This window comes from Lysobacter sp. Soil_N_23, assembly GCF_057656135.1.
On the sequence record NZ_JBDGKY010000002.1, the window covers coordinates 1 to 57518 of the forward strand.

The 57518-nt window shown below is 64.4% G+C and carries 47 protein-coding genes and 1 tRNA gene (1 of these 48 running past the window's edge); 26 read left to right on the forward strand and 22 right to left on the reverse strand.

Features of this window, described 5'->3' with window-relative positions:
* Window positions 1-264 precede the first annotated feature (264 nt).
* Together coq7 and AC3A3X_RS01840 are read right to left on the reverse strand one after the other, a co-directional pair.
* A complete protein-coding gene (coq7, locus tag AC3A3X_RS01835) occupies window positions 265-909 on the reverse strand; it encodes a 2-polyprenyl-3-methyl-6-methoxy-1,4-benzoquinone monooxygenase (RefSeq protein ID WP_487581364.1) in 645 nt (214 codons plus the stop codon).
* A 10-nt stretch (window positions 910-919) separates the two neighbouring features.
* A complete protein-coding gene (locus tag AC3A3X_RS01840) occupies window positions 920-2113 on the reverse strand; it encodes a (Fe-S)-binding protein (protein ID WP_487581365.1) in 1194 nt (397 codons plus the stop codon).
* A gap of 168 nt (window positions 2114-2281) precedes the next feature.
* On the opposite strand from AC3A3X_RS01840, the gene rplM reads away from it, so the two are divergent.
* The 5 genes from rplM to maiA all read left to right on the forward strand — a co-directional run bounded on the left by rplM (window position 2282) and on the right by maiA (window position 5214).
* The gene (rplM, locus tag AC3A3X_RS01845) at window positions 2282-2710 is read left to right on the forward strand and encodes a 50S ribosomal protein L13 (protein ID WP_158733500.1); all 429 of its coding nucleotides are present in this window, start codon (window positions 2282-2284) and stop codon (window positions 2708-2710) included.
* Window positions 2711-2720: 10 nt separating this feature from the next.
* Window positions 2721-3113, forward strand: coding sequence for a 30S ribosomal protein S9 (gene rpsI / locus AC3A3X_RS01850; RefSeq protein ID WP_487581366.1), 393 nt, complete (start codon window positions 2721-2723; stop codon window positions 3111-3113).
* A 24-nt stretch (window positions 3114-3137) separates the two neighbouring features.
* Window positions 3138-3212: transfer RNA gene (locus AC3A3X_RS01855), tRNA-Gln, on the forward strand.
* Window positions 3213-3482: 270 nt separating this feature from the next.
* Window positions 3483-4466 (forward strand): fumarylacetoacetate hydrolase family protein, encoded by a 984-nt coding sequence (locus AC3A3X_RS01860; protein ID WP_487581367.1) that lies wholly within the window; start codon window positions 3483-3485, stop codon window positions 4464-4466.
* 76 nt (window positions 4467-4542) lie between these two features.
* A complete protein-coding gene (gene maiA, locus AC3A3X_RS01865) occupies window positions 4543-5214 on the forward strand; it encodes a maleylacetoacetate isomerase (RefSeq protein WP_487581368.1) in 672 nt (223 codons plus the stop codon).
* 113 nt (window positions 5215-5327) lie between these two features.
* Here maiA and AC3A3X_RS01870 read toward each other — a convergent pair whose 3' ends face one another.
* On the reverse strand, window positions 5328-6440 hold the full coding sequence (locus tag AC3A3X_RS01870; RefSeq protein WP_158733496.1) for a PilT/PilU family type 4a pilus ATPase: 1113 nt from the start codon (window positions 6438-6440) through the stop codon (window positions 5328-5330).
* 113 nt (window positions 6441-6553) lie between these two features.
* Between AC3A3X_RS01870 and AC3A3X_RS01875 the strand changes: the two genes are divergently transcribed.
* The 15 genes from AC3A3X_RS01875 to AC3A3X_RS01945 all read left to right on the forward strand — a co-directional run bounded on the left by AC3A3X_RS01875 (window position 6554) and on the right by AC3A3X_RS01945 (window position 26858).
* The gene (locus AC3A3X_RS01875) at window positions 6554-6931 is read left to right on the forward strand and encodes a DUF4398 domain-containing protein (protein WP_487581369.1); all 378 of its coding nucleotides are present in this window, start codon (window positions 6554-6556) and stop codon (window positions 6929-6931) included.
* Entirely contained in the window at window positions 6928-7809 is an 882-nt protein-coding gene (locus AC3A3X_RS01880) for an OmpA family protein (protein ID WP_487581370.1), read from the forward strand. The genes AC3A3X_RS01875 and AC3A3X_RS01880 overlap by 4 nt, the downstream gene beginning before the upstream one ends.
* Window positions 7810-8248: 439 nt before the next feature.
* Window positions 8249-8467 carry an HP1242/YdcH family protein gene (locus tag AC3A3X_RS01885; RefSeq protein ID WP_487581371.1) on the forward strand — a complete coding sequence of 73 codons (219 nt, stop codon included), beginning with the start codon at window positions 8249-8251 and terminating at the stop codon, window positions 8465-8467.
* Window positions 8468-8610: 143 nt separating this feature from the next.
* Window positions 8611-9987, forward strand: a complete 1377-nt coding sequence (locus tag AC3A3X_RS01890) for a pyridoxal-phosphate dependent enzyme (RefSeq protein WP_487581372.1) — start codon at window positions 8611-8613, stop codon at window positions 9985-9987.
* Between the two features lie 313 nt (window positions 9988-10300).
* The gene (locus AC3A3X_RS01895; RefSeq protein WP_487581373.1) at window positions 10301-11488 is read left to right on the forward strand and encodes a cystathionine gamma-synthase; all 1188 of its coding nucleotides are present in this window, start codon (window positions 10301-10303) and stop codon (window positions 11486-11488) included.
* Window positions 11488-12270 carry an ABC transporter permease gene (locus tag AC3A3X_RS01900; RefSeq protein WP_487581374.1) on the forward strand — a complete coding sequence of 261 codons (783 nt, stop codon included), beginning with the start codon at window positions 11488-11490 and terminating at the stop codon, window positions 12268-12270. Before AC3A3X_RS01895 ends, AC3A3X_RS01900 begins: the two co-directional genes overlap by 1 nt.
* Before the next feature lie 9 nt (window positions 12271-12279).
* Window positions 12280-13401: an ABC transporter ATP-binding protein gene (locus tag AC3A3X_RS01905; RefSeq protein ID WP_487581375.1), complete on the forward strand. Its 1122-nt coding sequence runs from the start codon at window positions 12280-12282 to the stop codon at window positions 13399-13401.
* Between the two features lie 770 nt (window positions 13402-14171).
* Window positions 14172-18068, forward strand: a complete 3897-nt coding sequence (locus tag AC3A3X_RS01910; protein WP_487581376.1) for a glycosyltransferase family protein — start codon at window positions 14172-14174, stop codon at window positions 18066-18068.
* Window positions 18065-19366, forward strand: coding sequence for a nucleotide sugar dehydrogenase (locus AC3A3X_RS01915; RefSeq protein ID WP_487581377.1), 1302 nt, complete (start codon window positions 18065-18067; stop codon window positions 19364-19366). The genes AC3A3X_RS01910 and AC3A3X_RS01915 overlap by 4 nt, the downstream gene beginning before the upstream one ends.
* A gap of 191 nt (window positions 19367-19557) precedes the next feature.
* Window positions 19558-20157, forward strand: coding sequence for a hypothetical protein (locus AC3A3X_RS01920; RefSeq protein WP_487581378.1), 600 nt, complete (start codon window positions 19558-19560; stop codon window positions 20155-20157).
* 193 nt (window positions 20158-20350) lie between these two features.
* Window positions 20351-21148, forward strand: a complete 798-nt coding sequence (locus AC3A3X_RS01925; protein WP_487581615.1) for an ABC transporter permease — start codon at window positions 20351-20353, stop codon at window positions 21146-21148.
* A 10-nt stretch (window positions 21149-21158) separates the two neighbouring features.
* The gene (locus tag AC3A3X_RS01930; RefSeq protein ID WP_487581379.1) at window positions 21159-22487 is read left to right on the forward strand and encodes an ABC transporter ATP-binding protein; all 1329 of its coding nucleotides are present in this window, start codon (window positions 21159-21161) and stop codon (window positions 22485-22487) included.
* A 14-nt stretch (window positions 22488-22501) separates the two neighbouring features.
* On the forward strand, window positions 22502-23986 hold the full coding sequence (locus AC3A3X_RS01935) for a class I SAM-dependent methyltransferase (RefSeq protein ID WP_487581380.1): 1485 nt from the start codon (window positions 22502-22504) through the stop codon (window positions 23984-23986).
* 36 nt (window positions 23987-24022) lie between these two features.
* Window positions 24023-26272, forward strand: a complete 2250-nt coding sequence (locus AC3A3X_RS01940) for a glycosyltransferase family 2 protein (RefSeq protein ID WP_487581381.1) — start codon at window positions 24023-24025, stop codon at window positions 26270-26272.
* Window positions 26265-26858: a hypothetical protein gene (locus AC3A3X_RS01945; RefSeq protein ID WP_487581382.1), complete on the forward strand. Its 594-nt coding sequence runs from the start codon at window positions 26265-26267 to the stop codon at window positions 26856-26858. Before AC3A3X_RS01940 ends, AC3A3X_RS01945 begins: the two co-directional genes overlap by 8 nt.
* Window positions 26859-26865: 7 nt before the next feature.
* On the opposite strand, the gene AC3A3X_RS01950 is transcribed toward AC3A3X_RS01945, so the two are convergent.
* From AC3A3X_RS01950 to AC3A3X_RS02005, 12 genes are all read right to left on the reverse strand, one after another.
* Window positions 26866-28248 (reverse strand): hypothetical protein, encoded by a 1383-nt coding sequence (locus AC3A3X_RS01950; protein ID WP_487581383.1) that lies wholly within the window; start codon window positions 28246-28248, stop codon window positions 26866-26868.
* Between the two features lie 58 nt (window positions 28249-28306).
* The gene (locus tag AC3A3X_RS01955) at window positions 28307-28711 is read right to left on the reverse strand and encodes a GtrA family protein (RefSeq protein WP_487581384.1); all 405 of its coding nucleotides are present in this window, start codon (window positions 28709-28711) and stop codon (window positions 28307-28309) included.
* Entirely contained in the window at window positions 28708-30945 is a 2238-nt protein-coding gene (locus AC3A3X_RS01960; protein ID WP_487581385.1) for a hypothetical protein, read from the reverse strand. Before AC3A3X_RS01960 ends, AC3A3X_RS01955 begins: the two co-directional genes overlap by 4 nt.
* A gap of 41 nt (window positions 30946-30986) precedes the next feature.
* Window positions 30987-32297, reverse strand: coding sequence for an NAD(P)/FAD-dependent oxidoreductase (locus AC3A3X_RS01965; RefSeq protein ID WP_487581386.1), 1311 nt, complete (start codon window positions 32295-32297; stop codon window positions 30987-30989).
* A gap of 27 nt (window positions 32298-32324) precedes the next feature.
* Window positions 32325-34742 (reverse strand): hypothetical protein, encoded by a 2418-nt coding sequence (locus AC3A3X_RS01970; RefSeq protein ID WP_487581387.1) that lies wholly within the window; start codon window positions 34740-34742, stop codon window positions 32325-32327.
* A gap of 8 nt (window positions 34743-34750) precedes the next feature.
* A complete protein-coding gene (locus AC3A3X_RS01975; RefSeq protein ID WP_487581388.1) occupies window positions 34751-35695 on the reverse strand; it encodes an NAD-dependent epimerase/dehydratase family protein in 945 nt (314 codons plus the stop codon).
* A gap of 28 nt (window positions 35696-35723) precedes the next feature.
* Entirely contained in the window at window positions 35724-36401 is a 678-nt protein-coding gene (locus AC3A3X_RS01980; protein ID WP_487581389.1) for a class I SAM-dependent methyltransferase, read from the reverse strand.
* A 14-nt stretch (window positions 36402-36415) separates the two neighbouring features.
* The gene (locus AC3A3X_RS01985) at window positions 36416-37147 is read right to left on the reverse strand and encodes an SDR family oxidoreductase (protein ID WP_487581390.1); all 732 of its coding nucleotides are present in this window, start codon (window positions 37145-37147) and stop codon (window positions 36416-36418) included.
* 3 nt (window positions 37148-37150) lie between these two features.
* Window positions 37151-38449 carry an FAD-binding oxidoreductase gene (locus AC3A3X_RS01990; protein WP_487581391.1) on the reverse strand — a complete coding sequence of 433 codons (1299 nt, stop codon included), beginning with the start codon at window positions 38447-38449 and terminating at the stop codon, window positions 37151-37153.
* On the reverse strand, window positions 38449-39885 hold the full coding sequence (locus AC3A3X_RS01995; RefSeq protein ID WP_487581392.1) for a UbiA family prenyltransferase: 1437 nt from the start codon (window positions 39883-39885) through the stop codon (window positions 38449-38451). The genes AC3A3X_RS01990 and AC3A3X_RS01995 overlap by 1 nt, the downstream gene beginning before the upstream one ends.
* Before the next feature lie 85 nt (window positions 39886-39970).
* A complete protein-coding gene (locus AC3A3X_RS02000) occupies window positions 39971-40912 on the reverse strand; it encodes an electron transfer flavoprotein subunit alpha/FixB family protein (protein ID WP_487581393.1) in 942 nt (313 codons plus the stop codon).
* A complete protein-coding gene (locus AC3A3X_RS02005; RefSeq protein ID WP_487581394.1) occupies window positions 40912-41658 on the reverse strand; it encodes an electron transfer flavoprotein subunit beta/FixA family protein in 747 nt (248 codons plus the stop codon). Before AC3A3X_RS02005 ends, AC3A3X_RS02000 begins: the two co-directional genes overlap by 1 nt.
* A 220-nt stretch (window positions 41659-41878) precedes the next feature.
* Between AC3A3X_RS02005 and AC3A3X_RS02010 the strand changes: the two genes are divergently transcribed.
* Complete coding sequence (locus AC3A3X_RS02010) at window positions 41879-43291, forward strand: mannose-1-phosphate guanylyltransferase/mannose-6-phosphate isomerase (RefSeq protein WP_487581395.1); 1413 nt, start codon at window positions 41879-41881, stop codon at window positions 43289-43291.
* A gap of 24 nt (window positions 43292-43315) precedes the next feature.
* Here the strand turns inward: AC3A3X_RS02010 and AC3A3X_RS02015 are convergent, their stop codons facing one another.
* Together AC3A3X_RS02015 and AC3A3X_RS02020 are read right to left on the reverse strand one after the other, a co-directional pair.
* On the reverse strand, window positions 43316-44137 hold the full coding sequence (locus AC3A3X_RS02015; RefSeq protein ID WP_487581396.1) for a methyltransferase domain-containing protein: 822 nt from the start codon (window positions 44135-44137) through the stop codon (window positions 43316-43318).
* Window positions 44138-44160: 23 nt separating this feature from the next.
* Complete coding sequence (locus tag AC3A3X_RS02020; protein WP_487581397.1) at window positions 44161-45081, reverse strand: ATP-grasp domain-containing protein; 921 nt, start codon at window positions 45079-45081, stop codon at window positions 44161-44163.
* A gap of 141 nt (window positions 45082-45222) precedes the next feature.
* On the opposite strand from AC3A3X_RS02020, the gene AC3A3X_RS02025 reads away from it, so the two are divergent.
* From AC3A3X_RS02025 to AC3A3X_RS02040, 4 genes are all read left to right on the forward strand, one after another.
* Window positions 45223-46716 (forward strand): MBOAT family O-acyltransferase, encoded by a 1494-nt coding sequence (locus AC3A3X_RS02025; protein ID WP_487581398.1) that lies wholly within the window; start codon window positions 45223-45225, stop codon window positions 46714-46716.
* Window positions 46717-46726: 10 nt separating this feature from the next.
* On the forward strand, window positions 46727-48280 hold the full coding sequence (locus AC3A3X_RS02030; RefSeq protein ID WP_487581399.1) for an alginate O-acetyltransferase AlgX-related protein: 1554 nt from the start codon (window positions 46727-46729) through the stop codon (window positions 48278-48280).
* 109 nt (window positions 48281-48389) lie between these two features.
* Window positions 48390-49130 carry a CoA transferase subunit A gene (locus tag AC3A3X_RS02035; RefSeq protein WP_487581400.1) on the forward strand — a complete coding sequence of 247 codons (741 nt, stop codon included), beginning with the start codon at window positions 48390-48392 and terminating at the stop codon, window positions 49128-49130.
* Window positions 49131-49158: 28 nt separating this feature from the next.
* Window positions 49159-49785, forward strand: coding sequence for a CoA transferase subunit B (locus tag AC3A3X_RS02040; RefSeq protein ID WP_487581401.1), 627 nt, complete (start codon window positions 49159-49161; stop codon window positions 49783-49785).
* 19 nt (window positions 49786-49804) lie between these two features.
* Here the strand turns inward: AC3A3X_RS02040 and AC3A3X_RS02045 are convergent, their stop codons facing one another.
* Both AC3A3X_RS02045 and AC3A3X_RS02050 read right to left on the reverse strand, forming a co-directional pair.
* Window positions 49805-52654: a rhamnan synthesis F family protein gene (locus tag AC3A3X_RS02045; protein ID WP_487581402.1), complete on the reverse strand. Its 2850-nt coding sequence runs from the start codon at window positions 52652-52654 to the stop codon at window positions 49805-49807.
* Between the two features lie 34 nt (window positions 52655-52688).
* A complete protein-coding gene (locus AC3A3X_RS02050) occupies window positions 52689-54332 on the reverse strand; it encodes an electron transfer flavoprotein-ubiquinone oxidoreductase (protein WP_487581403.1) in 1644 nt (547 codons plus the stop codon).
* A 102-nt stretch (window positions 54333-54434) separates the two neighbouring features.
* Here AC3A3X_RS02050 and AC3A3X_RS02055 point away from each other — a divergent pair, with 102 nt between their 5' ends.
* On the forward strand, window positions 54435-55031 hold the full coding sequence (locus AC3A3X_RS02055; protein ID WP_487581404.1) for an alpha-ketoglutarate-dependent dioxygenase AlkB family protein: 597 nt from the start codon (window positions 54435-54437) through the stop codon (window positions 55029-55031).
* A gap of 65 nt (window positions 55032-55096) precedes the next feature.
* Here AC3A3X_RS02055 and AC3A3X_RS02060 read toward each other — a convergent pair whose 3' ends face one another.
* The 3 genes from AC3A3X_RS02060 to AC3A3X_RS02070 all read right to left on the reverse strand — a co-directional run.
* Window positions 55097-55741: an ABC-type transport auxiliary lipoprotein family protein gene (locus AC3A3X_RS02060; RefSeq protein ID WP_487581405.1), complete on the reverse strand. Its 645-nt coding sequence runs from the start codon at window positions 55739-55741 to the stop codon at window positions 55097-55099.
* A complete protein-coding gene (locus AC3A3X_RS02065; protein WP_487581406.1) occupies window positions 55738-56664 on the reverse strand; it encodes an MlaD family protein in 927 nt (308 codons plus the stop codon). Before AC3A3X_RS02065 ends, AC3A3X_RS02060 begins: the two co-directional genes overlap by 4 nt.
* Window positions 56665-56727: 63 nt before the next feature.
* A protein-coding gene (locus AC3A3X_RS02070; protein WP_487581407.1) for an ABC transporter ATP-binding protein crosses the window boundary here: on the reverse strand, window positions 56728-57518 show its 3' portion. Its footprint extends 34 nt past the window's final position; only the last 791 of its 825 coding nucleotides appear in the window; its start codon lies off the right edge, out of view; it ends in the stop codon at window positions 56728-56730.

Sequence of the window (57518 nt, forward strand, 5' to 3'; positions counted from 1 at the left end):
GGTCTTCGGTGGCCCTCACCCCAACCCCTCTCCCGCAAGCGGGAGAGGGGCTCCCACCGTCATTGGAAGACCGTCATCCGTAGGAATACCGTCATCCGTAGGAAGGCCGTCATCCGTAGGAAGGCCGTCATCCCCGCGAAGGCGGGGACCCAGCGTCGTTGCTCCATGCCCGTCATCCCCGCGAAGGCGGGGACCCAGCATCGTTGCTCCATGCCCGTCATTCCCGCGAAGGCGGGAACCCATGGACGTTGCTCCCTCGCGGAGTCACAGCCGGTACGCAACCGCCTTCATCAACTTCGACGCCGCCGCCATCAGGCTCGGCACCGGCATCGGCAGGATGCGTGCGCCGGCGGCCTCGGCATTGTCGGCGTGGCGGGCCTCGTCGGCCTTCATCACTTCCAGGATCGCGCGGCTGCGCGCGTCGGCGGCCGGCAGCGAGTCCAGGTGTTCGTCGATGTGGGCTTCGACCTGGCGCTCGGTCTCGACCACGAAGCCCAGGTTCCAGCCGTCCCCGCGCAGGCCGGCAAGCGCGCCAATGGCGAAGCTGCCGGCGTACCAGATCGGATTGAGCAGGCTCGGACGACTGTCGAGTTCGCGCAGCCGGTCGGCGCACCAGGCCAGATGGTCGGTTTCCTCCTGCGCCGCTTCGAGCAGGTGCTCGCGCGTCGCCGGATCGCGTGCGACTGCGGCCTGGCCGCAATACAGCGCCTGCGCGCAGACTTCGCCGACATGATTGATGCGCATCAGGCCCGCCGAGTGCTGGCGCTCGGCGTCGTCGAGTTCGATCTGCGCGACGTCTGACGAAGGGTTGGCACGCAGCGCGGCTGGTGCGCCAAACACGGTGTCCAGCGCACGCTGGGTGTCGGCGAGGAAACGGTCGAGTTGCGTGAGTTCGCGTGTCGTGTCCATGCGCCGGAGTTTACCCGGACACGGCCGAAGGGGCCGATGAAGGCGTCGCCTCGACGAGTCCTGCAAGGAACTCGAGCGGATGCTGCACCGTCACCCCGGTACCCGCGGCCAGATGCAGCCGACAACCGATATTGGCGCTGAGCAGACGGGTGGCGCCGCACTCGCGCAACTGTTCCAGCAGTGGCGCGCGGAACTCGTCGGCGCGCTGGGTGTCGGCCAGCATCTGCACGCCGGCAGCACCGCAGCAGCCCAGGCCGCGATCGAGCTCGATCACTTGCAGGCCAGGAACGGCTGACAGCAGTTGCCGCAGCGAAGCGACCGAGCGCACGACGTTGCGCTGTGTGCACGGCAGATGCAGTGCGATGCGCTCGTCGCAGCGGCGCCACTGCAGCGAGGTGCCGCGGGCGCGCATCTGCGCCGCGAGGAATTCGATGGCATCGACCACGTGCGCCGCGCCATCGAGCGAGAGCGCCACCGATTCGTGACAACCGCTGGCAAGTGTCAGCACCGTGTCCGCGCCGGCGAAGGCGTCGCGGTTGTGCCGGGCCAATGCCGAAGCTGCAGCCTCGTTACCGGCATGCGCGTGCAGGCTGCCGCAGCAGTTCTGCGCGGCCGGTTCGGCGATCTCGATGCCCAGCGCGGCGAAACAGTCGATCAGGCCTCTGCGCAGCCCGTCCTCATAAGGTCGGGCCACGCAGCCGGCAAACAGCGCGATGCGGGAGTCCGCCTGCGAGCTGGCTGCACGAACGGCCACGGCCGGTGGGGCTGGCAAGCGTCGCCAGCGCTCCGGCAGCCAGGGGCGGACCTGCCGGTAGAGCCCCAGCAGGCCGGCCAGCAGCCGTGGCCGCCGGACCAGACCCTCGATGCAGCGCTGTTGCCAGCCAGGCAGGCGCCGTTGCCGCTGCCTTGCGCGCGCCAGCGTGAGCAATTGACCATACTGCACGCCCGCCGGGCAGACCGACTCGCAACTGCGGCAGCCCAGGCAGTGGTCCAGATGGGCTTCGCCGTTCGCGGTCGGTTCGATGGTCCCCACGGCCCAGGCCTTAGCCAGGGCGATGCGTCCGCGCGGCGACTCGCTCTCGATGCGGGCCTGTCCATAAGTGGGGCAGGCCGGCAGGCACAGCCCGCACTGCACGCAGCGGTCAGCCAATGCCACCAGGGGGTCGGGCTGGCGCGGGGCAGGGGGCGGGACGGCGGCGGGCATCGAGGAAATGCTAGCACCCGGGGTGTTGCGTTCAGTCCAGGTGGGTTGCGCGGCCCCGCCTGGCCCGTTATGATTCCGCTTCTTTCACAGCGCGTGGCGAAATTCCGCGGTTCGGCCCAGCCGGATTGCCTGCGGAATCAGCCCGACAACGCACCTATCAGACACGTCATGAAGACTTTCACCGCCAAAAACGAGACCGTCCAGCGTGACTGGTACGTGGTCAACGCCGAGGGCAAGACCCTGGGTCGCCTGGCCTCCGAGCTCGCCCGCCGCCTGCGCGGCAAGCACAAGCCGGTTTTCACCCCGCACGTCGATACGGGTGATTACCTCATTGTGATCAACGCCGAAAAGATTGCCGTCACCGGCAACAAGCTCGCCGACAAGCAGTACCACCGCTTCACCGGCTACATCGGCAACCTCAAGACCGAGACCCTCGCCCAGGCGCTTGAGCGCCACCCCGAGCGCGTCATCGAGACCGCCGTCAAGGGCATGCTGCCGAAGAATCCGCTCGGCCGTGCCATGTACCGCAAGCTCAAGGTCTACAAGGGCTCCGAGCATCCGCACGCCGCCCAGCAGCCGCAGCAGCTGGATATCTAAGAGACATCACATGGCAATCCAGCAGAACTACGGCACCGGCCGCCGCAAGTCCTCCACCGCCCGCGTGTTCCTGCGCAAGGGTGCTGGCAACATCACCGTCAACCAGCGTCCGCTGGATGAGTTCTTCGGTCGCGAGACCGCGCGCATGATCGTGCGCCAGCCGCTCGAGCTGACCCAGTCGACCGACAAGTTCGACATCGTGGTCACCGTCGCCGGCGGCGGCATCACCGGCCAGGCCGGTGCGATCCGCCTGGGCATCTCGCGCGCGCTGGTCGAGTACGACGAAACCCTGAAGTCCGAGCTGCGCAAGGCCGGCTTCATGACCCGCGACGCCCGTGAAGTCGAGCGTAAGAAGGTCGGCCTGCACAAGGCTCGTCGCGCAAGCCAGTTCTCCAAGCGCTAATTTCTGCGCTAAAATCGATCCTATAGCCCCGTCGCCAAGCGGTAAGGCACCTGACTCTGACTCAGGCATTCGGTGGTTCGAATCCATCCGGGGCTGCCATATCGAACAAGAAACCCGCCGCAAGGCGGGTTTTTTGTTGCCTGCACGCCCGGATGCATGTCCTGGTCTGGTGGCCGCGTTACGTACGGGGCTGGTAAGGCCTGGGGTAGGAGCGAGCTTGCTCGCGATCGACGCGACCGATGCGGAGACGCCCGATCGCGAGCAAGCTCGCTCCTACAATCGATCAATATGGTGGCGCCATCGCGTCGTGCGTTGCGAGGCGGTTACAATTGAAACTAATGCGCCCTCGCGCTCGAATCTGGAGTTTCGATGAAGCTTGGTTCCCTGAAGGAAGGTGGCCGTGACGGCACGCTGGTCGTGGTTTCGCGTGATCTGTCGCGCGCCGTGCGCGCCAGCGGCATCGCCGAAACGATGCAGCGCGCGCTCGAGGACTGGTCCAACACCGCTCCGCGCCTGAACGCTCTGTACGACGCGCTCAATGCCGGCAACGCCGATGGCGCCTTCGACATCGACATGGCCGCGCTGGCCGCCCCGCTGCCGCGCGCCTACGAGTTCGTCGATGGTTCGGCCTACCTGCCGCACGTCGAGCGCGTCCGTCGCGCCCGTGGCGCTGAAGTGCCGGAGAGCTTCTACAGCGACCCGCTGATGTACCAGGCGGTCAGCGCCGGCTTCTATGGCCCGCGCGATGCGGTGCGCGTGCCGAGCGAAGACTATGGCATCGACCTGGAAGCCGAAGTGGTGATCGTGACCGACGACGTGCCGATGGCGGCGACGCCGGCGCAGGCCGCCGCGCACATCCAGCTGGTCGGCCTGGTCAATGACGTGTCGCTGCGCAACCTGATCCCGAACGAGCTGGCCAAGGGGTTCGGCTTCCTGCAGTCCAAGCCGCGTTCGGCGCTGAGCCCGGTGTTCGTCACGCCCGACGAGCTCGGCGACGCCTGGCAGGACAGCAAGGTGCACCTGGCGTTGACCACGCACATCAATGGCGAGTGGTTCGGCGCACCGGAGGCGGGCGTGGACATGCAGTTCAGTTTTGCCCAGCTGGTGGCACATGCCGCCAAGACCCGTCCGCTCTCGGCCGGCACGATCGTCGGTTCCGGCACGGTCGCCAACGAGGACACTTCGCTGGGTGCCTCGTGCTTCGCCGAGAAGCGCACCGTCGAGACGCTCGAGCATGGCAAGCCGCTGACGCCGTTCATGAGCTTCGGTGACGTGGTCCGCATCGAAATGCTGTCGCGTGATGGCAAAAGCGTGTTCGGCGCGATCGAGCAGCGCATCGAGCGCGCCGGCTGATTCGTAACAGCAAGCGCAGCGGGCAATCCCGCTGCGTCGAAGTCGACCAGCGCCGTACGCGGCGAGGAGAGGGGACGTGGCAGAGCAACTGCGGCTGTATTCGTACTGGCGCTCCAGCGCGGCCTATCGCGTCCGCATTGGCCTGAACCTCAAAGGCCTGGCTTACGACACCGTGCCCGTGCACCTGTTGCGCGAGGGTGGCGAACAGCACACCGCGGCGTTCCGCGAGGCCAATCCGCAGGGGCTGGTGCCGGTGCTGCAGCATGGCGATCGCCTGATGCGGCAGTCGGTGGCGATCCTGGAATACCTCGACGAGACCTGGCCGCAGCCGCCGTTGCTGCCGTCCGCGGCGCGCGACCGCCAGCGCGTCCGCGCACTGTCGCAACTGGTCGCCTGCGATATCCATCCGCTCAACAACCTGCGCGTGCTGCGCTATTTCGACCGCAGCTGGCACGTGCCGCAGCCCGAGCGCGACAACTGGGTGCTGCACTGGATCGAGGAAGGCTTCACCGCCCTGGAGGCGATGCTGGCCGACCATCCCTCGACCGGGCGCTTCTGCGAAGGCGACCTGCCGACCCTGGCCGACTGCTGCCTGGTGCCGCAGGTGTACAACGCGCGCCGTTTCGGCGTGGACCTGACGAAGTATCCGACGATCGTGCGCATCGAGCAGGCCTGCCTGGCGCTGCCGGCGTTCGATGCGGCACGGCCGGAGCGGCAACCCGATGCGCCGGAGGAAGTGGCGGCCTGACAGAACCCAATGTAGGAGCGAGCTTGCTCGCGATAGGGCGCGTCAGCGGCAGCTGAGCCCTATCGCGAGCAAGCTCGCTCCTACGGGTACGGGTACGGGTACGGGTGACGCGGTTACTGCGTAACCGCGTCGTAGACCTCGGCGTAGGGGTCGTGCTCGCCGGTGGAGCCTTCCGACAGGCGGAACTTCAGCGACAGGCCTTCGCGCGAGTCGGCGGCCTTGAGCGCTTCTTCCATGTCGATCCTGCCTTCCTTGTGCAGGCGGAACAGGCACTGGTCGAACGATTCCATGCCTTCTTCCAGCGAGGCTTCCATCGCCGGCTTGATCTCGTGCACCTGGCCACGGCGCATCAGGTCGCGCACGTGCGGGGTGTTGATCAGCACTTCCGCCGCCGGCAGGCGGCGACCGTCGCTGCCGACCACCAGTCGCTGGCTGACCACCGCGCGCAGATTCAGCGCCAGGTTCATCAGCACGTTCTTGTGCGCGGCCTCGGGGAAGAAGTTGAGGATGCGCTCGAGCGTCTGGTCGGCATTGTTGGAGTGCAGCGTGGCCAGGCACAGGTGACCGGTTTCGGCAAAGGCGATCGCCGCTTCCATCGTGGTCGCGTCGAGGATTTCGCCGATCAGGATCACGTCCGGCGCTTCGCGCATCGCGTTCTTGAGCGCGTTGTGGAAAGCGTGCGTGTCCAGGCCGACTTCGCGCTGGTTGACGATCGACTTCTTGTGCTTGTGCAGGTACTCGATCGGATCCTCGATGGTGAGGATATGGCCCGAGATATTGCTGTTGCGGTAGTCGATCATCGACGCCAGCGTGGTCGACTTGCCCGAGCCGGTGGAGCCGACGATCAGCACCAGGCCGCGAGGGGCCATGATGATGTCCTTGAGCACCTGCGGCAGCTGCAGTTCCTCGATCGACGGAATCACGCTGCGGATGGCGCGGATCACCATGCCGACTTCGCCGCGCTGCTTGAACACGTTGATGCGGAAGCGACCGGCTTCGGGCAGGGCCAGGGCCATGTTCAATTCGAGATCGCGCTCGAACAGCGGCACCTGCCCCTCGTCCATCAGCGAGTAGGCGATCTTCTTGACCATGCCCGGGGGCAGGCCGGTATTGCCCAAGGGGTACAGCCGGCCTTCGACCTTGATGTACACCGGTGCGCCAGTCGTCAGGAACATGTCCGACGCATTCTTTTCCGTCATCAGCTTCAGGAAATAGCCGATGTCCATACTGCAACCCCTTTTGTGACCTACAGCCAGACCGCAACGGCGTGTACCGTTGCAACCTCGCCAGCGGCTTCCGACAATGGCCGGGCATCAAACCACAAGGCACGGCCTCCCCAATGCGCCCAAGCTTCGCACAAATCCGATTCCATCTGCTGGCAGCAGTTCTCGCTTCCGCACTCTCCGCCTGCGCTTCGCTGCCGCCACCGACCAGCGAGCTGGCTGCCGCCCGCCAGGCGGTGACCCGGGCCGAGGGCGCCGACGCCGACCAGTACGCGCCACAGGACCTGGGGGTTGCCCGCAATGGCCTGAGCCAGGCCCAGGCGGCAATGAGCTCCGGCGACGAGGGCGCGGCGCGCAGGTTCGCCCTGGCCGCGGCCGCCGACGCCGACCTGGCCTGGGCCAAGAGCCGCGAAGCCCTGGCCACGGCCGAGGTCAACCAGCGCCGCAGTGAAGTGACCCAGTTGCGCCAGCGCCTGCAGGGAGAGCAGCCTTGAACCGTCTGTCCGTACTGGGCCTGGCCCTGCTCGTCGCCCTCGCCGCGGCGCCGGTCGCCGCCGCCGACAATCCCGATGCCGCCCGCCTGGCGCAGCGCCTGACCGCGCTGGATGCCGACCCCCAGCTCAATCCGTTCGCCGCCTACGAGCGGCTGACGGCGCGGCAGGCGGTCGAGGCCTTGAACCAGGCCTCCAGCCGCGAGCGCGCGGCCGCCCTGTACGTGGCCGAGCGCCGGGTCCAGGTGGCCGAAGCCATTGCCCGCAGCGATGCGATGCAGCGCGAGATCGACCGTCTCGACCGCGAACGCAGCGAACTGCTGGTCGAGGCCAGCCGCCAGGACGCCGCCCGCGCCCGCGCCGAGACCGAACGCCTGCGCCTGCAGGCGCAGATGCAGGCCGAGGAAGCCGAGCGCCTGCGCGTGCAAAGCGAAGCCGACGCGGCGTCGCTGCAGGACGTGGAGACCGCGCTGAAGGGCGTGGCCGGCGCCCAGACCGCACGCCTCAATGCCGCCCGCGACCGCGAGGCCAAGCTGGCGCGCGAGGAAGCCGAGCTGACCACCGGCGGCAAGCTGCCCACGGCCAAGCGCGACAGCCGCGGCGAGGTGTTCGCCCTGTCCAAGGACACCTTTGCCTCGGGCAAGGCGACGCTGAGTGGCGGCGGTGACAGCACGGTCCGGACCGTGGCTGCCTATGCGCAGGCCTCCTCGTCGCCGGCAGTCAAGGTAGAGGCCACCGGCAGCGACGCCAAACTGGCCCAGCGCCGGGCCGACGCCGTGCGCGATGCACTGGTCGCAGGCGGCGTGCCGGCTGCGAAGGTCAAGGCGACCGGCCGCAGCGGCAAGGGCGACCGGGTCGACGTCGTGGTCCAGTCGAAATAAAGCGACAGATTCCCGCAGGCAAATAACGGAAAATCAACCGCTTGGCGCCCTCGGACCGGCGCCAGGCGGCCGCTTCGAAACTGACTGCGACAAGGTGCGCGATCTCGCCAGATGGGGGCTGGATGAGGCCTTGCCGACCGCAAATTGGAGGAGTAGGGTCGGATACCCAAGCGGCCTGTTTTCCGCTTGGCGATGAGCTAGGTCGATGACGCCAACAGCCCTTGCGCAGGATCCAGCCGCCCCACGCTCCATGGTGGTCGGCCTGTGCGAAGCCGGCCCAGTCCAGAACTCAGGCGATTTGGCCCCGACCCGTTTCGATGCACCCCACGACCCCGCTGCGCCCTGGTCTCACGACCGGGGCGTTTTCGTTTGCGGGGCCTTCCGCATGATCCGTGGCCGCCCGGCCACGGGATCGCGAAACCGCTGAAGGAGGCTTTACATGTTCGAAGAACGACCGCAGCCAGAGATCGACGCGCTGATGAAGAGCAACCCGGAATTCAAGCAGCTTTATCAGCGCCACAAGGATCTCGACAAGAAGGTGATGGACGCCGAACTTGGCGTTCTGCCTATCGATGACATGACGCTTGCGCAGATGAAGCGCGAAAAGCTGGCTGCGAAGGACCGCCTGGTCCGCCTGTACGACACTCAACCTCACTGAGCTTCCTGACCTCACCCACTTCCTCGCCGCGGGTGGCGACTTCCTCGTCGGTCTCTCCATCCGCGTCTCCCGGAACCGGGGCGGCTGCTGGCAACGGCAGCCGCCCCGGTGCGAAGGAAAGCGGGGAGTCTTAAACTCCCCGCATGACCATCCATCAATCCGTACTCGAACTGGTCGGCGCCACGCCGATCATCAAGGCGCAGCGCCTGGACACCGGCGTCTGCGAGCTCTTCCTCAAGCTCGAATCACAGAACCCCGGCGGCTCGATCAAGGACCGCATCGGCCTGTCGATGATCGAGGCGGCGGAGAAGGCCGGCCGCATCAAGCCCGGCGACACCCTGGTCGAAGGCACTGCCGGCAATACCGGCATCGGCTTGGCGCTGGTGGCGCAGCAGAAGGGCTACAAGCTGATCCTGGTGGTCCCGGACAAGATGAGCCGGGAGAAGATCTTCAACCTCAAGGCGATGGGCGCGCAGGTCGTGCTGACCCGTTCGGACGTCGCCAAGGGCCACCCGGACTACTATCAGGACCTGGCCGAGCGCCTGGCCAGCGAAACCCCGGGCGCGTACTTCATCAACCAGTTCGGCAACCCGGACAACCCGGCCGCGCACGAGTTCGGCACCGGCCCGGAGATCCTGGCGCAGATGGCCGACGTCGGCGGCCTCGACGCAGTCGTCTTCGGTTGCGGCAGCTCGGGCACGATGACCGGCCTATCGCGCTGCTTCGCCGCGAAGTCGCCGGGCACGGAACTGGTGCTGGCCGATCCGGTCGGCTCGATCCTCGAGGAATACATCAACCGCGGCACGATCTCGGAGAAGTCGGCCAGCTGGATGGTCGAAGGCATCGGCGAGGATTTCCTGCCGCCGATCTCAGACTTCACCCGGGTGAAGAAGGCCTACGCCATCACCGACAAGGAAAGCTTCCTGACCGCGCGCGAGCTGCTGGAGAAGGAGGGCATCCTCGGTGGTTCCTCGACCGGCACCCTGCTGGCGGCGGCGCTGAAGTACTGCCGCGAGCAGACCACGCCGAAGAAGGTGCTGGTGTTCGTCTGCGACACGGGCAACAAGTACCTGTCGAAGATGTACAACGACTACTGGATGCTCGACAACGGCTTCCTGGAGCGGAAATCCAGCGGCGACCTGCGCGATCTGATCCTGCGCCCGTATTCGCAGCGCGACACGGTCGTGGTCGGACCCAACGACCTGCTGGTCACCGCCTACCAGCGCATGAAGCTCTACGACGTCTCGCAGCTGCCGGTGATGGACGGCGACAACATCGTCGGCATCGTCGATGAAAGCGACGTGCTGCTGCACGTGTACGGCGATGAGGCGCGATTCCGCGACCCGGTGTCCACCGCGATGGTCAGCAAGCTCGACAAGATCGATGTCAGCTCGCCGATCGAGACGCTGCTGCCGGTGTTCGACCGCGGCCACGTCGCGATCGTCGTCGACCACGACAGGTTCCTCGGCCTGATCACGCGGATCGACCTGCTCAACTTCCTGCGCCGGCGCGTGCAGTGACGGACGCACTCGGGGGGCGGGTCGGCGGTCTGCCATCGGGCCTGCCGTGCCGGCCGAAGACGGCAGGCGGGACCGCCGCGAGATGACCCGACTGGCAGCCCAGGGTGACTTGGCTGGCGGAGGTCACTTGCCCGCCCGCCGGCGCCTCTGCAGTCGTAAACCGAGCCGCCGCCCCAAGCCGATCCTGAACGGATTGAAGCCGTTCAGCAAAGGGACAGCGCATCGGTGGAAATCGCTTGGAAAGAGCCTGAGAGCGGTGAGGCGCGATGCTAGAATCGGCGGCCGCCAATAGTCGCGGAACTGGAAGGATTAGATGACCGATAGACAATCCGGAGGCGGGGCCCGCAAGCCCGGTCTGGGAACCCTTGCGATCCACGCCGGCCAGTCGCCGGATCCGAGCACGGGCGCGGTCATGACGCCGATCTACGCTACTTCGACCTATGCGCAGTCCAGCCCGGGCGTGCACCAGGGGTTCGAGTACTCGCGTAGCCACAATCCGACCCGCTTCGCCTATGAGCGCTGTGTCGCCGGCCTGGAAGGCGGCAGCCACGGTTTCGCCTTCGCCTCGGGCCTGGCTGCGACCTCCACCATCCTGGAACTGCTCGATTCGGGCAGCCACGTCATCGCCATGGATGACGTCTACGGCGGCACCTATCGCCTGTTCGAGCGCGTCCGCCGCCGCTCGGCGGGCCTGGATTTCAGCTGGGTCGACCTGAGCGATGCGGCAGCCTTCGAGGCGGCGATCCGCCCCGAAACGAAGATGGTCTGGATCGAGACCCCGACCAACCCGCTGCTGAAGCTGGTCGATGTCGCCCAGATTGCGGCGATCGCGCGCAAGCGCGGTCTGATCGTGGTGGTCGACAACACATTCAGCTCGCCGATCCTGCAGCGCCCGCTCGAGCTGGGTGCGCACATCGTGATGCACTCGGCGACCAAGTACCTCAACGGCCACTCCGACATCGTCGGCGGCATGGCCGTGGTCGGCGACGACGCCGAAATCGCCGAGAAGATGACCTTCCTGCAGAACGCCATCGGCAGCGTGCAGGGGCCGTTTGACAGCTTCCTGGCGCTGCGTGGGCTCAAGACGCTGCATTTGCGCATGAAGGCGCATTGCGAGAACGCGCAGGCACTGGCGGAATGGCTGGAAGGCCATCCAGCGGTGGAGAAGGTGCTCTATCCCGGCCTGAAGTCGCATCCGCAGCATGAATTGGCGAAGCGGCAGATGGACGGCTTCGGCGGCATGGTGAGCATCTACCTCAAGGGTGGCCTGGCAGAAGCGACCCGCTTCTGCGAGCGCACCGAGTTGTTCGCGCTTGCCGAATCGCTCGGTGGCGTCGAGAGTCTGGTCAACCATCCGGCGGTCATGACGCACGCATCGATCCCTGCGGACCGGCGTGCGGCGTTGGGCATTGGCGACAACCTGGTGCGCCTGAGCGTTGGCGTGGAGGACCTCGCCGACCTGCAGGCCGAACTGATCCGCGTTCTGGAGCCCGGCCTGTAATGTTGTTCAAGCACCTATCCGAGAGCTTTAGCCGACCGACGTTCTGGACCTATTCCGGTTGGCTCGACATCGTTACCAAGTACCGGCGCTCGCGCCTGGGAATCGTGTGGCTGCTGGTGCCCCCGATTTTCTACATCTGGGGACTGAGCGCTTATTTTTCCACGCTGCAGAAGATCGAAGTCGGCGCGTTTGCCGCCCACGTCGGCATTGGCTTCCTGCTGTTCCGTGTGTTGATGAGCGCGATCAACGAAAGCACCAGCGTGCTTCCGCAGCAACAGGCTTTCATCCTGGATGGACACACGCGCCTGACCGACTTCGTATTGCTGGTCGTGGCGAAGGCGCTGTTCTATTTCGTGCTCGCGCTGCCGATCCTGGCGCTGGCGCTGTGGGCCGCGCCCGAAGTGCACCTGCATGGCCTGGTTCTCGCCCTCGTGACCGTGCCGGTGCTGTTGGTCAACGCGGTCTGGATGGGCGTGGTGTTCTCGTTGCTCGGTGCCCGTTTTCCCGACGTGCAGGAGTTGATGGGAAGCCTCTTCATCTTCGGCTTCGTGCTCACGCCGATCATCTGGCACGCCGATTCTGTGCCCCCGGGCACGATCCAGTACAACCTGATGCACGCCAATCCATTGTTCCATCTGATCGAGATGGTGAGGGCGCCCATCCTGGGCGATCCGCTGACCTCCTCGACGTACATCTACGTTGCCGCGATGACTGTCATCGGCTGGACGGTGGCGGCGATCGCGTATCGCCGTTACGCCCGGTTTGTTCCGCTTTGGCTCTAAGAGGTTGTTGTGACCGCGCATATCAGGGTAGACGACCTCACACTGAAGGTTCCCCTTTTCGTCCAGAACGATCGCCCATCGAAGAGCTGGGGATCGTTGCTTCTCAATGCACTTTTTGATCCGCCCCACCGCGAGTTCAGGACGCTTCTAGACGGCGTGTCATTCGAGGTCGCCGAGGGCGAACGCGTGGCCATCCTGGGCCGCAACGGGGCCGGCAAGTCGACGTTGCTCAGGTGCCTCAATGGCGCCTACCAGCCGACGCGAGGCAGCGTCCACGTCTCCGGCACGTGCCAGGCATTGCTCAACACTTCGCTCGGGTTCAACGGCGAAGCGACCGTCAAGGAGAACGTGTTCCTGCGCGCCAACGCGATGCGCCTGGACTCGTTCCGCTTCGGCGAGCTGCTGAAGCCGATCCTGGAGTTCGCGGGCCTGACCGAAAAGGCGAACCATCGGCTCAAGACCTTGTCCGCCGGCCAGAAGATGCGTCTTGGCTTTGCGATTTCCACCGAGATCCAGCACGACGTGATGCTGCTCGACGAATGGATCGGCGCTGGCGACTCGGAGTTCCTCAAGCGGGCAAAGCAGCGAATGGTCGAGCGGATGGGTGGCAGCAAGATCGTGATGCTGGCCAGCCACAACTTCTCGTTGCTGAAGGATGTCTGCAACAAGGGGATGGTGCTGGAGGCCGGAAGGATCGTGTACTACGGGCCTCTGGTGGAGGCATTCAAGGCCTATCAGGTGGTTGCAATCAAGCCGTCGCCGACCGCATCGCACGCGCAGGGTACCGTCACCACCGGGTCGGTCGATGAAGTGGAGTTGAGCGACGGCCGGCTCAGAATCCGCGGCTGGGCGGTGAACGACCATGGCGCTTTCCCGTCGACGCTGTCCGTCGTGAGTGCGAGCGCAAGCTGGCAGCTCTCGGATATCCAGCCCTATGCTCGCCCGGACGTCCGGGACGTCCTGGGGCTGCCGGATGACCGCTTTGGCTTTGTCCTGGAAATCCCGACCCCTGGTCTGAAGAGCCTTGCAGAGTTTGGCGGCGTGCTCCAGATGTACGGTGGGAGCAGCAGTGACGACCTCACGGGGCCTTTCAGGATTCAAGATGCGGCACTGAACGCTTTGGTGCCTTAGGAAAGCAGCGGCGGCCTTGGTGAGGGCCGCCGCTGTTAGTTTTGCGTGATGTTCGTCACGTTTGTTGCGCCCAGCTCAGTTTGCGTGTACCGATTCCATAAGATTTTTTCTGATTGGCGCATCGCCACGGTTATCTATCATGACGCGGGGGAAACTCGATGAAATTCTCGGAAGTGGATTCTGAACTGGCACGAGTGACCTCCATCGGGAGGCAAACGGGTGCGCTCGACGCGCTTGCGGCTTAGGAGGTTGGCTGGTTTGGGTCGCGCCACGGGCGCGGCCGGGGGTGGGTGCGGACACAAGACTGAGAAACCCCAGTTGAGCGCCTTAAGACGATCGAGTGAAGAGACTCTTCGTGGCGACACGCCGCTGATCGCATTCGGCATGCATCCGCCGGGCCCGGGCGGTGCTTGCGCGGCGCCATGCGCCGGCCCGAGAAGCCGAAGCGCAGCGCCAGGGAGTGCAGTTCCGCCGCGATGTACCGGCCGAGGAATCCTCCCCTCAGAACTACGAAAGCCGCGGGGTACGCCGCTCAACCTGGGCGAGCGGATCTCCCGGCGGCGTCATGAAGGCAACATGTTTGAGCGGTGGAAGGCGTATTCGATGTGACGTGTCAGGGTCTGCGTGGAAACAGCCCGGATTGAACCAGGAAGAAATGGGCATGTCCGGAGGCATTGGCCTCCACTGTCCGGGAATGGCAGATACGCGCGGCGATGCATTGCGCGACAGCAGCAAAACGAGATTTAGGGGTGGGCAAAACAATGGAAGATATGAGCGAGAGCTTGGACAAGGTCCCAGACAAGCGGATGCTCGACGAGCAGCGGTCGGCGCGAAGCGCCAATAAGCAAGGGCCTGGCAGGAAATCCGACGCGGAGGCTGGAGCTGCCGGAGGCGATAGTGTGGCGCGCCAGGACGAAATCGCGAAGTTCTCCACTGAACTCGATCATGCCCAGGACGAAGTCGAGCTGCTCCAACTGGAGGTGAAGCTTGGCAGGAAGCGCTTTGGCTCATTGCGCAACCGGCTGAAGCTAGTCGAGGAGGAGCTGGGACGAGCATCGACTAAGACCAGGGAAGTTCTGGCGCAGCGAGATGCCGCACTGTCGAAGGCGAGGAGGGCCCACTACGGGAACGAGCACCTCTCCCGTCAGATCCTCGCCACCGACGCTTTAAGGGAAAGTGAGATCAAGCTCGGAGTCATCCGCAAGCAGTTCACCCTTCTTGCGCGCCAGAGCCAGAACGAAATCGATTCGCTCCGGGCGTACATCTCACAGCTCCTTTCCAGTCGATCCTGGCGTCTGACGTATCCGGTACGCGGCCTCGCGAGGTTGCTGCTGCGACGTAAGGAACAGGAGCCGACTGCGGCGATGTTCCAGACGGCAGAGCCTGCATGGTTCGATCGCAACTGGTACCTGGAGCGCTATCCGGATGTTGCAGCGGACGGTGTCGACCCGCTGGCTCATTTCATCTCGTTGGGTGCCGAAGAAGGTCGGCTTCCGAACGCTCTGGCACCTTCTCACCACGCTGCGGTGGCTTCGCACAGGACCAGGGAGAGGGCCGCGATCGCAGCGATCCGGAAGTCCGACCTGTTCGACGCGGAATGGTACGTCAAGGAGTATCCCGACGTTGGAAAACTGGACATCGACCCTGCGGAGCACTACTTCCGTTTCGGCGGCCCACTGCGTCGGAATCCTTCCCGAAAGTTCGACGCGGAGTGGTACCTGACGTCGCATAGTGACGTCGCCAAGGCTGGGATGAATCCCCTTCTGCACTACGTCACTTCGGGGCGAGAGGAAGGTCGGGCGATCAGCACCGTTCGTGCGTCGGACGAACCGCTGCCAAACGGCACGCCGCGCGCAAGCGAGCCGGTTCCGGTAGTGCCTGCGCGAGTGGCGCTTCGCAAGGTGCCGCAGTTGCCAATGCGGCAGCCATTGGTCTCCATCATCATCCTCAACCGCAACGGTGCGTCCATGCTGGATGCGGCCCTGCGGTCGTTCTACGCCCACAACACCTATCCGAACTGCGAGCTGATAGTCGTCGACCATGCATCCGTGGATGACAGTCTCGACCTGCTTCGTGGTTGGGAGAAGGTGATTCCGCTCAGGACGATTCCTTACGACGAGAACTTCTCGTTCTCCTATTCGAACAACCGCGCGGTAGAGTCTGCAGAAGGCGAATACCTGCTCCTGATGAACAACGACGTCGTCTTCGCCAGCGACGTCATCGGACGCATGGTCGCGGCGCTGGAGTCGGAACAGGTAGGTGCCGTTGGTCTCAAGCAGATCCAGGGGAGCCCCGCCTCGTATGAGCCCGGCTTTGTGTACCACACCGGAATCCGCTTTGATTGGAACATCGAAGGCGGGTTCCTGCAGCCGCGGAACCAGAACGGTGTTGCACCCATCGATCGCCTCCTGGCAGAGAATCCTGCCTCATTCCCGGCAATCACGGCGTCGTTGCTGCTCTGCCGGAAGCGCGACTATGTGGCCGTGGGCGGCCTTCACGAGGGCTACTTCTACGGCTACGAGGATGTCGATCTATGCTGCAAGCTTCGATACAGCCTTGGAAAGGAACTTGTCTGCCTCAATTCCGACTTTGCGTATCACAACGAAAGTTCCAGTCGTAACCTGGTCAGCCGCGAGGACACTCGGAACCAGCGCATGAGTAACCGGACGCTCCTGCTTGAGCGTTTCGGCTATCAGATCCGCAGGGAGTTCGTCGAGCGCATGTTCTCGGATGATGGCTCGTATCTCGGCCGCAAGATCAAGGTCGGAATTGCCGTTACGACGTTGATCAAGGAGAGCGGCGCCGGCGATCTCTACACCGGGCTCGGCCTGGGAGAGGCCCTCAAGCGAGAATTCGGCTGGGAAGTCCAGTATCTGCCGAAGCATGAATGGACCAAGGCCAAGGGGCTGGACGTCTACATCAGCATGCGCGATGACGTGGATATTTCCGCTCTCGAAGACGCGAGCCCGCATCTGGTCAAAGTGGCATGGATCAGGAACTGGATCGAGCGTTGGTGTGTGGCTCCCTGGCTGCATCAGTTCGATCTGTATCTGTCATCGTCGACGATTGGCAAGGCCTATCTCAGGGAGACGGCTGGCATTGAAGCCACGGTGTTCCCGATCGCGGCCGACACCACAGTGTTCAACAGTGGGGCCGCGTCGCCGGGTCTCGAATGTGACTACGTATTCACGGGCAATCATTGGCAGTCGCCCATCCCAAGGGAGATCGAGAGCTTCGATCCCGCAAGCGTTCCCTACGATTTCCACGTTTACGGAAAGGGTTGGAAGACGCATCGACGCTTTGGTCCGTATGCCAAGGGGTTCACCGATTTCAACAGTCTTCCCCGAATCTACAACTCGGCGAAGATCACGGTTGATGACACCGTTACCCACGTGACAAAGCGATGGGCATCGGTGAACAGCCGCGTATTCGAGGCTCTGGCCTGCGGAAGCCTGGTGTTGACGAACAATGAGGGCGGTGCGCGCGAACTCTTCGAGGATGCGCTTCCCGTGTGGCACAGCGCCGGCGATCTCAAGGACCTGCTCTCACGTTACCTGGACAATCCGGGCGAGCGCGAGCAACTGGTGGCCCGTCTGCGCGAAATGGTCCTTTCGAAGCACACTTACGGTGTTCGCGCGAAGTCCCTTCGTCATCTGCTGATCGGTTCGGTGCAGCGCCTGCGTGTCTCGATCAAGTGCCCGGTGCCCCGCATGTCCGAGGCGCATGCCTGGGGCGACTATCACTTTGCGCAGTCGCTTGCGACGGCGCTGAGGGAGCAGGGCTACCGTGCGCGGGTCGATATCATTCCTGATTGGTATTCGCCCAGCGCGGCTGCCGATGATGTGGTGATCGTGCTCCGCGGGCTCACGGAGTACCGGCCCAATCCGGCCCAGATCAATCTGCTTTGGCTCATCAGTCACCCCGAGTCGGTGTCTGACGCCGAGCTGGAGGGTTTCGATCATGTCTTCGTGGCCTCGGAAAGCTATGCGACAAAGCTTGCCGATCGGCTGAATGCTCCGGTATCCCCGCTTCTGCAATGCTCCGATCCCGCAGTCTTCCATCCGCCCGAGCAAGGGTTGGGAGGAGGCGAGTTCGAGCCTCTGCTATTCGTGGGGAACTCGCGCAAGCAGTACCGCAGGATCGTCAGGGATGCTGTGGACAATGGCCTTCCCCTCGGCGTTTACGGACGGGACTGGGAGGATCTGATTCCGGCCGAATTCGTGTATGGAACGCATGTCCCGAACAATGAGCTCCATGGGTACTACGGTACTGCGCCCATCGTGCTGAATGATCATTGGCCCGACATGGCCAGTAACGGGTTTATCTCCAACCGCATATTTGATGTCGCGCTTTCAGGTGGGTTCGTGATCAGTGACCAGTTTGAAGGAAGCTCTCTGTTTGGCGGGCTCGTGCCGACGTATACGGATGGTTCCGACCTGCGGAGGCTGACGCTGCGGTGGATGGACGATGAAGAAGGACGGAGAAACGCTTCCGAGCAGCTGCGTGCGCTCGTCCTGAATGAGCACACCTTTGAGTGCCGGGCACGGGTGATCGCACAGGTCATTTGCGACCTGGATGCCCGCCGACGTCAGGTCGAGGACAAGTACCCGCACGCCGACGCGCGCAACGCCGTAGAGGTCGATGACAACGTGGTGGCCAAGGCATGAACCGAATCACTATTGAGCTTCCCGACATCGCCACGTCGCGGCTTGCCATTGTCGGGCTGGGCTATGTAGGCCTGCCACTTGCGGTGGAGTTCTCCAGGCGAATGCCCGTCATCGGGTTCGACATCAACGCTACCCGAATCGACCAGCTGAGTCGGGGAATCGATGGCACCAACGAAGTTTCAGGCGCAGACCTCGTCGGCTTGCCGAATCTAACCTTCACCAACCGGCTTGAAGACATCGCGCAGTGCAATGTGTTCGTTGTGACAGTGCCCACTCCGGTGGACAACGCGCGACGTCCGGACTTCGATCCATTGATCAAGGCGAGCAAGGCAATTGGTTCGCTCCTGAAGCCTGGCGACGTGGTGGTTTATGAATCCACCGTGTACCCGGGTGTCACCGAGGAAGTCTGCGTGCCGATTCTCGAGCGTGTTTCGGGTCTCACGTTCAACGAGGACTTTTTCTGCGGCTATAGCCCGGAACGCATCAACCCGGGCGATCGGGTCCATACGGTAACGAAGATCCGGAAGGTCACGTCCGGGTCGACTCCGGAGGTCGCGGAATTCGTCGATGGGCTCTATCGGACCATCATTACCGCAGGCACGCACAAGGCGAGTTCCATCAAGGTTGCGGAGGCGGCGAAGGTCATCGAGAACACGCAGCGCGACGTCAATATCGCGCTGATGAATGAACTGGCCCGCATCTTCGCTCGCATGGGAATCGACACGCACGACGTGCTGGAAGCCGCCCGCACCAAGTGGAACTTCCTTCCGTTCGTGCCGGGCCTCGTCGGCGGGCATTGCATCGGTGTAGACCCCTACTACCTCACCCACAAGGCCTCGATGCTCGGCTACAACGCCGATCTGATACTTGCGGCACGGCGGATCAACGATGAAATGGGGCCTTACGTCGCCAGCCAAGTGCTCAAACTGATGGCGAAGAACTCCCTGCATGTTGTTGGTTCCCGAATACTCGTCCTCGGCCTGTCGTTCAAGGAGAACTGCCCGGACCTGCGCAATACGAAGGTGATGGATGTCATCAATGACCTGCGTGATGCGAATGCAAATGTGGATATCTGCGACCCCTGGGTGTGCGACGCCGAGGCCCGACACGAGTACGGCGTCAACGTCATTTCGGCGCCGCAGGAGGGCGGTTATGACGTCGTCATCCTGGCGGTCGCCCACAGGCAGTTCGTCGGACCTGACGCCGAGATCGATATCGGCACTCTGCTGAAGCCTGGCGGGATGGTCTTCGACGTCAAGGGGGCGTTGCCCCAGGAGCCGAACGTCTTCCGCCTTTGACCTTGGCGGCAGGAGGGGGCGGCGAGTCAAGGCCCGCCGCATCTCGCGTATCCTTGCACCAGCAGTCCCCTGGGAAGGCGGGCGCAACCTCCCGGCAGGCGGGCTTACCCGATCGATTGCAGCTCGCCCCTGGCGAGCCACGCAAAACCCCGTGTTCTACTTTTCGTATCCCTTTTCAAGGAGTGTTGTTCATGGCTGACCATAAGCGTCAGGTTGCTCTCTTCGGACTGATCATCGCGCCGTTCTTGCTGGCGGGCTGTGGTAAGTCCCCGGAGCCTTCGAATCAAGAGCCCGTTTCGCAGCAGGAACCGGCAGCGACCGCGGCCCCTGAGAAAGCCGCGCCGGTTGCCAAGCAACCCACCGCGGTTCTTCAGGAGCTGACCGAGGCCCAGCGTCTGGAAGCTCTCGAAGTCGCCAAGACAGGATGCAACTTTGAAGTGTTCGCCAACACCCGTCCGAAGTCGGCGACGGTCCAGGCCCAGGACCTGTCCGGAGCGGCGTTCGCCGGCTGGGTTGTCGATGCAGAGTCCAAGGCCCAGGCCAGCCAAGCCAGCCTGCGCTTCCTCGACGGCCAGTCGGGACGCGCTTGGATCGCACCGATTGCAAAGCTTGCACCGCGTGTGGACGTCGCCAAGCATTTTGGCGTGACCGGCAAGCTCAATGCAGAGTTCAATGTCGTACTTGACCTGCAGACGCTGCCCAGCGCGACTTACGCGGTATCGGTCGACTACGTGGGCGGCGACGGCGTGAAGCGCAGCTGCGTTTCCAAGGTCAACGGACTGAAGATCTGATTGCAGGCGGGAGAGGGATCTTTGCGGTCCCTTTCGCCGCGCCCGAGTCGCGCAATCTGAGGTTGTCGATCCGGGTCTGAGCAGACCCGGACCGGAGCTCGGTACGCGCTAGCGCCGCCGTGCCCGCCTGTGAGATCCTGACAGGCGGGCGCGATCGCGCCTGCCTGCGCCCGCGCCCCCCGGGAGACAACCGCTGAACCCGTTCACCGCTTTTGATCACAAACATCGCACCCTGACCTGGGAATTGACCCGCCGAGACGTCCTCGGGCGCTACCGGGGCGCAAGCATCGGCATGGCCTGGTCGGTGGTCAGTCCCTTCCTGATGCTGGGTGTCTATACCCTCGCGTTCGGCTATGTCCTCCGCAGCCGCTGGCCTGGCGCCACCGGTTCGGTGGCCGACTTTGCCCTCATCCTGTTTCTCGGTCTGGTCGTGCACGGCTTCTTGGCGGAGGTGCTGAACCGTTCCCCGCAGCTGATCGTCGGCAACGCCAATCTCGTCAAGCGAATCATCTTTCCACTTGAATTGCTGCCGTGGACAGCGGCGCTGGCGGCGCTGTTCCACTTGGTCGCCAATCTCGGTGTGTTCTTCCTGCTCAGTCTGGCGTACCACGGGAATGTTCCGTGGACATCGATCTTCCTGCCCGTCGTTGTAATGCCGCTGGTGTTGGTCGCGGTCGGGGCCAGCTGGTTCCTGTCGGCACTCGGGGTATTCCTTCGCGATATCGGCCAGATGATGGGAGTGGTAGCGACGGCGCTGCTGTTCCTGTCCTCGGCGATCGTCCCGGTTTCGACCCTGCCGGAGAACTACCAGCTTGTTTTCCGTTTGAACCCGCTGACCTTCATCATCGACCAGGCACGCGAGGTTGCTTACTGGGGGCGCATGCCGGACTGGCAGGGCCTGGCGTTGTACGCCGCCGCTGCATTCGTGTTCTGCCTGGCAGGGCTCGCCTTCTTCCACAAGACGCGTCGCGGGTTCGCCGATGTCCTCTGAAAGTGCGGCCATGGCTGGCCTGGCAATACGGGCCCAGGGCCTGGGCAAGGCCTATCACATCTACGACCGGCCGGTGCAACGTCTACTCCAGGGGCTGGTCGGTCGCCGGCGCAAACTGCACCGTGAGTTCTGGGCGCTGCGCAACCTCGACATCACTGTCACGCGAGGCGAAACGCTCGGCATCGTCGGTCGCAACGGATCGGGGAAGTCGACGCTGCTGCAGCTTATCGCCGGCACGTTGACGCCGAGCGAGGGTGGCGTCCAGGTCCAGGGCAAGGTGGCCGCGCTGCTGGAGCTGGGCAGCGGCTTCAATCATGAGTTCACCGGTCGCGAGAATGTCTATCTCAACGCGGCGATCCTCGGCCTCACGCGGGCGCAGACCGACGAGCGGATCGGCCGGATCCTCGCCTTCGCCGAGATCGGCGAATTTATCGACCAGCCCGTTCGGAACTATTCCAGCGGCATGGTGATGCGCCTGGCATTTTCCGTGATGGCGCACGTCGATGCCGACGTGCTCATCATCGACGAAGCGCTCTCTGTCGGCGATGCGTTCTTCACCCAGAAGTGCATGCGGTTCCTGCGCGAGTTCAAGCAACGCGGCACGCTGCTGTTCGTCAGCCACGACGGCGGTGCCGTTACCGGTCTGTGCGACCGGGCGATATGGATCGACTCCGGCCAGTTGCGAAAGGAGGGGCCTGCGCGCGAGGTCATGGATGCCTACCTCGAGGCATTCATCGCCGAACGCGAGGGCAAGGCCCCTGGTCAGCAGGGCGCAACGGCCGCCATCGCCGTCCCGGCCAGGCCGCGTCGCGACCACAGGCAGGCCCTGATGGACCGGTCCCTGCTGCGCAACGATCTGGATGTCGTGGAGTTCGATCCGGCCAAGCCGGGCTTCGGCGACGGCGGCCTGCAGATCTCCGACGTGGCGTTGGTCGACGACTCTGGACGGCAACTGGTCACCCTGGCCGGTGGTGAGACGGTGGTCCTGGAGATCGAGGCCGTGGCATTGCGCCGCGTTGAGCCGCCGATCGTCGGCTTCTATCTGAAAGATCGCCTGGGCCAGATGCTGTTCGGTGACAATACCTACCTGACGACCCTCGGCAACCGCCGGGCCATGGAGCCCGGGGAGCGGCTGGTCGCGCGCTTCCACTTCGACATGCCGCGCCTGCAGCAAGGCGACTATTTCATTTCGGTGGGTGCTTCCGCCGGAACGCAGGACGAACACGTCGTTCACCACTGGATACACGAGGCATTGACGGTCAAGTCCCTCGGCCAGACCGTGCCGGTCGGGATCATCGGGCTGCCCATGCTGGAAATCACCTTGGAGCAAAAACGTTGAGTTCAGTCTTCCGCATGGACCACCACCCGGTGGTATTCCTTCGTCCCCACCTGTCGCATCCGTATGCGTGGGCAGGGCACATTCCGTTTGCCTACCTGCTGGTCGACCTGTTGCGGCCGCGCAGCCTGGTCGAGCTTGGAACGGATTCGGGCAACTCCTATCTCGCTTTCTGCCAGGCCGTCGAATACCTGGGTTCGCCGACGCGTTGCACCGCGGTCGACTGCTGGCAGGGCGACGAGCACGCCAGGTTCTACGACGAGAAGGTCTACAACACGCTGCGTGCATATCACGACCCGCGTTACGGCAAGTTCTCGACGCTGCTTCGCGCGTACTTCTCCGACGCGGTCAAGACGTTCGAGGACGGTTCGATCGACCTGCTCCACATCGATGGCCTGCACACCTACGAGGCGGTCCGGGAGGACTTCGAGACCTGGCTGCCGAAGCTCAGTGATCGTGCCGTTGTCATCTTCCACGACTGCAATGTCCAGCGCCGCGACTTTGGCGTCTGGAAGCTGATCAGCGAATTGTCCTCGCGCTACCGCTGCTTCGAGTTTCAGCACAGCAACGGGCTGGCGGTGCTCGAAGTGGGCGACAACATCCCGGAATCGTTCCGCGCCTTCATGGACATGGCAACGTCCGAGCCCGCCAGCGCCCGTGCATACTTTGAGGCCGTGGCGGCGACGATTGTCGACCCCGCCACCGACTCGCCGACGACCATTGGCGCACCATCCCGCCAGTTCGAATGCCGGCTCTTCTACCGTGCGGCGGACCAGGATTACGCCGAGCGCCGTTCGATGCTGATCGAGGTGCCGGCCGACAGTGCGCTGGGGCCGATGGAGTTTCATGTGCAGTTGCCCGAAGGCGTACAGCCCGATTACGTCCGCATTGATCCCGCGGATGTGCCGGGCGTTTTCTCCTTCTTCAACTTCGCCCTCGAACATGAAGTGGTCGCAGGCTCCGAGGCTTCGACCCGGATCGACATTCGTCGCATGGGGCATCTAAACGCCCAACAACTAGACGCACGCGGGAACAGTTGGCTGCGTTTCGCCGCGTTCGACGGCGACCCGTGGGTGGAATTCTCGCTCGCTGAAGCCTGGGCAATGCTCGGAGACCGCAAAGTAACCGGGTTGCGGCTTGGCATCGACTACGAACTGCTCTTGCTGGATCCGACACTGCAGGGCATCGCCCGCGAGCAAGGCAAGGTCCTCACGCAGCGGCTGATGTCTCCGCAGGTCGCGTCCTCGACGCTGGAGCTGGACCCGGTGCTGGTGCAACTCCACCGGATCGACCAGCGAGCACGGGCAGCCGAAGAGGTTTCGAAGGAGTTGCAATCGTTCTCCGCACGGCAGTCGGCGGAGCTGGCGGATGCCAGGGCGGAGCTCAAGTCCGCCCTGCAGAATCAATTGCAGCTGATGGAGCAGCAGCGCGAGATGCTGTCGATTCTGACGCGGAGCGGCTTCATGAAGCGTGTGAAGCGCATGCTGGGGATCGGCAGCTGAAGATGGCATGGAGCCATCATCCAGGGATAGTTTGACGTGACGAAGTTGAGCATCAAACCGCTGAACCAGATCGGGAGTGTCGACAAGGCACTACCCGGTCGCCGCGCTTGGCGTTCGACAGGCAGTGATCCGCAGTTCCAGATGTTGAGCGACGAGAAGGGCTATTTCGAAGGCGGCTGGTATTGGGTGTCGCTGGATATTCGTTCGGACCGCCAGGGTCACGTCGTGCCCACACTGTATCCGGACTACGGTAGGGGAATGCGTGAGCACGAGCGCATCGAGCTGCCGGTCGTGACCGGTGAGCCGGGTCGCTACGAAGGTATTGTCCGCCTCGGCGAAAGCGCCCATGTGCTGAGGCTGGACCCGATGGCGACCGACGGCGATTTCAGCACTGGTGCGCTGGAATTGCGCAGGCTGTCGCGGCCGGAAGCCGCGGCGATGATGCTGGCTGGCATCCTGCGCCGCCGACGCGGCAAGCGCGCCAAGCTGGCAACCATCCGGTGGGCGCTGTCGAAGTTGCTGCGTGGCGGCATCGGTACTCTTGGTGCCGCACTGTTTGATGAGTATGCGGGGCACTCCTCGTTCGACCCGGGCAACGAGTACGAGCGCTGGGTTCGCCTTTACGGTTGCGGCATCGGACCGATCCAGGCGTCCGCTGGCGAACGCGGCCCGCTGATCTCGGTGTTGATGCCTGTCTTCAATACGCCGGAGAAATGGTTGCGTCGAAGCGTGCAAAGCGTGATCGACCAGGATTACCAGAACTGGGAATTGTGCATTGCCGATGACGCATCGACGCAGCCGCACGTGCGACGTGTCCTGGAAGAGCTCGCGCAGTCGGACAGGCGGATCATGGTGGAGTACCGCAGTGTGAACGGCCACATTTCGGCCACTTCCAACAGCGCGCTGGCCCTCGCATCCGGCAGCTACGTGGCATTGCTCGACCACGATGACGAGCTGCCGTGCTCGGCCTTGTCCGCCGTGGCAGAAGCGATCAAGCACAATCCGCAGTGGCGGATGTTGTACTCCGACGAAGACAAGATCGACGAAGAAGGCAGGCTTTTCGACCCCTACTTCAAGGCGGACTGGAACTACGAGCTGTTCCTGGCCCAGAACTGCATCAGTCACCTGGGCGTATTCGAGACGCGGCTGGTGCGCGAAGTCGGTGGTTTCCGGGAGGGCATGGAAGGCAGCCAGGACTGGGACCTGGCCTTGCGCTGCTGCGAGCGCCTGGACGCGGGCGAGATCGGTCACATCCCCAAGGTGCTTTACCACTGGCGCGCCATTCCAGGATCGACCGCGCTTGCGCTGGGTGAGAAGAGCTACGCGGTTACTGCCGGAGAGCGGGCTGTCACCGAGCACCTGGCCAGGACTGCAGCCGCTGGACGTGTCATCACCACGGACTGGGGTCACCACCGATTGCAGTTCGACGTTCCGGTTCCCGCGCCGAAGGTCAGTCTCGTGATTCCGACGCGTGACCGCGTCGGCCTGCTCCGGACATGCGTGGATTCGATCCTGCGCTTGAGCACGTATCCGGACTTCGAAGTCATCATCGTCGACAACCAGTCGGTGGAACCGGAGACTGAAGCGTACCTGGCCGATGTGATGGGCGATCCGAGGGTGCGCGTCCTCCGCTACGACCAGCCGTTCAATTACTCAGCGATCAACAACTGCGCCATTGCCCAGGCAGCGGGCAGCATCGTTGGCCTGATCAACAACGACATCGAGGTCATCTCCCCCGACTGGCTGGAGGAGATGGTCGGCCATGCTGCACGGCCGGAAGTCGGCGCAGTTGGCGCAATGCTCTATTACCCGAACGACACCATCCAGCACGCTGGCGTGATCGTCGGCCTGCACGGGGTCGCGGGACACGCGTACTCCGCAAAGCCGCGCGGGTATCCAGGGCAGATGAACCGGGCGCGACTGACACAGGCGCTGTCCGCGGTGACGGCCGCTTGCCTGCTCGTGCGCAAGGATGTGTTCGAGTCGGTTGGAGGGTTGGATGAAACGCTGCGCGTGGCATTCAATGACGTGGACCTATGCCTGCGCATACGCGCGGCCGGCTACCGGAATGTCTGGACGCCATACGCCGAGCTTTACCATCACGAGTCTGCGTCGCGTGGGCACGAGGATACGCCGGAGAAAATCGCGCGTTTCAACGGCGAAGTGCAGCTGATGAACGAGCGCTGGGGCGATGCCCTGCGTCGCGACCCGGCCTACAACCCTAACCTGACCCTGGAAGGCGAGCCCTTCGCCCTCGCGTTTCCGCCCAGAAGTTCCAATGAATGAGCATCTGACTGGTACTCGGCCGCACGACATCGCCGCGCGGATGCGACGTTGCATGATCGCCGCATCACTGGGGTTGTTGCTGGTTGCGTGCGGCAAGCATGAAGCTGCACCCGCGCAGATCGAAACCGATGGCAGCGCGCCAGTGCCGGCCGAGACGAGCGGCCTGCCGTGGGACGCCAGGTCGTTCACGCGGTTCCGGGGCTTCGATCCCGCGACCGCACCAGATGCTGCTGGATGCGCGCTGGACTTGATCAACGGCAGCGCCGAGGCCTCGGTAGCTGTGCCAAGGGACGCGTTGGTGCTTTTTGCCGGGTGGGCATCGGATGGCCAGGGCCGGGTGCCGTCACAGGCCCTGCTGGTACTGGATGGCCCGCGCCGCTACGCCGTGAAGCTGGAGTTCGGCGGGATTCGGCCGGATGTGGCGGCCGCATTGGGCAGTTCCGCGCTCTCCGGTTCTGGCTACAACCTCAAGGTGGGGTTGCACGGAGTGGAACCCGGGCAGTATCGCGTGGCGATACTACACAAGGTGGCCGAATCCGTGGCGCGGTGCAGCCTGCAACGGGGGCTGCACGTAGCCGCGCAGTAAGCCCGCGCTATCTCGCCGGTTGTGCCTCGACCGCATTGCCGGTCCGATCGATCTTCTCCCTTGCGGCGACTGGACCTTCCCGCGCTGCCGTCGCAAGCCGCTTGGGCAGGATACGTTGCAACGTCGGATCGTCCAGCATGGACTTCAGTGCCGCCGCTTGCGGATAGGGGATCTGCAGAATGGGTTTTTCCAGGGCGGTCGGATCGCCAGTACGGAAATAATCCTCCACGTTCTGGGTCTGCATGACATTAAGGGCATGCCGTTCCTGCGCCGCCGCCCAGTCGCCGCGGGTGCGCGTGGCCAAGCCGATCGTCAGGACAAGTGCGAACACGACGGTCAGGCCGGTAGCGACAAGTCGCGGCGCTGACCTGTTCGATGTCCATTCCAGAAGGCGAATCGCCAGCCAGGCATTGGCCGTCAATCCCAACGCCATCAATTCGGTATAGCGCGAGCCGATCTCGATCAGGTTGTGGCCGCGACCGTACGCCATTGCCAGACCCTGGGCGGCCGACCAGGCCAGAAGTCCCGCCATGGCCACATCGAAGTGCGAGCAGCGCACGCGGCCCGAAAGCACCGCCAGTACGCCCGCAGCGCCGGGCAGCCACAGCGGCCAGGGCGCCCAGTGCCAGAGCTTGATCGGCCAACCCAGTGCGTGGCTGCTGGAGTCCAGGAACTCGAGCAGCGAAGCGGCCTTGAGAGCCTGGTGCGGGCCGACTACCGGCATGGTTGCGTAAGCAGCGATGGCCAGCGCCGATGATGCGGCAACCGCTACCGCGGTCTGGCCTGCGCCGGTTCGTCCAAGCCGCCAGTTGATGAGGTACGTGGCTGCGAGTGCCGGGGCCGCCAACAGTCCAGAAGCCATGCTCAGGATGCTGGCCGCCACCAGTACCAACGCCAGTGCCATGCAGGCCAGGCGATCCGGGTAGCGTGCCGCCAGGCCCACTGCGAGCACGGTGAAGAGCACCATGTAGTAAAACTGGCTCTGGAAGCCGACGAGCACGTTCTCCCAGGAAAACGGCAGCACGGCGAACGCCAGCATCAGCACCAGCATCGCGCCCCGCTTGGTATCCAACGGATGCTCGCGCAACATCCAGCAGGTCAGGATAGTCGGCGTCGCCGCAAAGAGCGCCGCATTGAATGCCGCTTCGATCGTGTTGTTCCATTCGTTGCCAGACAGGTAGAACAGCGCGAGCGTAGTGATCCGCGTGGCGACGATTCGATGTTCGTTGTGTGCGGCCCAGAGCTGCGAGACCTGCCATTGGCCCTCGAGCCAGGGCTTGAGCAGGCTGACGCCCTCGGCATCCCATTGGTCCCAGAATGGCGTGGGTTCCGAAAGGGTGATCACATACCAGAGCCTGGCCGCAACGACGACCAGGAACAGCCCCGTCATTGCTGCCCAACGGCATGACGGACTCAGGATCGTACGGTTGGACGTCCCCAGGGCGGGATCACGCATGTCGCTTCGCCCGGAACGTGAAACGCTTGTGGCCGACGTAGCTGCTGAAAACCGGGACGATAACGCCGACGGCATGCGCAACGCTTTCGGCGTGGAAGGTCATTCCAATGGCGGGGAACAGCCACCGCGCAAGCAGCAGGCTGACGAACAGGGTCTGACCGACTGCTGCCAGGTTCACGATCACGAACCACATCGCCTGGTGGTGGATCTCGTTGACCGCATCCTTGAAGACGAAGATGCGATTGAGGAGGAACGCGGTCAGCATGCCGATGCAGAAGGCCAGGACGATGGATGGGACGTAGGGCATGACCGTGCCCAGCGCAATTCGTGATCCGAAGTTGGCGGCCGCGGCAAGTCCACCGACGAGGACGAAGCTGATAAAGCGACTGCTGATCATGGCTTTGAGTAGGTAAGTTGTAGGCGCAGGCCGCGACCGACGTGCTCGTTCGCGTTCGGGGAAGCGCTGGGCGCGATGACGGCGGAGCCGACGGCCGCAGGGTAGGTCCACAGGACGACCGGCTGCGTTGCGCCGCTGGTCGACAGATCCACGCTGAGCGACTCTCCACGCTTCACTTGCCAGTTCGTTGGAAGAGGGAACTCGAACATCGCATTGTCACGACTGCCGGCGAGGGGCACGCGCTGCGACACGCATCCCGAGGCCGCACAGGCAGTCATCATCGCCGTGCCGTCCGATGTACCGCCATAGTTGCCGATCTGAACGGACAACCGCTCCACGCTTCCCGAGCGTGGGGCCTGCCACGTTGCCTTGACCGGTCCACCCTCGATCAGTTGCAAGGGGCGGTTCGCCACCGGATCTGCCACGGTCGAGGCGATGTCGATCCAGGAAGAGCGTTGCGCCGCGGTTTGCCGCTTGAATGCATGGCGGACCGTGTTCTGCAGCCGCGCCGCGATCATGCTCAAGGGACCCATCTCCACTGCATCATGAAATGCGATACTGCCGTCCACGCTGGCGTCGACCGCCGACAAGCGAAACGGGGCGCCGCCGGTGCGCAAGAAGAGGTCGGCAGGGGCATTGTCGACCAGTGCATCGGCGCGTGTCAGCGGAGAGTTTCCGGTAGACACGGTGGAGACTTCCAGACTGCGATGGGAGCCACGCACGTCAACCTGCACCTGCACGTAGGGGAGCGTTGCAGTGATCGGCTCGGAGGTCCAGTGGCCCTGCGCGGAAATGCAGTCGGGCGGCTGGCATGACGTCACGGAGGGCGGAAACAGTTCGCTCTCCTGTCTGGAAAATCCGATGCCATGACCCGCGGTGCTGCCTGGCAGCCCTGCGCGGATCGAAGCAGGCAGCACCTGGCGCAGACTGCGATCATCCAGCAGAGAAGCAAGGCGCGCCTCGCTCTCGTAGGGGATCTGCAGAGGCAACTGGTGCAAGGCCGAAGCGTCGCCGGTGATGACGTAATCGCGGACGTTGCGGGTCTGCGTCACCGAGGCGTCCAGTCGCGCTTGGGAGTCGGCAAGGTCGATCGGGCCATGCAAATACAATGCACGGCCCACCGAAACCATAAGCAGTGCCAGTACCAACCAACTGCCTGCAAGTCGCGGAAGCGGATCCGAATCCGTCTTCCTGTGGCTGAAGGAGACGAGCCGCAGGGCAAACCAAAGGTTGACGACCAGGCCGATCGCCAGGGTGTCCGTGTAGCGCGAACTTGGCCAGAGCAGGCCATTGCCACGCGAATATCCCATGGCCAATGCCTGCAGCACCACCCACGCGGCCAGGCCGAAGGCGATCAGTTCGCCGCTGCTTGCACGCCGCGTAGAGAGCAGGCGCAACGCGGCTATGACCGTAGGCAGCCAGACGATCCACGCGGTCCGGTATCCATAGGAAAGCGGCCAGGACAGGCTCACCAGTGTCGCGCGCAGCCAGCTGCCCGTGTCCGGCGCCCTGAGTGCGTCGTGGTACGCAAGGTGCGGCACCGAGGTCAGCGCCAGCCCGGCGCAAATGGCCAGGGCGGCGACTCCGACAAGCATCTGCGGCGATCGCAGGCGACCGGTCCACCATCGCAGCAGCAGCACGCCCGCTGCGGCGACGCTGGTCAGCAGACCCGACGCGATCGTGAAGCAGCCCAGCAACGAGGCAGCCACCACGATCGGCACCAGTCGCGGCGAGTCGCCTCCCTTCGCCGCGCAGGCAATCGCGATGATCGCGAATGCGGCCATCAGGTGGAACTGGTTCTGGAACCCGACCAACGTGTTCTCGTACGCATAAGGAATCCACGCCAGCGCTATCAGGGCCACGAACAGCGCCGCGCGTGACAGGCGTGATTCCAGTTCTTGCCGGAGCGCCACATAGATCAACGTGGAACTGGCGGCATATACCGCGACGTTGGCGTACGCACTGACCAGGTTGTCCCACTGGCCATCGTTTGCCTCGAACACCGCCAGTGCGATCAGGCGCGTGAAGAAGATTCGATGCTCGTTGTGGAGCGCGAACAGGTTTGCCCAGCCCAGGGTGCCTTCCAGCCAGGGTTTCAGGAGGTTGGCTCCTTCTGCATCCCACTGGTCCCAGAACGGGATGCTCTCGGCGTACAGGCTGACGAACACGATGCGACCGGCGCAGATGGCGAGGAACAGCGCCGGTGCGGAAAAGGCCAGCCTCCACGCGCGCATGACGCGCGTAGACTCAAGGCCCGCGCGGGTCGTGGACGCTGTCACGGATCCCTGCCCTCCGCGACGCGGGCCAGCGTCCGGCCCACGGCGACACTCTCCGATATCGACCGGTCTTCCGGGTAGTAGTACGCCGTATCGGCCATGAAAAAGCCTTCGATCGGCGTGCGCATCGCAGGCAGCATGTCCTGGAAGCCAGGAGGACAGATCGTCTGGGCGAACTCGTATCGGTGACAATGGCTCGCCAGCACCCAGTCGCGGGAGAACGCGGGGTTGAGCCTGGGCAGGTAGCCCAGAACCTCCTCGATCAATGCCTCGTTCGACATCTGCCACTTCGGGTGCGTCTTGGGCATGTAGAACGGGGCGTAGAGGATGTGCTGGCCGGGACTGTCGCCGGGATTGAGGTTGCTGTACTCGATCACGCCCGGGATGGCGATTGATTCATCGCTGATGTTCATCCAGAAGTTCTCGCTCACCCGATGCCGGAGCTTGAGGATCACGCACGCGACCGGAATGTTCCCTATGTCTGCGATCTGCTGGGCGAAATCCTTGGGCAGGCCCGGGACCATGCGCGGCACGTACTGGATCGGCGCCGTCGAGAGCACGCTGTCATAGCTCTCGAACTGTCCGCCTGACGAAATTCCTGTCACGCGTCCGGCCTGCGTCACCACCTCGTCGATACCCCGCTTGAGCAGGATGCGGCCACCACGGCTTTGGATGTCCTGTGCCATCCGGTCCAGCAGCGCGGCCGAGCCGCCTTGCAGATAGCCCAGGCTCTCGTGCAAGAGGCTGCGACGGGACAATGCTATGCGCTTGATTCGGGTGCCGATCCAGCTCGCAGAAAGGTTGTCGGCATACTCGAAGAACTTGAGGTGGAAGGCGTTGCTCCACAGGACGTCGTAAGCCTCCTGGCCGATCCACTTGCGAATCCACTGCGTTGCATTGGCCTTGTCGAGCCGGGACCAGTCCTTGATTCCCTTCGTGTACATCACGTGCAGGGCATAGCGAAACTTGCTGATCCATCCCAGTGCGGGGAACGACAGCAGTGCAGTGGGAGTGCCCCATGGATACAGCTTGCCGTTGTAGTAGTAGCCCATGCGGGTGTCCACCCAGTGCAGCTTGTCGCCAATCGCGTAGCGATCCAGGAGATCGAACAGCGGATAGTCCGTCTTGCAGATGAAGTGGTAGTAGCGCTCGATCCGCAGGCCATCGAAGTCGAAGTCCGCGGACATGCCGCCGACGCGGTCGTCGCGCTCGTACACGTCGACCTGGTGTCCACGGTCGAGGAGTTCCACGGCAGCCATGAGTCCCATCGGACCACTGCCGACAACCGCAATCTTCTTCTTCTGGTTCATGTTCTTTGGGGGGATGGTCGTTGGGGGTCAGTGTACGTTCTGCACTACGGGAACCAGCGACATCCTGTCGATGTATCCCCAATCACAGCGAGTATTGCTTGGCGGATCCGGGCCAGCCTCCATCCGCACAATGAAGCCGCCTTCGGGAAGGACGAAATCCGGGACTTGCAGCGACTGCCTCCCGCGTTCGGATTCGTTGGCAAATGGGTTGATTGCCCTGCTGCCGAGCAGGGCGTTTGTCGCTGCGGAATAAACCGACAGGCGAACTCCATCCGGATCACTGGTAACGCACTTCGGGTTGTTGAAGGCCGAGGCGCGAATTCCGAAAATGATGCCGAGACGGTATCTGCCGGCCTCCTGCGCAAAGGTGAGCGCGCCGGGTGCATGCAGGAACAGCACGTCATGGCCGGCTTCGTAAAGGAACTCCGCTTGGCCTTCGATGCCCGTTGGCCTCCTGCCGAATATGGCGTTCCAATTGTCCGTGATCTTTTCGAGATCCGCCTTGTCCGGCGGGATCAGGTCGCTGTCCGACAAGGTCAACGCGGCAGCGGGGGCAAACATCGGAATGCCAAGCGGGGCATCGGAGCTTCGGAGGCGGAATCTCGATGCGGTCGGGGGTGCATCGTCGACATACGTCCGGATCAGGTCGCGATTGGATTGCAGCACCGGCGAGAGGATGAACCCGCTTCGCGCCATCTGCGGCGGAAGCCGGAAGGTCTCGCTGCCACCGTCCGACTTCTCGATGTCCAGCCACAATGGCGCCTGCCTCAGTACCGCTTCGTGGAGCCGGCCCAGCAGCGTGGGTTGCACGTCAAGCCGCGCGACCAGCAGACGACCTTCCCGCGGTGCAGGCAGTTCGTTCCAGCTGCCAAGCTGGATGCGTGAGGCGGTTGTCGTCTTGTCGGCGATGGCAAGGTCAGTGCCTGCAGAACGTCTGAGCAGCAGATAGTCCCCCTCCCTGTCGACGGGCCGGTACATCCTGAGGACCTCGATGAGCGCGGGGCCGTCACCCAGCGTCGGTAACCGCCGGTCGATCGCCTGGATCTTGAGAATCACCCAAGGCGGCGCCTGAGGACCCGAGAAGTAGGCGAGATTGCGTTGCTGAAGCGCGGATGTGTAGGCCGCATACGACTGGAAAACCGGCCGAGGGGCGTACGCGAAGGCATTGACCAGCACGACACCTTGTTCATGCATCAGCAGATCGACTCGTTCCCTTCCGATCAGCGTCGCGAACCTCGGAAGCGCGTGATCCGAAGCCGCCCGTTGCCATTGCGCCAATCGTGCCCTGGCTTCGGCGTCGGGACTGAGGAACGAAGCGGCGTTGGCCGGAACGCGGGCATACGCGGCCGCAAGCTGCTCGAATGGTGCGAGCACCTGGAGCAGGGGCCAGCCAATGGCGATCGAGACAGTGGTCAGCAGCAGTGCCAGCCGGCGATTGGCGACAGGTCCGATGCCGTTGGAGACGGCGAGCGCGTAAAGGGGGCTCGCACTGGCGAGCGGGAGGAACAGGTTCACGTGTGCGTCGGCGCGTGAGAAGGCGCCGTGCCACGAAAGAAACAGGATGCAACCAAGGAAGAAGGGCGCGGCGGCGTCGGCAAGGCGCCGCGAGCGCAACACGACGATGGCAGTGGTCATCCCGGATATCAGCAGCAGGCTCACCCCGAGCAGATCGACGGAGGCAGCCGGCGTCTTCGACATCGTGCCGTAGCCACTGACGATCTCGATCGAACTTGAAATATAGGCGGCAATCCCGGACACCTTCTGGCCCGCGGCCAGCCACAACGCAACGAATGCGAGCGGCAGCGATACGGCGAAGCCGAGGGCCGCCGAGCGACGCCGATCGGCGATCGCCGTCGCGACGACCAGTATTGCTGCCAGCAGTGCGGCTACCAGGCTCGTGAACTTGACCAGCGCGAGCACCGCGGCAGTCGTCCCGAACAGCGTGGCCCTGATCAAGGCACCCCGGAAGGGGCGTTGGTGGTCGGTTGAGATGACGACCATGGATGCGGCGAAGAACAGCAGCCAGGCGCTGTCCTTCTCCATCCAGGGGAGCCAGACCAGATAGACGACAACCAGGGCAACGCGCACCGGAAGCGTCGCCCGGGTCAGGCACAACGCAACCGGGTACGCACACGCCGCTGCCAGAAAGAGCTGCGCCCACAGGAACAAGCGATAGGTGTCCGGATAGTAGGCGGCGTCCGGATCGAGGAACCCCAGTGGCCCGTAGGTGAAGACGATCTCGCTGCCAAACTGTTTTCCGTGAGCTGTCGCCCAGCTCAACACGGTACTCCACGACGGGTCCAGGTCCGCCACCGCCGGCGGCAACCCTGTGCTGAGCAGGTTGAGCCACAGCAGGATCCCAACGGCCACGACAATCCAGATCCAGCGCCCGGTCACGCGGGGCGTGGCCGGGATGGTTGCAATGTCGCCTTGCACCGATTCCATCGGACCGCTCAGCGGCGCAGCACAATATGGCTGTAACGCGGGTCGCAGTAACTTTCGCGGACGGCGTCCTCGAACGAATGCTGCTGCACGCCGAATACCGCCTCAGTGTCTATGCCCTTGAAGTCGTCGCCCGCGGACAGTGCCTTGAGCTGGTCCGCGGTGAAGGGCGGCTTCCTGCTGAACATGGCGAACACGCGCAGCAGGAAGGCGAAGAAGCCGATCGGAATATGGACGATCAGCGTTCGATGGCCCTTCACGCGCTTGATCGTCCGGATGATGTCGACGTAGTCGATCCGCGTGTCGCCGACGATGTCGTACACATCGCCATCGGGAGCGGTCTCCACGCACTTGACGATGCAGCGGCAGAAGTCGCGCTCGTACAACGGTTGGCGCATGAACTTGCCATCGCCCGGGATCGGGAAGACCGGCGTACGCGCCATGAATCTCGACAACCAGCCCAGATGCTTGGGATCGAACCACCCGAACATCAGGGTCGGGCGCAGCACGCAATGGCGAAGGCCGCTGGCGGCGACCATCGCTTCCTGGATCTTCTTGGTCTCGGTGTAGTCGTCTGTCGCGACCGAGTTCACGACCGACGAACTGATGTGGACCAGGAAGGGTATGTGGTGGCGTTTGCAGGCATCGAGCACCAGGCGCGTGGCGTCGATGTTGTTACGGTCGAACAGCGAACGGGTCTTGCCGGTGATTTGCGCATGCAACTGCACTACGCAGGCGGCACCGTCGAAGCATGTCTCCCAGGCGCCGGGTTCGGCCAGGTCGGCGCAGATCGCCTCCACGTCCGGATGCAGGCGCTTGAGGATCTCGAGGTTGTGGGCGTGCTTGTCGATGGCGACGAGGCGGGTGTAGCCCCGCGCTTTCATCTCCACGATCAGGTTCTGGCCGACCAGGCCGGCGGCGCCAGTCAGTACGATCTTATCGTTCTTGTTCGTCATCTTCCGGGTCGAAGTTGGGTCGCGACGGTTACGGTGAGTGCGGCTTGCGCGCCACTACCAGCGCCTGCCTGCCAAGCAGGCGCCAAGCCAGTGGGAAGCGCAGATAGAGGGACACCAGCCACGGCGCCTGCGGCAGGTGGCTCTTGGTCGTGTAGGGGAGAAAGCGCGGGACCAGCACTTCGACCTCGAGACCGGCGAGCGTGACGCCTTCGGCGAGGCTGCGGTCGGTCAGGGGTGTGTGGTGGTCGAAGTAGTCCCAGTACTCGCCGGGTAGGAAACGGATGTTGGGCTGCAGGATGATCGCCCTTCCACCGTGACGCAGCATCCGGGTGGTTTCGCGCAGCGTGTCGAGAACGATCTGCTTGGACGGCAGGTGCTCGAGGAAGTTGCTCATGAATACGACGTCGACGCTGTCGTCGGCAATGGACGCGGCGTCCGTGCACGACTCGTGGATGACGCGCACGTCCGGGGCGGCAAAGCGAACTGTGTCCGGATTCAGGTCGATCGCGATCTTGTCGGCCGCTTGAATGTTGTTGATGAACTCACAATAGCCTGCGCCAATGTCCACCACGCGTGCGTTCGCCGGGATGAACCGGCTGAAGTACTGGTTACACAGCACTTGCCAGATGCGTCGCTTGCTTGCGACTTCGGCGTCGGAGAAGCGGTGGCGGTACAAGCTGTCGAGGCTGGTGTTGATTTCAGTCATTTTGAACTCCGTGATCAAAACTTCATCCGGCGGAACACCACCTCGGGAACATGCTTGATGACCAGCATGATCCAGAACCAGAACCAGGGCAGGTATGCCACCGAGCGGCCGCGGTCGATGGCCGATACGATGCCCCTGGCCACGTCGACGGGCTTCGCCCAAAGTGCTCCCTTCTTGAAGGCGGCGGTCATCGGCGTATCCACGAATCCCGGCTTGACGGTCAGCACGTTCACGCCGCGGCCGTTCTGGGCCTGGCGCAGGCCACTGAGAAACGTGGTTACCGCGGCCTTGGCGCTGCCGTACAGGTAGTTGCTGGAGCGGCCCCGATCGCCGGCAACGGACGATATTACTGCCAGCGTCCCCCGCCGCTCGAGGCGGGGTGCAATGGCGAGTGCGAGCGCGATCGTCGTAGTACCGTTGGAGGAGAATTCCTGCATCGCGTACTCGATGGAGCTTTCGCACCGAGCCTGGTCGGGCAGCGTGCCGTGTGCGATGAGGACAACGTCCACGCCTCCCAGGCTGTTCCACGCGCGATCGAGCGCGGCAGCGTGCGAGGCGAGGTCATTGACGTCGAGCGTACCGGTTTCAACCGCAGCCGCGCCGCGCACAGCGAGGTCTGAAGCGATCTGTTCCAGACGCGCGCCATTGCGCCCGAGCAGGTACACCGCGGCACCGCGGGACGCGTAAACCCGTGCGGTGGCCTCGGCAATCGCCGAGGTTGCGCCAATGACAAGAACTCGTTGCATGCATTACTCCATTACCCGGCGCCAGAAGCCGGACGAGAATCGTGGGTCGACGTGACGGGAAAAATCCTCCCAGCGCGGAAAGGCCTGACGGAACAGCTCGCCCGACATGCGGGCGTCCTTCGCCGGATAAACCGCGCCGCCGGCACTGGCGACCACACAGTCGATTCGGTCGAGCAGGCGGAACACTCCGCCACCATCGTTCGGGAAGTCCAGGGCGAGCGTGGTTCCCGGACGTGCGAACGACAGCATTCCGGGAGACGGACGGTCCCCGAATTCCTTCAGTACCGCCAGGAACGAGCCCGTTCCGCTGCGCGAAATCTCACCGAGGATGTCCGCCAGCGCCTCGCGCGCGGTGCCAGGTGGCAGCACGGACTGATGCTGGAGGAAGCCGCGCGGACCGTACATGCGATTCCAGTGCGCGATGCCATCCAGCGGATAGAAATAGGGAGCGTAGTGGCTGAAGTCGCGTTTGTGCTTCTGCCGCTGGCGGTGGTAGTAAAGCCAGTTGAACGGCCGCAAGCTCACCTTGTTGACCAGCGACAGTGGCGGGACGAAGGGCATCGCCAGCCCCGAGGGCTTCGGCACGGACCGTCCATCGCCGGCGGCATGGTCGGCGCGCAGGAAGTGGCCGCGTCCCAGCGACTTGCCGCGGGCGAGGCAGTCGATCCACGCCACGGTGTACTCGAACAGCGGGGCCGATTGCGCGGACCAGAGGAAAAACTCATCGAGGTTGTCGAAGCGGATCGACTCGACTTCCATCCACGGTCCTGGCACCCGACGCAGCTGCAGACAGGCCCAGGTAATGACACCGGTCAGGCCAAGGCCGGCGACGGTCGCTTCAAACAGTCCGGCCGGATCGTCCGGGACGAGCCGGAGACGCTCGCCGTCGCTGCGCAGCAACTCCATTGCCAGCACATGGTGGCCGAACGTGCCTGCGCGGTGATGGTTCTTTCCATGGACGTCGTTGGCGATAGCGCCGCCGACCGTGACCTCGCGGGTGCCTGGCGTTACTGGCAGGAACCAGCCCTGCGGCAGCGCAAGGTCGATGATTTCCGATAGCGTGGTCCCGGCTTCGCACTGCAGCACTCCCGTTGCCGGGTCGAACGCGATGAGGCGGTCGAGGCCGCGTGTACGCAGGATGGTCCCGCCTGGATTCAGGCAGCTGTCGCCGTAGCTGCGGCCATGGCCGTAAGGCAGTGCGCTGCCTTCGAAGTGGGGCAGCGCGGCATCGCGGTTCGACAGGTCGACGCTGCACTGGTCCCGGACCGGTGGATACCTGCCCCAGGAGGCGCCGGTTGCCATCACATTGCCCCGAGGACTAACAGTCCGCAGATCGCGATGACCACCTGGCTGACCCGGTCGGTCACGGCGAAAATCACCGGATCGTCGTCCATGAGGCCGCGGTGCGCCTTCACCCAGACGCGGCTGATCCAGTACAGAAGCATCGGACAGATCAGCCACAGCACCTGCGGATGGCGATAGAGCGCCAGGCTCTCCGGGCTGTTGATGTAGAGCGCGATCACGAGGACGGAGCAGTAGCCGCTGGCCGCGCCAAGCGACTGGATCAGCGGCAGGTCCTCGACCATGTAACCGCGGCCGCTCGCCGCCATTTGTCCATTGGCCAGCATCGTCGCCAGCTCGGTATAGCGCTTGAGCATGGCCAGGCTGAGGAACACGAACATCGAGAATGCGAGCAGCCAGAACGAAAGCGCCGTGCCGATCGCGGCTGCGCCGCCGATGATGCGGATGGTGTACAGGCCGGCAAGCAGCACCGCGTCGACCATCACCACGCGCTTGAGCCGCAGCGAATAGGCCAGCGTCATCGCGTAGTAGCACAGCAGGATGCCGGCGAACTGCCAGCTCACCCAGAAAGCCAGCGCGAATCCGGCGGCGGTCAGAAGCGGCGCCGCGATGATGCCATGCAATAACGGCAGCAAGCCGGCCGCGAACGGGCGTTTTCGCTTGCGCGGATGCGCGCGGTCCGAGGGCAAGTCGAGCAGATCGTTGAGCACGTAGACGCCAGACGCGCACAGCCCGAATGCCGCAAAGGCCACGACCGCCGGTACGACCGAAGCCACGTCCAGGAAACGGTGCGAGGCGAACAGGGGAAGGAAGACCAACAGGTTCTTCAACCACTGGTGCAGTCGGATGGCCTTCAACCACGTCCTGAGGCCGCTGCGGGCCGGTGGCAGGTACTGCTCGACCTGGCTGACGCGTGCGGCCCGCTGCGCGAGCGAGTCGGGGGCATTGACGACCCAGGCGGCACGGGCGCGCTCCCACACCTCCAGGTCGCAAACGTCATTGCCGGCATAGTCGAAACCTTTCGCGCCGAAACGTTCGACGAGCATGTCCGCCTTGCGCCGGCCGGACAGATTGCGCGATTCGTCGCTGGCGATCACCAGGTCGAATACGCCCAGGTGGTCGGCGATCGCAGTGGCGAATTTGCCGTTGCTGGCGGTGCACAGCACGCGGGGGCGAGTCGCCGTCGCGCCGAGCATCGCAATCAGGCGTTCGTCATAGGGCAGGGATGCAACGTCGAGGTCGACGCGACTGGCTACTTCGTGCTTCAGCGCAGCCTTGCCCCGCAGCAGCCAGAACGGCAGCAGGAGAAGGTACAACGGGTTCCTGGCGAGCAAAGCGAGCACCGACTCGTAGAGCACATCGGATCGCAACAACGTACCGTCCAGGTCGACGCACAGCGCGACCGGTTCCTCGTGACGGCCTTGTTCCTGACGCATCGCGTCCCCTCCAATCAGAACTGCACGGGCGAGCGGACGGCCGCCGGCGCGTCATTGCCGGCGGCACGCCTGCCCGCGTCGAAGGTCAACCGATCGCCTTTTCCAACTCCGGCAGAATCTGGAACAAGTCCCCCACCAGCCCGATGTCGGCGATCTCGAAGATCGGCGCATCGCCGTCCTTGTTGATCGCCACGATGGTACCCGCATCCTTGATGCCGGTCAGGTGCTGGATCGCGCCGCTGATGCCGACGGCAATGTACAGCTCCGGGGCGATGATCTTGCCGGTCTGGCCGACCTGCAGTTCGTTGGGCACGTAGCCGGCGTCGACGGCGGCACGCGAGGCGCCGACCGCAGCGCCGAGTTTGTCGGCCAGGTCGTAGACGATCTTGAAGTTCTCGGCAGAACCGACCCCGCGGCCACCGGAGACCACGCGCTTGGCGCTTTGCAGGTCGGGACGGTCGGATTTGCCGGCGGCCAGGCCGATGAAGCGGGTGTGGGCCGGAAGGGCCGCGTCGACCGACATGGCCTCGACAGCGGCGTTGCCGCCCTTGGCAGCTTCAGGCCACGAGGCGGTACGCACGGTGGCGACCACGGTGTGATCGCCGGGCGCTTCGACGGTGATGATCGCGTTGCCGGCGTAGATCGGGCGCTTGAAGGTATGGCTGCCTTCCACCGCCATGACGTCGGACACCTGTGCCACGCCGAGCAGGGCGGCCACGCACGGCATCAGGTCCTTGCCGAAGGTGGTGCTGGGACCGAAGACGTGGCTGTAGCCCGCGGCGGCCTTGGCGATCTGCGGTGCCAGAACCTGGGCGATGGCATGGGCGTTGGCGACGTTGGCGACGGTCAGGACCTTGCCGACGCCGGCGATCTGCGCGGCCTGCGCGGCGACGGCCGCCGGATCGGTCGCCAGCACCACGATGTCGATGGTCTCGGGCTTGAGAGCCTGCGCGGCGGACACGCACTTGGCGGTGGAGGCGTTGAGCTTGCCGTCCAGGTGTTCGGCGACGATCAGTACCTTGCTCATTACAGCAGCCCCTTTTGCTTGAGTGCGGCGACCAGTTCGGCCGCGTCCTTCACCATCACGCCCTTGCTGCGCTTGGCCGGCGCGGCGTAGTGGGTGGTCTTGAGGGTATCGCCGGTGTCGACGCCGAGGTCGGCGAAGGCGATGGACTCCATCGGCTTGCTCTTGGCCTTCATGATGTCGGGCAACTTGATGAAGCGCGGCTCGTTGAGGCGCAGATCGGTGGTGACCACGGCCGGCAGGTCGACTTCCAGCGTTTCCAGGCCGGCGTCGACCTCGCGGGTGACCGTGGCCTTGCCGTCAGCGACCTCGAGTTTCGAGGCGAACGTGGCCTGCGGGCGGCCCCACAGCGTGGCCAGCATCTGGCCGGTCTGGTTGGCGTCGTCGTCGATGGCCTGCTTGCCCAGGATGACCAGGTCCGGCTGCTCCTTCTCGATCAGTTTGAGCAGGGCGCGGGCGGCAGTCAGCGGCTGGATCGGGGCGTCGCTGACCACGTGGATGGCGCGGTTGGCACCCATGGCCAGCCCGTTGCGCAGGTGCGCCTGGGCGTCGGCCGGAGCGATCGTGGCGACCACGACCTCGGTGGCAATGCCCTTGTCGCGCAGGCGCAGCGCCTCTTCCAGGGCGATTTCGTCGAACGGGTTGGGCGACAGCTTGACGCCGTCGGTGACCACGCCGGAGCCGTCCGGCTTGACCTGAATGCGGACATTGAAGTCCACAACGCGCTTGTAACCGACGAGGATCTTCATCGTTCGGGGGTTCCTGTAGGGGGTGCGCGGCCGACAAGGGCCGAGAACCCCCAATTCTAGCCGAGAGCGGGCGCCCTACGCAGGCGCATGGTTCTGGCCGTCCCATGGCGGCCCGGGCGGTGGATTGCGTTATCCGGAATGGGGACCGTGACGGCCGGAGAGGGCCATTTGCCGGCCCGATCCGCTACCCTGCTGCCCGCCCACCCCATGCGGAGTCGAAATGCTTCATCCGGTCATTCTCAGCGGCGGCAGCGGGACCCGACTGTGGCCGCTGTCGCGGCAGAACCAGCCCAAGCAGTTCCTGGCCCTGGTCGGCGATCACTCGCTGTATCAGGAGACCGTCCTGCGGGCCAGCAAGCTGCCCGGCGCACAGGCGCCGGTGACGGTTTGCAGCGAGGACCACCGCTTCATGGTAGGCGAACAGCTACAGGGGATCGGCATCGCCAGCGGCGGCATCCTGCTTGAACCGGTCGCGCGCAGCACCGCGCCCGCGATCGCACTGGCCGCGCTGCATGCGCTGCGGCGCGATCCCGAGGCGACCTTGCTGGTGATGCCGGCCGACCATCTGATCGAGGACGAAAGCGCCTTCCGCGCCGCGGTCGATGCCGCGACGACACTCGCACACGAGGGTTGGCTGGTGACGTTCGGCATCACCCCGGACTACGCCGAGACCGGCTATGGCTACATCCTGCGCGGGGCATCGCTCGGCAATGGCGGCTACCAGGTCCAGCGTTTCGTCGAGAAGCCCGACCAGGCCACGGCCGAGTCGTACGTGGCCGAGGGCACCTATGCATGGAACTCCGGGATGTTCCTGTTCGGCGCACAACGCTACATCGACGAGCTGGCGCTGCATGCGCCGAGGATCCAGGAGGCGGCTCGCACCGCAATCGCCGGCTCGGCAGCCGACCTGGACTTCATCCGCATCGACCACGACGCATTCGCCGCCAGTCCCAGCGATTCGATCGACTATGCGGTCATGGAAAAGACCGGCCGTGCCGCGGTGGTACCGGTCAGTTGCGGCTGGAGCGACATCGGTTCCTGGTCGTCGCTGTGGTCGGTGGCGCAACGCGATGACGAGGGCAACCGCTATGAAGGGGACGTCATCGCCGTCGACACGCGCGACAGCCTCGTGCGCGCATCGGAGCGCCGGATGGTCGCGACGATCGGCGTCGAGGATCTCGTCATCATCGACACGCCCGACGCGACACTGGTGGCTCGCAAGGACCGCGTGCAGGACGTCAAGGCCGTGGTCGACAGGCTCAAGAGCGCCGGGCGCCAGGAGCACCTGTTCCATCGCAAGGTCTATCGTCCCTGGGGCAGCTACGACTCGATCGGGGTCGGGCCGCGCTTCCAGGTGAAGCGGATTGTCGTCAAGCCGGGCGCGGCGTTGAGCCTGCAGAAGCACGCCCATCGCGCCGAACATTGGGTCGTCGTCTCCGGAGTGGCCGAAGTCACGTGCGACGACCGCGTGTTCGACCTGCACGAGAACGAGAGCACCTACATCCCGCTGGGCAGCGTCCATCGCCTGCGCAACCGCGGAACCGAACCGGTCGAACTGATCGAGGTGCAGTCCGGCAGCTATCTTGGCGAGGACGACATCGTTCGCCTGGAGGACGTCTACGGGCGCTCGTGAAGGGCGTCCGTAACGTCGGCTGCGTTAGCTCAGGTTACCGTTGACCACTTCCTGCATCGCCTGTTTGCACAGTGCGAGTCTATCGACCGCTTCCGTGGGCCCCCCCCGGCCGTAGCTGAAGAAGAACTCGCTGTCGCACGCCTCGAAATGCGCGACTTCGTGCATTTCGACCAGCCCCATGGCGTTGAAGTCCGACATCGCAAGCCGGAATGTGCTCGGCGTGAAAACCCAGCCATGCAGATCGACGTAGCCTGTATGCGTGACGTAGCCTTGAATCATGGACCTGGCCTGCTCCACGGAATGCACGAACTGGAGTTCGCCAGAATCGGACTGCTTCCAGGCGATTCGACCTCCCAGGTTGCAGACGGTCGCGACATAGTCGAACAACTGACCGGGCGAGTGTCGCTCCCTGCCGTCGAGGTGGGCCTGGATCATGGCTCCGCTGGAACTGGGAAAGCGAAGATAATCAAAGCAGCAGCGGCGGTCCGGGACGACAAGCGACAACACACCGTCGGGCTTGAGCAGCGACATGCATTCTCGAAGGAAACCGATGACATCGGGCACGTGCTCGATGACGTGGGAAGCGATGATCCAGTCGTAGCGATCGGTATGGCCGATAAGCTCCGACAGCGGTTGCCCGGTCCAGATGTAATCGACGGGTTCGATCCTGGACAGGTCGACACCATGCTCGCGGTACTTCTCGATCAGGCCCTGCCGGTCGAGGTGGTCGACGGTCTCCACGTCATATCCATCGCGCTTGGGCATGACCGGATTGTGGCTTGGTCCAATTTCCAAGCCCTTTCCAGCCTTGTTGATCGCGGCAGTGATCTTGCTGAATCTGCCCATCGGTTCCGGGGCCTTCCTGAATATCACGGGGATCCCACCTTGTCCGTTCCAAGGGCGGTCAGAATGCCTGCGAAACGTTCGGCGCTGCCGGGGGACTGCGCGAAAAACAGCGACGGCTCACACAATTCCAGTTCCAGCAGGCACGCGTTGCCGTCACCGTCACGTATCAGGTCGACCCGGGCATAGGTCAGTGGGGCCGTCAGTCGCAGTGCCTGCCCGACGGCCTTGAGAGCATGTTCTGCCACAGCCAGTTCATCCTTGCCCGCCACCCGCGCCGTGATCGCTTCCGCCGCGAACAATGCGACTGTCGGAGCCTCGTCCCGCCGCAGAATGGGGCCCTTGCCAATCGCATGGCTGAAGCAGCCGTTGAAGTAGATCAGCGCCGTTTCACCGTCGCGATCCACCGAAGCCAGGTACGGCTGCAGCATCGCGCTGCGTTCGGCCTCCAACAGGCGAGCCAAGTGATTGCTTGCCGCGAAGTCCTGCGAACGCAGGTAGCGTTGAGTGTCGCGAGAACCGGCTCCAACGGCCGGTTTGACCACGAACTCCCCGACGTCCGCGTGACCGGCAAGGAATGCCTGCAGAGCGGGCAAGGGGTCTTCATGGGGTTCGACGAAGGTCGTTGCCACCGATGGGACGCCTCTTGCCGCGAGATCGGCCAGATAATGCTTGTCGGTATTCCAGCGCACCACCGCCAACGGATTGATCAACCGGGTCTGGGCAGACACCCGTTCACACCAGCGCAGGAACTCGGAAAGACGCTCGGTGTAATCCCAGGGCGAGCGGAGCAGCACGGCGTCAAAACGCGACCAGGCGACCGAAGGGTCGTCCCAGGCGCGGACCTGCGCGGCGATGCCGGCATGCGCGCAGGCATCGAGTAGCGGTACGAGGTCCTCGTCCAGGGCGGCTGCGGCGATGGCGGTGACCAGGGCGAGGCGAGGCATGGCTGGAGTCTAGTGGATTACGTGGGAACCGAAGGCTGTCCATCGGCTAGAATCGCCCGGGGGCACCGCGTTCCGAATGGGGCGTGACAACGATAAATGGTCCAAGTGCCAGGACCAAGCCATTGCACCCGGGGTTCAAGAATGCTCTTCAGCTCGTGGCAGTTCATTCTGCTCTTCCTGCCTGCCTCATTTGCGGTCTATTTCTGGCTGAACTCCAAGCGCATGGTCGTCGCCGGCAAGTCCTGGCTGGTGTTGGCGAGCCTGTATTTCTATGCATATTGGGATGTCCGCTATTTGCCGCTGATCCTGATATCGATCGTGATCAATTTCGCGATCGGCACCGGACTTGCGCAAAGCCATCCAGGCGCTGACCCGGGACCGCGCCACAACGGCGTCAACCGCAAGGTTGTCCTGATCGTGGGCATCGCCGCCAACCTGCTGCTTCTGGGCTACTACAAGTACACCGACTTCTTCCTCGACAACGTGAACCTCGCCTTCGGCACGGCGATCGCGCTGCCGCAGATCGTATTGCCCCTGGCCATCAGCTTCTTCACGTTCACGCAGATCGCCTATCTGGTCGACAGTTACCGTGGAGAAACAGCCGAATACGACCTCCTGAACTATTCGTTGTTCGTCACCTTCTTTCCCCACCTGATCGCCGGACCGGTAGTACATCACCGGGACATCATGCCGCAGTTCGCATCGCGCTGGACCCTGGCGCCACGTTACCCGAACATCCAGCGCGGCCTGCTGATCTTTTCCATCGGACTGTTCAAGAAGGTCGTCATCGCCGACACCTTCGCGGTATGGGCCAATGCCGGCTTCGACGGCGCACAGGCGCTGGACTTCTATGCCGCCTGGGCCACCAGTCTGTCGTACACCTTCCAGCTGTACTTCGATTTCAGTGGCTATTGCGACATGGCCATCGGCGCATCGCTGCTCTTCAATGTCTGGCTGCCGATCAACTTCAACTCGCCGTACAAGGCGCTGAGCATCCAGGATTTCTGGAGGCGCTGGCACATCACGCTGAGCAACTTTCTCCGCGACTACCTTTACATTCCGCTCGGCGGGAATCGTTTCGGAGTCTCGCGCACCTATGTGAACCTGTTCCTCACTTTCGTGCTGGGCGGTCTTTGGCACGGGGCGACGTGGATGTTCGTGATCTGGGGCGCGTTGCATGGTGCTGCGCTGGTCGTGCACCGCTTCTGGCAGAAGCTCGGAATGACGATGCCGCGCGCATTGGCATGGCTGCTGACCTTCTTCTTCGTCAATTTCGCCTGGGTGTTCTTTCGCGCCAAGACGTTGACGGATGCAGAGCGCGTGCTGACCGGGATGGCGGACTTCGGGTCCATTTCCGGCCCCGCCGTTTCCGCGATTCCGACATCCGACCTGGCCTGGGCCGGCTGGCTGGCTGATCCTCTGCTGAAGGTGCTGCCAAACGGCCTCGTGCCTGGCCTGGTGACCATGGGGGCCATCGCCATTGCCTTCGTGCTGGTCGCGCAGAAGAACTCACTGGAGTACGCAACGGGCCGGATTGGCTGGAACAAGATGCTGGTCGGTGCATCGCTGTTCTGCGTAGCGCTGTACTTCACGCTCGCTGCCAGCAGCACCGTGTTCCTTTACTTCAACTTCTGATACCGCGGCCATGAGAAAACGCGTTCTTGCATTCATTGCCGTCGTACTGCTGGGTACGGCCATCATTCCTGGCTTCAATCTCCTCCATGGCATGCCGCTCAAGGGCAAGCAATGGTGGCGTCAGGAGTTCCTGTTCAACATGGACCTGCTGTCCGAGCGGGCGAACGTCCTGCTGTCGAAGTTCGGCATCAGCACCGCGCCATCGCAGGTGGTTGTCGGCCGCCAGGGCTGGTTCTACCTGGGCGACCGGTATGAGCACGGTCGCACCATGGCCAGGGTCGGCGAGACCCCGGCCATGCTGGACATGGGCCAGCGGATCGGCAATGCCGGACATGCGTGGGATCTTTGGCTGAAAGCACGCGGCGTGCGCGCGTATCGGATGATGATCGCGCCCGACAAGGAGTCGATCTACCCCGAATTTCTGCCCGCATGGGCGCAGCCCGCATCACCTTCGGCGACTGATGGACTGTTGAAGGGCGCTCGCGACTTTCATCCCATCGATCTTCGTCCCGCACTGCGCAAGGCGAGGCACGATTCCCGTCAGCCGCTGTACTACCGCGCCGATTCCCACTGGAACAGGTTCGGCGCAGGGGTGGCATTTGCGGTACTGGCGCAGGATGTGGCGAAAGTCGATCCGCAGCTTCGCTGGCCGAGTCCCGATGACCTGGCCGCTCGCGTCGTGGAACCCGCTCCAGGCGGCGATCTGACCCGGTTCCTGCGCATTTCCGATGATGTTGCCGACACGGAAGTGTCGGTCGGTCTGCAGAGCCGCGCGATTGATACCGTTCGTACAGAGTTGGACAGTCAGCGGGTCGTCGGCACCGGTGGTAACCCGCTCATCGGGGCCCAGAAGAAGCCGTTGCTGGTGACGTCTCCGCAAGCGTTGAACAAGGCGAGGGTGCTTTGGCTGCGCGACTCGTTTGGCACCGCCATGTCGCCGCTGATGGCCGCCACATTCTCCGAAGTGGTGCAGCTGCACTGGCTGGAGGCCTTCAAGCCCGGCCAGATGGTCGAGCTGGTGGATCGCTGGAAGCCGGACTACGTGTTCGTTACGGTTGCCGAGCGGCTGTCGCGATCCGACGAGTTGACAACGCTCCCCCCGCGGGAGAGGCCCGGTTCGCAGCAGCCAGTGCTCGGGCCGGGAGCGTCGATTGCCGCGGCGGTGAAGACCAAGGACCTGTCTGTTGTGGATGGTCGCTACAGCATCACCGGTCCCGACCCGTTCATCGTCTTCCCGCTGCGCAGGCCCGTCACCAGTGGGGACGCGCCGCTCGTGCGGCTGGACATCGAATGCTTCGAGCCGGGCGGGCAGGTGCCCGTGCAGCTGTTCTGGTGGGTCAGGGGGGAACCCTCTTTCCAGGAACGGCACAGCGCGAGGTTCAAGCTGACGCCTGGGCAGAACGTGTTGGATCTGCGCAAGGTGCCGGGCTGGCGGAATGACTTGACGATCGAGCGGGTCCGTCTCGATGCCGAAACCAAGGTGGGCTGCCGGCAGTTCGCAGTGCGGGGGCTCGAATTCGTTGCCGGCCCGGCGTCGGGTGGAACCCCAGAACCGGGCCATTAGCTGCAGCCGCCCGGTTGAAGGTGTAGAGGGTGGCCGAACGTACGGTGGGTCAAAGGGAGGTGGCGGGTTAGACTCCCGGGATAACGAAGCACTCCCGAGGAGTCACCCGATGGCCAACGTCATCGCCGCGACACAAGCCGGCGCCCACCGAAGCAGCAAGGTTTACCAGACAGCGCGCGAGGCGCTGGCAGGCGTCGTCGCCGACAACCAGACCCTCGCGGTCGGCGGCTTCGGCCTGTGTGGCATTCCCGAGGCGCTGATCGAGGCCCTGCGCGACAGTGGGGTCCAAGGGCTGACCGCCATCTCGAATAATGCCGGCGTCGACGGCTTCGGCCTCGGCCTGCTGCTGGCGACCCGGCAGGTCAGGAAGATGATCTCGTCCTACGTCGGGGAGAACAAGGAATTCGAGCGCCAGTTCCTGTCGGGCGAGCTCGAGCTCGAGTTCAACCCGCAGGGCACGCTGGCCGAACGCCTGCGTGCGGGCGGCGCCGGCATTCCGGCCTTCTTTACCCGCACCGGCTACGGCACGATCGTGGCCGAAGGCAAGGAGACGCGCGAGTTCGACGGCCACCATTACGTGATGGAAACCGCGCTCAAGGCCGACGTCTCGCTGGTCAAGGCCTGGAAGGCCGACAAGTCCGGCAACCTGGTGTTCCGCAAGACCGCGCGCAACTTCAACCCGGCCTGCGCGATGGCCGGCAAGGTCTGCATCGTCGAGGTAGAGCAACTCGTCGAGGTGGGTGAGATCGATCCCGACCAGGTCCACCTGCCGGGCATCTACGTGGACCGCATCGTCCACAACCCGAACCCCGAAAAGCGGATCGAGCAGCGCACCGTGCGCGCCGGCTGACACCCCGAATTCACAAGGACTCATACCCATGGCCTGGACCCGCGACCAGATGGCGCAGCGCGCCGCGCAGGAACTCACCGACGGCGCATACGTCAACCTCGGCATCGGCTTGCCGACGCTGGTGGCCAACTTCATCCCCGACGGGATGGACGTGTGGCTGCAGAGCGAGAACGGCCTGCTCGGCATCGGCCCGTTCCCGACCGAGGCCGAAGTCGACGCGGACCTGATCAACGCCGGCAAGCAGACAGTGACCGCACGTCCGGGCGCGAGCTACTTCGGCAGCCACGACTCGTTCGCGATGATTCGCGGCGGCCATATCGACCTTGCCATCCTCGGTGCGATGCAGGTGACCGACCAGGGCGACCTGGCCAACTGGATGGTGCCGGGCAAGATGGTCAAGGGCATGGGCGGCGCGATGGACCTGGTCGCTGGCGTCAAGCGCGTGGTCGTGCTGATGGAGCACACCGCCAAGAGCGGCGAGCACAAGATACTGCCGCAGTGCACGCTGCCGCTGACCGGCGTCGGCGTGGTCAATCGCATCATCACCGAATTGGCGGTGATGGACGTGACGACGCAGGGACTGAAGCTGGTCGAACTGGCGCCGGGTGTCAGTGAAGCGGAGCTGCGCGAGAAGACCGGAGTCGAGCTGGCCTGATGCGGCGACCGCAACAGGCCTAAGCGGCGGCTCCGGGCGATTGCATCGCAACAGAGCCGCGTCCGCTGTAATGGTCATCTACCGTGATGCCGCGGTGCCATGCGCCTGGTCGCCACGCTCCACTGCCCAGGCAGCCCAGCGGCTGCTGCACCAACGCAGTATCAAACTCCATCGTCAAGGCATCGGCGCCGACGACGTCGCCCACATCGGCGATGAATGCCTCTACGCCAAGGTGCACCTTCGAAACTTCGGTGAACGAGTTGCGCGCTCCGGTCTGCTCGACGTAGCGCGGCGTGAGCTGATTGCCGTCCCGATCGAAATGGGAGAACTGCGGGTCCGGCGCGGTCAGGATCGATTCCAGTAAGAGATCGTGGCGAAGGATGAGGCTGTCTTCACCTGGCTGCAAACGTTCATCGTGGAATCGGGCCACCGCGCGTCCACCGCGCAGGTCGGTCTGGCCTGCCCGGGCGGTGAGGGCGAAATACGCCCCGGTCAGCGGTTCTCCCGTCAGTTTTCCCAGGTGTGACTGGATGGTGCCGGCGTATCCGACATCGGACACGATCACGCGGGAGTCGCCAACTTCCCGCGACCAGTAGGCCAGATAGGCATCTCGCTCGCGCGTCGCCACCGCCAGGAGGCGGGCCTCGGCAGGACGCAGCATGGCGACGATCGCTTCGCGCATCTCCGGCAGGAATACTTCCGCCGAGACGGCCTTCACGCCGATGACGTCGGTCACCGCGTCGGCGATTCCCTGGCCCATCCGCGCGACGAGCAATTGTCGAAGGGAGCCGGTAAACGTGCCGCCCAACAGATCGTGGACGTCGTCGATGCCGCGAACGGTCGCAGTTCCGATCGCTCGCCGGGACGCCAGCAGGTAGGAGCCTTCGAGTTCCGCCGTCGCCGGCATGTAGGCCTGCAGCTTCTTGAAGGCCCGTTGCAGCAGATAGCCCTCGCGGCTCAGGAAGAGGATCTTCCCGGCGCCTTCCTGCAACGCGAGGCGTGTTGTCCAGGTCAGGTAATCCAGCAGCAGCGGACCGAAGACGATGTAGCCCACCGCCTCGGGATCATCGAGGCGGATTGCCGTGCCAAACGCCTGCGGATCACGATCGGCCAGTTCACCGAAGCGATTGGCGATCAATCCAAGCCACAACTGATCGGACCAGCGCGCAGCCTGTTCCGGTGCCGGGCGCAGACGCCTCAATGCGGGCACGACTTCCAGCAGCGAGGACGGCCTGATCGCATGCACCGGCGTCATGAAGCCCAGGTCTTCGGGGAGTTGCTTGTCGGAGTGCTCGTTGTCTCCGACGTGCAGCCAGCTCTGGCGATCCACGCCCAGAAGGGCCGGCAATTGCCGCCAGGCCTCGCCGCTGTCCTTGCGCCAGCCGGTGTCGCAGGAGACATGGAAGCGTTCGATCGCATCGGCGACGGAATCAGGAAGGAGATCGCGCAGAAGCGCTTCGCCCAGGTACATGTCAGAGACGGCGACAACACGCTTGCCCGCCCTGGTCAGGCGCGCGGCACTCTCGCTGACGGCGATCCTGGCGCGAAGTTGCCTGCGCTCCAGTTCCAGTTCCATCTGTAACAGCGCCTGCACGTCGAGGCCGCGGGATTCGCCCAGCCCGGACAGTGCCTGGTAGACGTCCCCGATGCCGATATCGCCGCCTGCGCGCGCCCGGGCCCGCGCCTCGGCGCGCTGGCGAAGCTGGCCGAACCGCTCGATTCCAAACCGCTGCCGTGCCTGGTGCTCGAGGTAGGCAAGCGAGCCCGCCGGGGTCAGGAACGGGCGAACTACCAACGTATCGAAGACATCGAATGAAACCACGTCCGCTTCGATCGAGCGGGTGAAGATCTGTTCCGCGATCGCCACGTCGAAATGCCTGTGCCAGTTGCGCGCACCTTCGCTGCGCAGCACGAGTTCGCCGTCGTCGGGAAGGATTCCCAGGACGTAATTGCCATGCCTGGCAACCTCGGCCAGCAGCCGTTCCAGTGCGTGTTGCAGTGTTCCGTCGTTCTGCTTCGCCTCTACTGGAAAACTTGAGGTCGCCAAGCCCAGTTCGAACAGCGGGCGCAGTGCATCGACCCGCGCCCAGAACATCGAGCCGGCCGGGAAATCCAGATATGCGCCCGGAATGATTGCCATGCCGATGCGATCGCCGATCTCTCGCGCCCGCTCGACATTGCTCAGCCAGGTGTGTGCGGCGAGCGAGACCGAACGGAAGCTCTCCGGGTACACCATTCCCAGCTCCGGCATCGCCTGGAACATGCCAAGGATCCAGCCGACGCGCTCGCGCGTGCCCAGCAGCGACTGCAGCAGATAGCGTCGCCAATCGCTCTGCTCGCTGCCCGTGTACAACGACTTCTTGGTGTGGATGTGGCAGACCAGGTCGAGCGCCAGTACCTCTTCGCGGAAGGTCACGAGCATCGGCGCGATGTCGCGCCCACGATTCGGGACGATCCGGACATGCAGCGCCGATACCTGTGCCAGGCGCGAGAAACGCGCTTCCGCCTGGCGCCTGGCGTCCTCGTCGATGACCGAAACCATCAGCACGAAGCGCTGGGGAATGTGCTCGAGGTACTCGGCGAATTCCTCGATCAGGTCGGCGTAGAAGACATGCGCCATGACGCCGGCCTTCAGGGTGATCTCGGCGACAGGACGCGGTTGTGGGAAGGCTACGTCCGACAGTGGAGCCGTCGGTGCCGAAGTACGCACCGCCGCGCCGCTGATGCGCCGAAGCAATCCGCCCAGGCCCAGGGCGCGCAGGACCTTGTAGCTCCTGCGTATGACCGCGACGCTTCCGGTCCACCCGCCGCCGTGGCGATCCACGGCTTCGCGCGCGGCAGCCAGCACTTTGCCGATCGACCTGGCCATCACAAGTACTTCCTGGACAGAGAAAAGGAGGCTGTCACAGGTTCTGGTAATTCGGCCCCGAGCCGCCTTCCGGCGTCACCCAATCGATGATCTCGTACGGGTCCTTGATGTCGCAGGTCTTGCAGTGCACGCAGTTGGCGGCGTTGATCTGCAGGCGCTTTCCCTCGCTCCCATCGGCACGCACGTCGCTGACGATCTCGTAGACATTGGCCGGGCAGAAGCGCGTGCACGGATTGTCGTACTCCTCGGCGCAGCGGGTGACGCAGATCGAGGTGTCGCGCACCTTCAGGTGCACCGGCTGGTCCTCGTCGTGCTCGGTCGCGGCGTAGTACACGCTCTGCAGGCGATCGCGTGGGGCGAGGCTGCGATCGATGTAGTCACGCTTTGGCGATTCGTGTTCGCCGACCTTGTCCAGCGACGACCAGTCGGGCTTGACCTTCAAGGTCCACGGCGACAGGCCGGCGGTGATCGTCTCCCACGCGGAGTTGAGAATGCCGAACCACAGGCCGCGCTTGAAGCCGGGCTTGATGTTGCGGACCTTCTTCAACTCGGCCATCGCTTCGGAGGCGCGCAGCTTCGCGTCGAAGCCCTGCGGCGCCAGCTGCGAAGCGACCAGGTGCTCGGCGGCGAGCATGCCCGAGCGGATCGCCTGATGGGTGCCCTTGATCTTGGGCACGTTGAGCAGGCCGGCGGTGTCGCCGATCAGCAACGCGCCCGGCATCTCGACCTTCGGCAACGACTGCCAGCCGCCGCAGACGATCGCGCGTGCGCCGGCCGACAGGATGCTGCCGCCTTCCAGCAGCGGCTTGACCGAGGGGTGGTTCTTCCATTGCTGGAAGGCCTCCCACGGCTTGTACTCCGGGTCCTTGTAGTCCAGACCGCTGACATAGCCCAGGGCGATGCGGCCCTTGTCCAGGTGGTACAGGAAGCTGCCGCCGTAGGTCTGGTTGTCGGCCGGCCAGCCGAAGCTGTGCACGATCTTGCCCGGCTCGACGCGGTCTTCCGGCACCTGCCACAGTTCCTTAAGGCCGATCGAGTAGCACTGCGGGTCGCTGTCGGCGTCGAGCTTGAACTGTTTCACCAGGCGCTTGGTCAGGTGGCCGCGCGCCCCCTCGGCCAGCACGGTGACCTTGGCGCGGATGTCGATGCCGGCGGTGAAGCCAGGCTTGTGCGAACCGTCCTTGGCCACGCCCATGTCGCCGATGCGGACGCCCACGATGGTGCCGTCGGCGTCGTGCAGGGTCTCGGAGGCGGCGAAGCCGGGATAGATTTCCACGCCGAGGGCTTCGGCCTGCGGCGCCAGCCAGGCGCACATCGCGCCGAGGCTGACGATGAAATTGCCGCGGTTGTGCATGCCCGGCGGGATCGGCAGCGGCGTGTGGCCGGTCTTGCTCAGCAGCCAGAACTCGTCCTTGACCGCCGGCACGCAGATCGGCGGCGGGTTGTCGCGCCAGCCCGGCAGCAGCGCGTCGAGGGGGCCAGGCTCGATCACCGCGCCGGAGATGATCTGGGCGCCGATGGTCGAGGCCTTCTCGATCACGCACACCGAGATGTCGGGATTGAGCTGCTTGAGGCGGATCGCGAACGCCAGGCCGGACGGACCGGCGCCGACGGTGACGACGTCGTACTCCATGACGTCGCGCTCGACCGTGTCGGCAGTGGTGTCGGTTTGGCTCATGCTGGCGGCTCCGCGTGCGGCTGGCTCTACAACCGTGGATTGTCGCGGTTTTGCGCAGGGACGGGCAAATCGACGCCAAAGGCTAGGTGATAGCGTGGGCGCATGCCCCTGTCGCCCTTGCCCCTGGCCAATGCCGAACTTCGCCTGGACCGGCACTGGCTGGATCCGGGCGACGCCGATGCGCTGTTCGCGGCGCTGCGCGAGCAGGTGGCCTGGGAAGTGCACCGGATCCGCCTGTTCGGCCGCGAGGTCGATTCGCCGCGGCTGAGCTGCTGGATCGGCGATCCCGGCACCGGCTACCGCTACTCCGGCGTACGTTTCGAGCCCCGGCCATGGCCTGCGGCGCTGCAGCCGGCGCGCGAGCGGCTGTGCGAGGAGCTGGGCATGGACTTCAACAGCGTGCTGGCCAATCTCTACCGCGACGGCAACGACGCCATGGGCTGGCACAGCGATGCCGAGCCCGAACTCGGCCCCGCCCCGGTCATCGCCTCGGTCAGCCTGGGGGCGCCGCGGCGCTTTGCCCTAAAGTCACGCGCGCAGCCACAACAGCGCCTTACGCTGGAACTGCCCCATGGCAGCCTGCTGGTGATGTCCGGCCCGACCCAGCGCAACTACCGGCACGCACTGCCGCGCACGGCGCGGCCGATCGGCGCGCGCATCAACCTGACGTTCCGGCAGATCCAGTCCGCGCCGCTGTAGGAGCGAGCTTGCTCGCGACCTGGCCTTTGCGCGCCGGTGATGCCCGATCGCGAGCAAGCTCGCTCCTACGATCGCGCTGCGGGCTTGTAGTTCTGGCCGCTGACCAGTGTCCAGCCGGCGATGTCGTGGCCGACGACGACCAGCGACTGCTCGAATGCGCGGGCGACATCGGCGACCGCGGTGCTCGTCGCCGGCTGCGCCTGCAGGAACGTGCGCGCGGCGACGATCTTCTGGTCGCGGGTGTTGAGCAGTTTGGCGGCCACTTCTATCGTTGCCGCCGGCACGGCCTGCCCGGCATAGTCCGATTCGAAGCGGCGTATCTCCAGCACCAGCTTGAAGTCTGCCGCCATACCGCTGCCCTGGCGCGCGACGGCGGCGATCCGTCCGGAGTCCTCGAAGGTCCGCAGCAGGGTGTCCTGCAGCATCTCCGACGGTGGTCGTGCCCACTGCGCGCCGCTGTAGATCTGGATCTCGCCAGGCGTCGGCCGCACCGCGATGCGCAGGCTGTCGATCACGCGCGCGCCCACCGGCGGCGTCAGCGCGAGCTGCCAGGTCACCGTTGGCCAGTCCGGGTCAGCTTGCACACGCGGTTCGGGGGCGTAGATGGTCGCGGTGTTGCGCGGCTTGTCGCTCAGGATCGAGCAGCCGGAAAGCAGGGCCAGGACAAGGGACAGTCCCAGGGCAGGCGCCAGGTTCGCTCGCGTCGTCATTTGGGTTCGAACTCCTTGGGCGCGTCGCGGCCAAGCAGGTAGCGGGTCGGGTTGTTGTCGAGGCGGTCGGAGATGCGACGCAGGTCGCGCACCAGCAGGCGCAGCTCGCCCAGGGTCGGCCCGAGCTGGGCCAGGCCGTCGTTGGCGAAGCTGTTGATGGCGCTGCGGTTGTCGGCGAGCACGCCGTTGGCGTTGTTGGCGGCCGAGTCCAGGCGCGTGAGCGTGCTGTCGAGCTTGGCGATCAGGCCGGGCAACTTGGCCACGAGTTCGCGGTCGACGCTTTCGACGGCGTGGTTGGTGGTCGTCAGGGTCACCGACAACTGTTCGCTGGACTTGCGCGCGCTGGTGATCAGCGTGCGCAGGTCCTCGCGCTGGTCGGCGATCGCACCGGTGGCCGCCTCGATGTTGGCCAGCGTGTTGGACACGCGCTTGACGTTCTCGTCGCTCAGCACCTGGTCCATCCGTGCGACCAGGCGGTTGGCGGTGTCGGCGATGTTCTGCAGCGCCGAGGCCTCGGTCTGGATCACCGGCGTCTCGCGGCGGTCGACGTCGGCCAGCGCCGGGCTGCCCGGGTTGCCGCCGGTGAGCTGGATGAAGGGACTGCCGGTGATGCCCTGGATCGACAGCTTGGCGCGGGTGTCGGTCTTGATCGGCGCGCTGGCCTGCAGGCGCAGCAGTGCGATCACGCGACGCGGGTCGTCGGGCGCAAGCCGGAGCGTCTCGACAGTGCCGACCGAAATGCCGTTGTACTGCACCGGGCTGCCTTCGGTCAGGCCCGTCACCGGTTCGGTGAAGAGCACGGCGTAGTTGCGCCAGTCCTTCTCCGAGGTGTACTTGGCCGCCCACAAGGCGAACAGCAGCAACAGCAACGTCACCACGATGGTGAACGCGCCGATGAGGACGTAGTTGGCCTTGGTTTCCATGTCAGGACCGCGGGTCTGGGGCTGTATCTGGATTGGGGGTTGAGTGCTTCAGGTGCATGACATTCATCGGGCGCCGACCTCCAGGTCGCGTTGCCTGGTCTGCTGCGCGGCACGCGCACGAGGGCCATGGAAGTATTCCCTCACCCACGGATGATCCATCTGTTCGACCTCGGCCAGCGGTGCGCAGGCGATCACCTTGCGATCGGCGATCACCGCGATGCGGTCACAGATAGCGTAAAGCGTGTCGAGGTCGTGTGTGATCAGGAAAACGGTCAGGCCCAGTGCCTGCTGCAGCGTGCGGATCAGGCGGTCGAACGCGGCCGCGCCGATCGGGTCGAGGCCGGCGGTGGGTTCATCGAGGAACAGCAGCGGCGGGTCCAGCGCCAGTGCGCGCGCCAGGCCGGCGCGCTTGCGCATGCCGCCCGACAGCTGCGACGGCAGCTTGTTGAGCGCGTCTGCGGGCAGGCCGGCGAGCTTGACCTTGAGCAACGCCAGTTCATAGCGCAGCGAGTCGGGCAGGTCGCTGTGGTACTCCTTCAGCGGCACCTGCACGTTCTCGCCCACGGTCAGCGACGAGAACAGCGCGCCGTCCTGGAAGAGCACGCCGGTGTTGCGCTCGATCGCACGGCGCAGGTCCGGGTCTTCGCTGCGCGCATCCAGGCCGAGCACTTCGATCTCGCCGGCATCGGGCCGGCGCAGGCCGAGGATCGATCGCATCAGCACCGACTTGCCGGTGCCCGAGCCGCCGACCACGCCGAGGATCTCGCCGGGGCGCACTTCCAGGTCGAGGTCCTCGTGCACGACCTGCTCGCCGAAGCGGTTGCTCAGCCCGCGCACGCGCACGATCGGCTCTT

What these genes read in the sequence shown, in the direction of transcription:
- AC3A3X_RS02055 (WP_487581404.1), top strand. Translation starts at nt 54,435, where the DNA reads ATGCCCCTGTCGCCCTTGCCCCTGGCCAATGCCGAACTTCGCCTGGAC.
- AC3A3X_RS01840 (WP_487581365.1), bottom strand. Translation starts at nt 2,113, where the DNA reads ATGCCCGCCGCCGTCCCGCCCCCTGCCCCGCGCCAGCCCGACCCCCTG.
- AC3A3X_RS01890 (WP_487581372.1), top strand. Translation starts at nt 8,611, where the DNA reads ATGACCATCCATCAATCCGTACTCGAACTGGTCGGCGCCACGCCGATC.
- AC3A3X_RS02000 (WP_487581393.1), bottom strand. Translation starts at nt 40,912, where the DNA reads ATGAGCAAGGTACTGATCGTCGCCGAACACCTGGACGGCAAGCTCAAC.
- AC3A3X_RS01955 (WP_487581384.1), bottom strand. Translation starts at nt 28,711, where the DNA reads ATGATCAGCAGTCGCTTTATCAGCTTCGTCCTCGTCGGTGGACTTGCC.
- AC3A3X_RS02010 (WP_487581395.1), top strand. Translation starts at nt 41,879, where the DNA reads ATGCTTCATCCGGTCATTCTCAGCGGCGGCAGCGGGACCCGACTGTGG.
- AC3A3X_RS01975 (WP_487581388.1), bottom strand. Translation starts at nt 35,695, where the DNA reads ATGACGAACAAGAACGATAAGATCGTACTGACTGGCGCCGCCGGCCTG.
- AC3A3X_RS01950 (WP_487581383.1), bottom strand. Translation starts at nt 28,248, where the DNA reads ATGACGGGGCTGTTCCTGGTCGTCGTTGCGGCCAGGCTCTGGTATGTG.
- rpsI (WP_487581366.1), top strand. Translation starts at nt 2,721, where the DNA reads ATGGCAATCCAGCAGAACTACGGCACCGGCCGCCGCAAGTCCTCCACC.
- AC3A3X_RS02030 (WP_487581399.1), top strand. Translation starts at nt 46,727, where the DNA reads ATGAGAAAACGCGTTCTTGCATTCATTGCCGTCGTACTGCTGGGTACG.
- coq7 (WP_487581364.1), bottom strand. Translation starts at nt 909, where the DNA reads ATGGACACGACACGCGAACTCACGCAACTCGACCGTTTCCTCGCCGAC.
- AC3A3X_RS01920 (WP_487581378.1), top strand. Translation starts at nt 19,558, where the DNA reads ATGGCTGACCATAAGCGTCAGGTTGCTCTCTTCGGACTGATCATCGCG.
- AC3A3X_RS01885 (WP_487581371.1), top strand. Translation starts at nt 8,249, where the DNA reads ATGTTCGAAGAACGACCGCAGCCAGAGATCGACGCGCTGATGAAGAGC.
- AC3A3X_RS02025 (WP_487581398.1), top strand. Translation starts at nt 45,223, where the DNA reads ATGCTCTTCAGCTCGTGGCAGTTCATTCTGCTCTTCCTGCCTGCCTCA.
- AC3A3X_RS02050 (WP_487581403.1), bottom strand. Translation starts at nt 54,332, where the DNA reads ATGAGCCAAACCGACACCACTGCCGACACGGTCGAGCGCGACGTCATG.
- AC3A3X_RS01960 (WP_487581385.1), bottom strand. Translation starts at nt 30,945, where the DNA reads ATGCGCGCGTGGAGGCTGGCCTTTTCCGCACCGGCGCTGTTCCTCGCC.
- AC3A3X_RS01965 (WP_487581386.1), bottom strand. Translation starts at nt 32,297, where the DNA reads ATGAACCAGAAGAAGAAGATTGCGGTTGTCGGCAGTGGTCCGATGGGA.
- AC3A3X_RS01930 (WP_487581379.1), top strand. Translation starts at nt 21,159, where the DNA reads ATGGCTGGCCTGGCAATACGGGCCCAGGGCCTGGGCAAGGCCTATCAC.
- AC3A3X_RS02040 (WP_487581401.1), top strand. Translation starts at nt 49,159, where the DNA reads ATGGCCTGGACCCGCGACCAGATGGCGCAGCGCGCCGCGCAGGAACTC.
- AC3A3X_RS02045 (WP_487581402.1), bottom strand. Translation starts at nt 52,654, where the DNA reads ATGGCCAGGTCGATCGGCAAAGTGCTGGCTGCCGCGCGCGAAGCCGTG.
- AC3A3X_RS01945 (WP_487581382.1), top strand. Translation starts at nt 26,265, where the DNA reads ATGAATGAGCATCTGACTGGTACTCGGCCGCACGACATCGCCGCGCGG.
- rplM (WP_158733500.1), top strand. Translation starts at nt 2,282, where the DNA reads ATGAAGACTTTCACCGCCAAAAACGAGACCGTCCAGCGTGACTGGTAC.
- AC3A3X_RS01860 (WP_487581367.1), top strand. Translation starts at nt 3,483, where the DNA reads ATGAAGCTTGGTTCCCTGAAGGAAGGTGGCCGTGACGGCACGCTGGTC.
- AC3A3X_RS02005 (WP_487581394.1), bottom strand. Translation starts at nt 41,658, where the DNA reads ATGAAGATCCTCGTCGGTTACAAGCGCGTTGTGGACTTCAATGTCCGC.
- AC3A3X_RS01995 (WP_487581392.1), bottom strand. Translation starts at nt 39,885, where the DNA reads ATGCGTCAGGAACAAGGCCGTCACGAGGAACCGGTCGCGCTGTGCGTC.
- AC3A3X_RS01985 (WP_487581390.1), bottom strand. Translation starts at nt 37,147, where the DNA reads ATGCAACGAGTTCTTGTCATTGGCGCAACCTCGGCGATTGCCGAGGCC.
- AC3A3X_RS01870 (WP_158733496.1), bottom strand. Translation starts at nt 6,440, where the DNA reads ATGGACATCGGCTATTTCCTGAAGCTGATGACGGAAAAGAATGCGTCG.
- AC3A3X_RS01910 (WP_487581376.1), top strand. Translation starts at nt 14,172, where the DNA reads ATGAGCGAGAGCTTGGACAAGGTCCCAGACAAGCGGATGCTCGACGAG.
- AC3A3X_RS02065 (WP_487581406.1), bottom strand. Translation starts at nt 56,664, where the DNA reads ATGGAAACCAAGGCCAACTACGTCCTCATCGGCGCGTTCACCATCGTG.
- AC3A3X_RS01915 (WP_487581377.1), top strand. Translation starts at nt 18,065, where the DNA reads ATGAACCGAATCACTATTGAGCTTCCCGACATCGCCACGTCGCGGCTT.
- AC3A3X_RS02020 (WP_487581397.1), bottom strand. Translation starts at nt 45,081, where the DNA reads ATGCCTCGCCTCGCCCTGGTCACCGCCATCGCCGCAGCCGCCCTGGAC.
- AC3A3X_RS02035 (WP_487581400.1), top strand. Translation starts at nt 48,390, where the DNA reads ATGGCCAACGTCATCGCCGCGACACAAGCCGGCGCCCACCGAAGCAGC.
- AC3A3X_RS01970 (WP_487581387.1), bottom strand. Translation starts at nt 34,742, where the DNA reads ATGGAATCGGTGCAAGGCGACATTGCAACCATCCCGGCCACGCCCCGC.
- AC3A3X_RS01980 (WP_487581389.1), bottom strand. Translation starts at nt 36,401, where the DNA reads ATGACTGAAATCAACACCAGCCTCGACAGCTTGTACCGCCACCGCTTC.
- AC3A3X_RS01900 (WP_487581374.1), top strand. Translation starts at nt 11,488, where the DNA reads ATGTTGTTCAAGCACCTATCCGAGAGCTTTAGCCGACCGACGTTCTGG.
- AC3A3X_RS02060 (WP_487581405.1), bottom strand. Translation starts at nt 55,741, where the DNA reads ATGACGACGCGAGCGAACCTGGCGCCTGCCCTGGGACTGTCCCTTGTC.
- AC3A3X_RS01935 (WP_487581380.1), top strand. Translation starts at nt 22,502, where the DNA reads ATGGACCACCACCCGGTGGTATTCCTTCGTCCCCACCTGTCGCATCCG.
- AC3A3X_RS02015 (WP_487581396.1), bottom strand. Translation starts at nt 44,137, where the DNA reads ATGGGCAGATTCAGCAAGATCACTGCCGCGATCAACAAGGCTGGAAAG.
- AC3A3X_RS01895 (WP_487581373.1), top strand. Translation starts at nt 10,301, where the DNA reads ATGACCGATAGACAATCCGGAGGCGGGGCCCGCAAGCCCGGTCTGGGA.
- AC3A3X_RS01990 (WP_487581391.1), bottom strand. Translation starts at nt 38,449, where the DNA reads ATGGCAACCGGCGCCTCCTGGGGCAGGTATCCACCGGTCCGGGACCAG.
- AC3A3X_RS01875 (WP_487581369.1), top strand. Translation starts at nt 6,554, where the DNA reads ATGCGCCCAAGCTTCGCACAAATCCGATTCCATCTGCTGGCAGCAGTT.